The organism is Leptospira kmetyi serovar Malaysia str. Bejo-Iso9, assembly GCF_000243735.2.
Classification (GTDB): domain Bacteria; phylum Spirochaetota; class Leptospiria; order Leptospirales; family Leptospiraceae; genus Leptospira; species Leptospira kmetyi.
On sequence record NZ_AHMP02000003.1, the window covers coordinates 3,430,001 to 3,487,671 of the forward strand.

Annotated in this window: 50 protein-coding genes and 2 pseudogenes (2 of these 52 running past the window's edge); 30 read left to right on the top strand and 22 right to left on the bottom strand. The window is 45.1% G+C overall.

All coding sequences use genetic code 11. The features are described from left to right. Nucleotides 1–529, bottom strand: partial view of an elongation factor G gene (fusA, locus tag LEP1GSC052_RS18585; protein WP_010572760.1) — the beginning only. 1,592 nt of this gene lie to the left of the window's left edge; the window shows 529 of its 2,121 coding nt (coding positions 1–529); its start codon is at nucleotides 527–529; its stop codon lies beyond the left edge, outside the window. Nucleotides 530–549: 20 nt separating this feature from the next. Here fusA and LEP1GSC052_RS21500 point away from each other — a divergent pair. The 8 genes and pseudogenes from LEP1GSC052_RS21500 (at nucleotide 550) to LEP1GSC052_RS18620 (ending at nucleotide 8,616) form a co-directional block, all read left to right on the top strand. Further along, a pseudogene (locus LEP1GSC052_RS21500) lies at nucleotides 550–745 on the top strand (hypothetical protein). Then, nucleotides 727–2,346, top strand: coding sequence for a TrkH family potassium uptake protein (locus LEP1GSC052_RS18590; RefSeq protein WP_010572759.1), 1,620 nt, complete (start codon nucleotides 727–729; stop codon nucleotides 2,344–2,346). Before LEP1GSC052_RS21500 ends, LEP1GSC052_RS18590 begins: the two are co-directional and overlap by 19 nt. Before the next feature lie 70 nt (nucleotides 2,347–2,416). Next, nucleotides 2,417–3,805, top strand: a complete 1,389-nt coding sequence (locus tag LEP1GSC052_RS18595; RefSeq protein WP_010572758.1) for an ethanolamine ammonia-lyase subunit EutB — start codon at nucleotides 2,417–2,419, stop codon at nucleotides 3,803–3,805. 1 nt (nucleotide 3,806) lies between these two features. Continuing rightward, nucleotides 3,807–4,577: an ethanolamine ammonia-lyase subunit EutC gene (eutC, locus tag LEP1GSC052_RS18600; protein ID WP_010572757.1), complete on the top strand. Its 771-nt coding sequence runs from the start codon at nucleotides 3,807–3,809 to the stop codon at nucleotides 4,575–4,577. 90 nt (nucleotides 4,578–4,667) lie between these two features. Next, the gene (locus LEP1GSC052_RS18605) at nucleotides 4,668–5,567 is read left to right on the top strand and encodes a decaprenyl-phosphate phosphoribosyltransferase (protein ID WP_020986500.1); all 900 of its coding nucleotides are present in this window, start codon (nucleotides 4,668–4,670) and stop codon (nucleotides 5,565–5,567) included. A 186-nt stretch (nucleotides 5,568–5,753) separates the two neighbouring features. Then, complete coding sequence (locus tag LEP1GSC052_RS18610) at nucleotides 5,754–6,260, top strand: TlpA family protein disulfide reductase (RefSeq protein WP_010572756.1); 507 nt, start codon at nucleotides 5,754–5,756, stop codon at nucleotides 6,258–6,260. A 135-nt stretch (nucleotides 6,261–6,395) separates the two neighbouring features. Next, complete coding sequence (locus LEP1GSC052_RS18615) at nucleotides 6,396–7,778, top strand: Lcl C-terminal domain-containing protein (RefSeq protein ID WP_010572755.1); 1,383 nt, start codon at nucleotides 6,396–6,398, stop codon at nucleotides 7,776–7,778. A gap of 55 nt (nucleotides 7,779–7,833) precedes the next feature. Then, the gene (locus LEP1GSC052_RS18620) at nucleotides 7,834–8,616 is read left to right on the top strand and encodes a hypothetical protein (protein WP_010572754.1); all 783 of its coding nucleotides are present in this window, start codon (nucleotides 7,834–7,836) and stop codon (nucleotides 8,614–8,616) included. Here LEP1GSC052_RS18620 and LEP1GSC052_RS18625 read toward each other — a convergent pair. Together LEP1GSC052_RS18625 and lepB are read right to left on the bottom strand one after the other, a co-directional pair. After that, entirely contained in the window at nucleotides 8,613–9,806 is a 1,194-nt protein-coding gene (locus LEP1GSC052_RS18625) for an acyltransferase family protein (protein ID WP_020986693.1), read from the bottom strand. The genes LEP1GSC052_RS18620 and LEP1GSC052_RS18625 overlap by 4 nt on opposite strands. A gap of 43 nt (nucleotides 9,807–9,849) precedes the next feature. Then, nucleotides 9,850–10,446: a signal peptidase I gene (gene lepB / locus LEP1GSC052_RS18630; protein WP_010572751.1), complete on the bottom strand. Its 597-nt coding sequence runs from the start codon at nucleotides 10,444–10,446 to the stop codon at nucleotides 9,850–9,852. A gap of 117 nt (nucleotides 10,447–10,563) precedes the next feature. Here lepB and LEP1GSC052_RS18635 point away from each other — a divergent pair, with 117 nt between their 5' ends. Next, nucleotides 10,564–11,748: an acyltransferase family protein gene (locus LEP1GSC052_RS18635; protein WP_010572750.1), complete on the top strand. Its 1,185-nt coding sequence runs from the start codon at nucleotides 10,564–10,566 to the stop codon at nucleotides 11,746–11,748. Nucleotide 11,749: 1 nt separating this feature from the next. Here the strand turns inward: LEP1GSC052_RS18635 and LEP1GSC052_RS18640 are convergent, their stop codons facing one another. Together LEP1GSC052_RS18640 and LEP1GSC052_RS18645 are read right to left on the bottom strand one after the other, a co-directional pair. Continuing rightward, nucleotides 11,750–13,285: an LA_3751/LA_3752 family putative glycosyltransferase gene (locus tag LEP1GSC052_RS18640; protein WP_010572749.1), complete on the bottom strand. Its 1,536-nt coding sequence runs from the start codon at nucleotides 13,283–13,285 to the stop codon at nucleotides 11,750–11,752. A 48-nt stretch (nucleotides 13,286–13,333) separates the two neighbouring features. Next, a complete protein-coding gene (locus LEP1GSC052_RS18645) occupies nucleotides 13,334–14,932 on the bottom strand; it encodes an LA_3751/LA_3752 family putative glycosyltransferase (RefSeq protein WP_020986227.1) in 1,599 nt (532 codons plus the stop codon). Between the two features lie 126 nt (nucleotides 14,933–15,058). Here LEP1GSC052_RS18645 and LEP1GSC052_RS18650 point away from each other — a divergent pair, with 126 nt between their 5' ends. From LEP1GSC052_RS18650 to LEP1GSC052_RS18670, 5 genes are all read left to right on the top strand, one after another. Continuing rightward, on the top strand, nucleotides 15,059–15,640 hold the full coding sequence (locus tag LEP1GSC052_RS18650; RefSeq protein WP_040913198.1) for an LIMLP_15305 family protein: 582 nt from the start codon (nucleotides 15,059–15,061) through the stop codon (nucleotides 15,638–15,640). Nucleotides 15,641–15,736: 96 nt separating this feature from the next. After that, nucleotides 15,737–16,729: an SPFH domain-containing protein gene (locus tag LEP1GSC052_RS18655; RefSeq protein WP_010572745.1), complete on the top strand. Its 993-nt coding sequence runs from the start codon at nucleotides 15,737–15,739 to the stop codon at nucleotides 16,727–16,729. A 3-nt stretch (nucleotides 16,730–16,732) separates the two neighbouring features. Next, complete coding sequence (gene thrC / locus LEP1GSC052_RS18660) at nucleotides 16,733–18,082, top strand: threonine synthase (RefSeq protein ID WP_010572744.1); 1,350 nt, start codon at nucleotides 16,733–16,735, stop codon at nucleotides 18,080–18,082. Between the two features lie 100 nt (nucleotides 18,083–18,182). After that, nucleotides 18,183–18,908, top strand: a complete 726-nt coding sequence (locus tag LEP1GSC052_RS18665) for a hypothetical protein (protein WP_010572743.1) — start codon at nucleotides 18,183–18,185, stop codon at nucleotides 18,906–18,908. An 11-nt stretch (nucleotides 18,909–18,919) separates the two neighbouring features. Then, the gene (locus tag LEP1GSC052_RS18670) at nucleotides 18,920–19,993 is read left to right on the top strand and encodes an LIC10486 family protein (RefSeq protein ID WP_010572742.1); all 1,074 of its coding nucleotides are present in this window, start codon (nucleotides 18,920–18,922) and stop codon (nucleotides 19,991–19,993) included. Between the two features lie 232 nt (nucleotides 19,994–20,225). Here the strand turns inward: LEP1GSC052_RS18670 and leuS are convergent, their stop codons facing one another. Further along, nucleotides 20,226–22,817: a leucine--tRNA ligase gene (gene leuS, locus LEP1GSC052_RS18675; RefSeq protein ID WP_010572741.1), complete on the bottom strand. Its 2,592-nt coding sequence runs from the start codon at nucleotides 22,815–22,817 to the stop codon at nucleotides 20,226–20,228. Between the two features lie 478 nt (nucleotides 22,818–23,295). Between leuS and LEP1GSC052_RS18680 the strand changes: the two genes are divergently transcribed. The 3 genes from LEP1GSC052_RS18680 (at nucleotide 23,296) to LEP1GSC052_RS18690 (ending at nucleotide 27,321) form a co-directional block, all read left to right on the top strand. After that, nucleotides 23,296–24,084, top strand: coding sequence for an ABC transporter ATP-binding protein (locus tag LEP1GSC052_RS18680; protein ID WP_020985906.1), 789 nt, complete (start codon nucleotides 23,296–23,298; stop codon nucleotides 24,082–24,084). Continuing rightward, the gene (locus LEP1GSC052_RS18685) at nucleotides 24,081–26,618 is read left to right on the top strand and encodes an ABC transporter permease (RefSeq protein ID WP_010572738.1); all 2,538 of its coding nucleotides are present in this window, start codon (nucleotides 24,081–24,083) and stop codon (nucleotides 26,616–26,618) included. The genes LEP1GSC052_RS18680 and LEP1GSC052_RS18685 overlap by 4 nt, the downstream gene beginning before the upstream one ends. Before the next feature lie 148 nt (nucleotides 26,619–26,766). Further along, nucleotides 26,767–27,321 (top strand): DUF1564 domain-containing protein, encoded by a 555-nt coding sequence (locus tag LEP1GSC052_RS18690; protein WP_020985552.1) that lies wholly within the window; start codon nucleotides 26,767–26,769, stop codon nucleotides 27,319–27,321. Nucleotides 27,322–27,614: 293 nt separating this feature from the next. Here the strand turns inward: LEP1GSC052_RS18690 and LEP1GSC052_RS18695 are convergent, their stop codons facing one another. The 8 genes and pseudogenes from LEP1GSC052_RS18695 to LEP1GSC052_RS18735 form a co-directional block, all read right to left on the bottom strand. After that, nucleotides 27,615–27,908 (bottom strand): hypothetical protein, encoded by a 294-nt coding sequence (locus LEP1GSC052_RS18695; protein WP_010572736.1) that lies wholly within the window; start codon nucleotides 27,906–27,908, stop codon nucleotides 27,615–27,617. Between the two features lie 153 nt (nucleotides 27,909–28,061). Then, nucleotides 28,062–28,610, bottom strand: coding sequence for a YqgE/AlgH family protein (locus tag LEP1GSC052_RS18700; RefSeq protein ID WP_020986664.1), 549 nt, complete (start codon nucleotides 28,608–28,610; stop codon nucleotides 28,062–28,064). A 22-nt stretch (nucleotides 28,611–28,632) separates the two neighbouring features. Beyond that, nucleotides 28,633–29,601 carry a Gfo/Idh/MocA family protein gene (locus tag LEP1GSC052_RS18705; RefSeq protein WP_010572734.1) on the bottom strand — a complete coding sequence of 323 codons (969 nt, stop codon included), beginning with the start codon at nucleotides 29,599–29,601 and terminating at the stop codon, nucleotides 28,633–28,635. 125 nt (nucleotides 29,602–29,726) lie between these two features. Next, nucleotides 29,727–30,845: a molecular chaperone DnaJ gene (gene dnaJ, locus LEP1GSC052_RS18710; RefSeq protein ID WP_010572733.1), complete on the bottom strand. Its 1,119-nt coding sequence runs from the start codon at nucleotides 30,843–30,845 to the stop codon at nucleotides 29,727–29,729. 154 nt (nucleotides 30,846–30,999) lie between these two features. Further along, nucleotides 31,000–32,934: a molecular chaperone DnaK gene (dnaK, locus tag LEP1GSC052_RS18715; RefSeq protein ID WP_010572732.1), complete on the bottom strand. Its 1,935-nt coding sequence runs from the start codon at nucleotides 32,932–32,934 to the stop codon at nucleotides 31,000–31,002. Between the two features lie 33 nt (nucleotides 32,935–32,967). Further along, a pseudogene (gene grpE, locus LEP1GSC052_RS18720) lies at nucleotides 32,968–33,525 on the bottom strand (nucleotide exchange factor GrpE); the annotation flags it as partial. After that, nucleotides 33,524–34,552: a heat-inducible transcriptional repressor HrcA gene (hrcA, locus tag LEP1GSC052_RS18725; protein WP_010572730.1), complete on the bottom strand. Its 1,029-nt coding sequence runs from the start codon at nucleotides 34,550–34,552 to the stop codon at nucleotides 33,524–33,526. The pseudogene grpE and the gene hrcA, both read right to left, overlap by 2 nt. A gap of 344 nt (nucleotides 34,553–34,896) precedes the next feature. Further along, nucleotides 34,897–35,424: an RBBP9/YdeN family alpha/beta hydrolase gene (locus tag LEP1GSC052_RS18735; protein ID WP_040913711.1), complete on the bottom strand. Its 528-nt coding sequence runs from the start codon at nucleotides 35,422–35,424 to the stop codon at nucleotides 34,897–34,899. A 217-nt stretch (nucleotides 35,425–35,641) separates the two neighbouring features. Between LEP1GSC052_RS18735 and LEP1GSC052_RS18740 the strand changes: the two genes are divergently transcribed. The 6 genes from LEP1GSC052_RS18740 (at nucleotide 35,642) to LEP1GSC052_RS18765 (ending at nucleotide 42,965) form a co-directional block, all read left to right on the top strand. Then, a complete protein-coding gene (locus LEP1GSC052_RS18740; RefSeq protein WP_010572727.1) occupies nucleotides 35,642–37,450 on the top strand; it encodes a penicillin-binding protein in 1,809 nt (602 codons plus the stop codon). 18 nt (nucleotides 37,451–37,468) lie between these two features. Next, nucleotides 37,469–39,451 (top strand): motility associated factor glycosyltransferase family protein, encoded by a 1,983-nt coding sequence (locus LEP1GSC052_RS18745; protein ID WP_020986156.1) that lies wholly within the window; start codon nucleotides 37,469–37,471, stop codon nucleotides 39,449–39,451. 245 nt (nucleotides 39,452–39,696) lie between these two features. Then, complete coding sequence (locus LEP1GSC052_RS18750) at nucleotides 39,697–40,080, top strand: phasin-related domain-containing protein (RefSeq protein ID WP_020986005.1); 384 nt, start codon at nucleotides 39,697–39,699, stop codon at nucleotides 40,078–40,080. 107 nt (nucleotides 40,081–40,187) lie between these two features. Further along, nucleotides 40,188–41,009 (top strand): hypothetical protein, encoded by an 822-nt coding sequence (locus tag LEP1GSC052_RS18755; RefSeq protein ID WP_010572725.1) that lies wholly within the window; start codon nucleotides 40,188–40,190, stop codon nucleotides 41,007–41,009. Between the two features lie 35 nt (nucleotides 41,010–41,044). Next, nucleotides 41,045–41,836 (top strand): glycerophosphodiester phosphodiesterase, encoded by a 792-nt coding sequence (locus LEP1GSC052_RS18760; protein ID WP_010572724.1) that lies wholly within the window; start codon nucleotides 41,045–41,047, stop codon nucleotides 41,834–41,836. Between the two features lie 79 nt (nucleotides 41,837–41,915). Continuing rightward, the gene (locus LEP1GSC052_RS18765; protein ID WP_010572723.1) at nucleotides 41,916–42,965 is read left to right on the top strand and encodes an alpha/beta hydrolase family protein; all 1,050 of its coding nucleotides are present in this window, start codon (nucleotides 41,916–41,918) and stop codon (nucleotides 42,963–42,965) included. A gap of 41 nt (nucleotides 42,966–43,006) precedes the next feature. On the opposite strand, the gene LEP1GSC052_RS18770 is transcribed toward LEP1GSC052_RS18765, so the two are convergent. Continuing rightward, nucleotides 43,007–43,438, bottom strand: a complete 432-nt coding sequence (locus LEP1GSC052_RS18770; RefSeq protein ID WP_010572722.1) for an SET domain-containing protein — start codon at nucleotides 43,436–43,438, stop codon at nucleotides 43,007–43,009. Between the two features lie 127 nt (nucleotides 43,439–43,565). Between LEP1GSC052_RS18770 and LEP1GSC052_RS18775 the strand changes: the two genes are divergently transcribed. The 4 genes from LEP1GSC052_RS18775 (at nucleotide 43,566) to LEP1GSC052_RS18790 (ending at nucleotide 45,254) form a co-directional block, all read left to right on the top strand. Next, nucleotides 43,566–44,054 (top strand): RNA pyrophosphohydrolase, encoded by a 489-nt coding sequence (locus LEP1GSC052_RS18775; RefSeq protein WP_010572721.1) that lies wholly within the window; start codon nucleotides 43,566–43,568, stop codon nucleotides 44,052–44,054. Then, on the top strand, nucleotides 44,054–44,488 hold the full coding sequence (locus LEP1GSC052_RS18780) for a globin domain-containing protein (RefSeq protein ID WP_010572720.1): 435 nt from the start codon (nucleotides 44,054–44,056) through the stop codon (nucleotides 44,486–44,488). The genes LEP1GSC052_RS18775 and LEP1GSC052_RS18780 overlap by 1 nt, the downstream gene beginning before the upstream one ends. A gap of 2 nt (nucleotides 44,489–44,490) precedes the next feature. Beyond that, nucleotides 44,491–44,778, top strand: coding sequence for an acylphosphatase (locus LEP1GSC052_RS18785; protein ID WP_010572719.1), 288 nt, complete (start codon nucleotides 44,491–44,493; stop codon nucleotides 44,776–44,778). A gap of 83 nt (nucleotides 44,779–44,861) precedes the next feature. Next, nucleotides 44,862–45,254, top strand: coding sequence for a hypothetical protein (locus LEP1GSC052_RS18790; protein ID WP_125184793.1), 393 nt, complete (start codon nucleotides 44,862–44,864; stop codon nucleotides 45,252–45,254). A 25-nt stretch (nucleotides 45,255–45,279) separates the two neighbouring features. On the opposite strand, the gene LEP1GSC052_RS18795 is transcribed toward LEP1GSC052_RS18790, so the two are convergent. Beyond that, a complete protein-coding gene (locus LEP1GSC052_RS18795; RefSeq protein WP_010572717.1) occupies nucleotides 45,280–46,875 on the bottom strand; it encodes a hypothetical protein in 1,596 nt (531 codons plus the stop codon). Between the two features lie 233 nt (nucleotides 46,876–47,108). On the opposite strand from LEP1GSC052_RS18795, the gene LEP1GSC052_RS18800 reads away from it, so the two are divergent. Next, complete coding sequence (locus LEP1GSC052_RS18800; protein ID WP_100756144.1) at nucleotides 47,109–48,101, top strand: aldo/keto reductase; 993 nt, start codon at nucleotides 47,109–47,111, stop codon at nucleotides 48,099–48,101. Here the strand turns inward: LEP1GSC052_RS18800 and LEP1GSC052_RS18805 are convergent. Genes LEP1GSC052_RS18805 through LEP1GSC052_RS18820 form a run of 4 tightly spaced genes read right to left on the bottom strand, consistent with a single transcriptional unit; the run spans nucleotide 48,086 to nucleotide 52,756 of the window. Then, entirely contained in the window at nucleotides 48,086–48,805 is a 720-nt protein-coding gene (locus LEP1GSC052_RS18805) for a potassium channel family protein (protein WP_010572715.1), read from the bottom strand. The genes LEP1GSC052_RS18800 and LEP1GSC052_RS18805 overlap by 16 nt on opposite strands. A 10-nt stretch (nucleotides 48,806–48,815) precedes the next feature. After that, nucleotides 48,816–50,615, bottom strand: coding sequence for a TrkH family potassium uptake protein (locus LEP1GSC052_RS18810; protein WP_010572714.1), 1,800 nt, complete (start codon nucleotides 50,613–50,615; stop codon nucleotides 48,816–48,818). Continuing rightward, nucleotides 50,615–51,397 (bottom strand): hypothetical protein, encoded by a 783-nt coding sequence (locus LEP1GSC052_RS18815; RefSeq protein ID WP_010572713.1) that lies wholly within the window; start codon nucleotides 51,395–51,397, stop codon nucleotides 50,615–50,617. The genes LEP1GSC052_RS18810 and LEP1GSC052_RS18815 overlap by 1 nt, the downstream gene beginning before the upstream one ends. A gap of 57 nt (nucleotides 51,398–51,454) precedes the next feature. Next, the gene (locus LEP1GSC052_RS18820) at nucleotides 51,455–52,756 is read right to left on the bottom strand and encodes an amidohydrolase family protein (RefSeq protein ID WP_010572712.1); all 1,302 of its coding nucleotides are present in this window, start codon (nucleotides 52,754–52,756) and stop codon (nucleotides 51,455–51,457) included. Between the two features lie 156 nt (nucleotides 52,757–52,912). On the opposite strand from LEP1GSC052_RS18820, the gene LEP1GSC052_RS18825 reads away from it, so the two are divergent. Further along, nucleotides 52,913–54,286 carry an MATE family efflux transporter gene (locus tag LEP1GSC052_RS18825; protein WP_010572711.1) on the top strand — a complete coding sequence of 458 codons (1,374 nt, stop codon included), beginning with the start codon at nucleotides 52,913–52,915 and terminating at the stop codon, nucleotides 54,284–54,286. Between the two features lie 117 nt (nucleotides 54,287–54,403). Further along, a complete protein-coding gene (gene gmd / locus LEP1GSC052_RS18830; RefSeq protein ID WP_040913715.1) occupies nucleotides 54,404–55,426 on the top strand; it encodes a GDP-mannose 4,6-dehydratase in 1,023 nt (340 codons plus the stop codon). 399 nt (nucleotides 55,427–55,825) lie between these two features. Here gmd and LEP1GSC052_RS18835 read toward each other — a convergent pair whose 3' ends face one another. Further along, on the bottom strand, nucleotides 55,826–56,533 hold the full coding sequence (locus tag LEP1GSC052_RS18835; protein WP_010572708.1) for a DNA-3-methyladenine glycosylase family protein: 708 nt from the start codon (nucleotides 56,531–56,533) through the stop codon (nucleotides 55,826–55,828). A gap of 24 nt (nucleotides 56,534–56,557) precedes the next feature. Continuing rightward, nucleotides 56,558–57,671 carry the 3' portion of a cyclic nucleotide-binding domain-containing protein gene (locus LEP1GSC052_RS18840; protein WP_010572707.1) on the bottom strand. It continues 104 nt past the right edge of the window, so the window shows 1,114 of its 1,218 coding nt (coding positions 105–1,218); the start codon falls outside the window, past its right edge; its stop codon occupies nucleotides 56,558–56,560.

A 57,671-nucleotide genomic window follows, 5' to 3' on the forward strand; every position in this document is an offset into this window, starting at 1 on the left:
CGATCGGGATTTGAACCGGTACTGCGTTGTGTTTCAGTTTTTCTTTCAACTGATCGATTACGCGGAAAGGGTTTGCGCCCGTTCTGTCGAGTTTGTTGATAAAAGCGACGCGAGGAACGTTGTAACGTCTCATCTGACGGTCGACGGTAATCGACTGAGATTGAACCCCGGCAACCCCGCAAAGAACGAGAATCGCGGAATCCAACACGCGGAGAGAACGCTCCACTTCCACCGTAAAGTCAACGTGGCCCGGTGTGTCGATGATGTTGATCGTGTGATCTTTCCACTGGCAATAAGTCGCCGCAGACTGGATGGTGATCCCTCTTTCTCTTTCGAGGTCCATACTGTCCATCTTCGCGCCGACTCCGTCCTTTCCACGAACTTCGTGGATGGCGTGAATTCTATTGGTATAGAACAGAATTCTTTCGGTAAGGGTCGTTTTTCCAGAATCGATATGGGCGGAAATCCCAATGTTTCTGGTTTTTAGAAGTTTTTCGCTCGGTTTGAATTCGGCTACAGCAGTGCTCATGGCCATCCTCTTATAAAAGATTGCAAAATGCTCCGGTGAAAACACCGGCGGGACCGTCTTGAGAAAGTCCCTCAATTTACCAGATTCCAAAAAAGAGCGGATTTGTAAACTCAAATCGGCGAATCGGCTCGTTGGGGATCGTTTTTCATTTGCGCCGGAAGGATTTGGAAAAATGATGATCTTTTGCATTCTTCCGTATGTATCCGCTCAAACTGATTAAAAGAAATGTAAACCGCATTGCAAAGGCGTTTCTTTTGTTGTCGGTTGCCCGAACCCTTTGTTTGGGTTTTGCGGTCGCCATTTTGGCGGGTTCTTTCGGAATTTACGTTTCCGAATCCGGTCGTTTGACTTATACGGTTTCCCTTTATCTCGCAACTTCTTCGATCTGTGTCACGGGGCTTTCTCCGGTGCTTTTGTCGGAACTACAACGTTCCACTCAGTTGATTATGATGTTTCTGATCCAAATCGGGGGATTGGGAATCATTACGTTTACGGTTTTGATCGGGGTTTTGGTCGTTCGCGGTTTGTCCCGAAGCACTCGACTCGCTTCTTTTGTTTACGAAGCAACGGACGCGCATCTCGCGAGAAGATTGAGGGATAAAAAATCCGATCAACATTCGGGCGTCGTTCCTCCCGGAAAAAAGAAAACCGAGGCCGAAGCTTCTTACGTAAGAAGAATGTTGATTTCCCTTTTTAACATTTCTCTTTCGATCGAAGCGGTCGGAGCCACTCTTCTTTATTTTTGTATGCCCGAAACGGATCGTCTTCCCGGATCTCCGAGCCGATTTTTTTTAAGCGTCTTCACTTCGGTTTCAGCGTTTAACAACGCGGGATTCTCCATCGTAGACGATCTCAGTTTTTTAGCGAAGGATCCTTTGTGTCTTCTCATCATTCAGTTTTTGATCGTGATGGGCGGGATCGGTTTTCCGGTAATCATCTTTATCGAAAAATCGATTTTGGAAATCATACAGAAGTTTATGGGAAAGGTGGAAGCCGTCACCGAAACGTTTATGATGAGAAGAACGGTTCTTCTCGGAGAAGATCCTCCCGGATGGTATATATTCGTGATCGCAACTTCGGTGCGATTGGAAGAACGTCTCGAAGTTTATCGAAAGGAATTATTCGGAGACGCCAATCGTATGCAGATGGCGATTATCGTTTTGGGTTCGCTACTCCTGATTCACATCGGAGGAATTTCAATTTTGTTGATCGAATACAACAACTTGGAAACGATCGGTAAGATGGGTTTCACCGAGAAGTTGTTTAATTCTTTCTTTCTTTCCGTTTCTTCGAGAACCGCCGGTTTTAACACGTTCGACATCACGGAGATTCGAAGCGCGACTTACGTGCTTCTTTGTTCTTTGATGTTCATCGGAGGCGGACCTCAGGGAGCGGCGGGCGGTATCAAGATCACTACGTTCTTTATATTAATCTTATATTTGAAAAACGTAATCAGTCCTCAGGCAAGAGTTCAAGCTTGGGGAGAAGACGTTTCCAAAAATTCCGTGGCGATTTCAACTCGAATCTACTTTTTAGCTACGTTGTCTCTCGTCGTCTTTATGTTTTTGATCACGCTCGCCAACGGAAATAAACACGGGATCGAAACCATCTTCTTCGAAGTGATGTCCGCGTTCGGCACCGTGGGTTTGAGTTTGGGAATGACCGCTTATACCAATGACGTCGAAAAATATCTTTACATCGCTTTGATGTTTATGGGAAGAGTGGGAACCTTCACTCTTTTGATCGCGTTTACCGGCCACTCCGGTCTCGGAGATCTTGGAAGCAAAGACGACGGTTTGAAGATTCAAGTCGGTTGACGACGTTTTCCATTCTCATCCTCTAAAAATTCTAGTTGCAGTTCCTTGAAAAAAACGGAATCTCTGGTCCGTGGAATATACAACCCGGATTCAAAACCGTCATTATCAATTCGGTGATCTGAAGAATCTTTTAGCAAAGGCAAGTCCTCTGCGTTCCGGTGATATTCTCGCGGGAATTGCGGCGGCGAGTTACGAAGAGAGAGTCGCGGCTCAGATGATTCTCGCGGATCTTCCTTTGTCCGCGTTTTTGGAAGAACCTTTGATTCCTTACGAAGAAGACGAGGTCACCCGATTGATTTTCGATCGTCACGATCGGAATTCTTTTTCCGTTGTCTCTTCGATGAGCGTGGGAGAATTTCGTGAGTTTTTGTTAAGCGACAAGACCGATTCGGAAACGCTCAAGAATTTAATTCCGGGAATCATACCCGAAATGGCGGCGGCGGTTTCCAAACTTTGTTCGATTCAGGATTTGATCGCGGTTTCCAAAAAATGCAGAGTCGTTACAAAGTTTCGAAATACGATCGGACTTCCGGGAAGACTTTCCACAAGACTTCAACCCAACCACCCGACGGACGATCTCAAAGGAATCTCCGCGGGAATCTTAGACGGACTTCTTTTGGGAAGCGGAGACGCGGTCATCGGAATCAATCCGGCGACTGACAATCTTCCATCGGTACATTCTCTCCTGAATCTTTTGGACGCGCTCATCCGCAAATACGAAATACCGACTCAGAGTTGTGTTCTCAGTCACGTAACTACGACGCTCGAACTCATTCATCGCGGCGCTCCCGTGGATCTCGTCTTTCAATCCGTGGGAGGAAGTCAAAAACTCAACGAAAGTTTCGGAATCAATCTCGCTTTGTTAAGCGAAGCGAGAGAAGCCGCGTTGTCCTTAAAGCGCGGTACGATCGGGGATAACGTTATGTATTTCGAAACGGGACAAGGCGCGGGACTTTCTTCGGACGCGCATTGGGGAATCGATCAGCAAACGTTGGAAGCGAGAGCGTATGCGGTCGCGAAAGAATTCTCGCCTTTGCTCGTGAACACGGTCGTGGGTTTTATCGGTCCCGAATATTTATACAACGGAAAACAAATTCTCCGCGCGGGAATGGAGGATCATTTCTGCGGAAAACTTCTCGGTCTTCCGATGGGCGTCGACGTTTGTTATACGAATCACGCGGAAGCCGACGGAGACGACATGGACACGTTACTCACTCTTCTTGGGGTTGCGGGTTGTAATTATATCATGGGAATTCCCGGCGCGGACGACGTTATGCTCTCTTATCAGAGCACTTCGTTTCACGACGCGTTGTATTTAAGACAGGTTCTCGGTTTAAAACCCGCGCCCGAATTCGAAGAATGGCTTTTGCAAAAAGGAATATTGGATCGGAATCTGATTCCGACGGATCAGAAAAATCAAATCGGACTTTTATCCGATCTGGAAACGTTGGCGGGTTGATATGGATTGGGAAGAATGGAAACAATTCACCTCCGCACGAATCGGTCTCGGTCGTTCGGGAGTTTCTCTTCCCACAAAGGAAGTTTTAAAATTCCGATTGGATCACGCGCGCGCAAGAGACGCGGTTTGGGCCGAAGCGGATTTCGGAAATCTTTTCGACTTTTTGGATTCGTACGGTTTACCGTATCTTGAAATCAAATCCAAGGCGAGTTCCAGAGAAGAATATTTGGCGCGCCCCGATCTCGGAAAAAAAGTTTCCTCTCAGAGTTATCATTCTTTGGAATCTTTGAAGGAAAGTAATTCCAAGTTTTCGGATGAATTCGACTTGAGCCTCGTGATTTCGGACGGTCTTTCGGCGAGTGCGATTCGGGATTCTTTGATTCCGTTTTTGGAAATTTTTTTACCGGCCCTTCAAAATCTGAAACTCAAACTGAGTCCCGTTGCGATCGTTAAAAACGGAAGAGTGGCGATCGGAGACGAAATCGGAGAATTCTGGAACGCGAAAGCGACGATCATTCTCATCGGAGAAAGACCCGGTTTGTCCACGGAAAACAGCCTCGGTTTGTATCTAACGTATCAACCCGCAAGCGGTCTTACGGACGAAAGAAGGAATTGTATCTCGAACATTCGTTCAGGCGGAATGAACTTTTCGGACGCGGCTCGAAAGGCCGTATATTTGCTTTCTCTTTCCTTACAAAAAAGAATTTCAGGAGTTCATCTCAAAGACGAAGAAGCGCTTCCGATTTCCGAAAATCGTAAACTCGATTCTTAAATTCTTCTCTTAAAAACGGAGCGATATGTTTCCGTCCGATCCCCGGTTTTTCCTTGATGATTTGAGGGTTTCTAAGGAATGTAACCGAGTATGCTCTTCCAGTATTTGAAATTGCTCCGAATCCATCAGTGGATCAAAAACGTAATCATTTTTGCGGGCATTATCTTCGCTAAAAAATTGACCGATCCGGAATCGGTGCAAAGGGTCATCGCGGCCTTTTTTCTTTTCTCCCTTGTCGCTAGTTGTCAGTACGTCGTGAACGACTATTTGGATCGTAAGGAAGACGCGTTACATCCCGAAAAAAAACACAGACCTCTCGCTTCGGGAAAATTGGATCCTTCGTTTGCGCTTTTTATCACCGCGATCATTCTTCCCTTGTCTTTGATCTTGGCTTATCTTTTACATCCCGCGTTTTTCGGACTGGTCGCGTTCTATCTCGTCTTCAACGTTCTCTACAGCAAGTTTTTGAAACACATGGTGATCCTCGACGTGATGAGCATCAGCATCGGATTCGTGATCCGTGCGATCGCCGGTTCGGTGATCATTCACGTTTCGTTTTCATCCTGGCTTCTTCTTTGTACGTTTATGCTCGCTCTCTTCTGGGGATTTTCGAAACGAAGGGGAGAATTGATCATTCTCGAAGGAAACGCAAAAGGACATCGCAAGATTCTGGACGAATATTCCACCGGGTTCTTGGATATGATGCTAGGAATCGTCGCGACGATGACCTTAATGAGTTACGTCCTTTACGTTACGAGTCCGACCACGATCGCAAATCTCGGAACCGATCAGATGATCTATACGATTCCGATCGTAGTCTACGCGATCTTTCGTTCTTTGTACATCATCTATATCAAGAACATGGGGCACAATCCTACGAAGGCGATTCTTTCGGATTGGGGGGTTTTGCTTGCAGGATTGATTTGGGTCGCACTGGTGATCGCGATCATGTATTCCGGTTTCGGAAAGGGAATCCGTTTCGATCTGTAAAACGAACGCGTTGTTCCTCGTTGAAAAATTCGAATCGAAAAATTTCGAAACCGACGAGCGCTCCGGGTTTTGATTTGTTTCAAAGAATTTTAAAACGAAGAAACTCTTTTCAACGAATCTCGGATCCAATGGATCGAACCGCGAACCGAGTGTAACAAACACAAATTCAAAACGAATCTATCATCGATGAAGGAAATTTACAAAAAGAGCGGAACCGTTGCGCTTTGGATCGTTTTGTTTTTATCGATTACGATCGCCCTTTCCGTGTTCAAAGCCTCCGATTTAAAACCGACAATTCCTCTCAACGGAATGAAGCTGTTTCAAGGAGAAACATACCAATCGACAAATAAGATCGAGGTGGTTTATTTTTGGGCGACTTGGTGCGGGGTTTGTTCCACCAATCTTCCCTTGGTAAAATGGTATTCCGAACGATTGGAAAACAGTTCTCGATTTTCTTTTGTGAGCGTGGAAGAAGGGGAGAATCTCGTCGAACTCGAACGTTATATCCGCGAAAAAAATCTCAACTTCAAGGTCGTTCCCGCGAACCAACTCTTTTTACAAGAATGGAAGGTGAACGCATATCCTTCTTTTGTAATATTGGATCGCAACGGAACGATTCGATTTGCGGATTCGGGTATGATGAACCCGATCAGTTTTTTTCTGAGAATTTGGATCACGCACTTTTTCTTTTAACGGGCGAAATTTTAGTCTTCGATTGGAAATATTTTTCCAAAATCGGAAACGGATTCCTCCGATATTGATTGTAAAATTGGATTTTTTTACATCCATTGATTCTAAAGGGCGAATTCGTCCGGGACCTCGATCTTAATGCGAACCAGAAATTCTTTCCGATCCTTTTTTAAATCAGTTCTATTTTCCATTCTTTCTTTTTTGATTCTTGCGAATTGCAATCTAAAGTCCGTAGACAACGCGTGTAATCCCGAATCCAAATCCTATTGGGAAACGTTCTTTTTGAGCGCGGGTTCTTCCAATCTCATTCCGTTTTGCGGACCGGCTCCCCAATCCTTAAGTTATCCGGCCGCGGTTTTTGCGAACGGCGCTCCGATCAGTTTAACGCCTAACATCACGGGAGGAGGACTTACGTTTTCCATCACACCGCCTTTACCAAGCGGAGTCGTATTGGATCCGAGAACGGGAGTGATCTCGGGTTCTTACATCGGATATGGCGGTGTCGATACGATGTATCAGGTGAAGGCTTTCAATTCTTCGGGAAGCGTTTCCTATTCTTTGGAACTGATCTTATATGGAATGGCTCCTTTGAAAACGGGACAGACTTCTTGTTGGGATGGAAGCGGCGCTTTGATTTCCTGCACGGGCACAAAACAAGACGGAGAATTGAGAAACGGAATTCTTCCGAGTTTTACCGGACCGACGAACGTGTCGGGGTCCGATTACACGACCACGGATAATCTTTCCGGTTTGATTTGGAAAAGTTGTTCGGAAGGAACCACCGGCGCGACTTGTACGGGAACTTGGAGCAATCTCGATTGGGCCGGGTCGAATACTGCGTGCAGTGCGCTTAACTCCGGTTATGCGGGAAGAACCGATTGGAGACTCGCTTCCGCAAAAGAATTGGCGGCCATGTTGAACTACGACGGAACCACGCCCGCAACATATTCTTCTTATTTTCCGAATACGAACGGATCGGGTCACTGGACTTCCACGATCTATGTTCCGATCTCGGCGACGGATCGTTGGTATGTTTCCTTTACGGACGGAATCATCGGCGAAACGATTCAGACAAATACGAATAACGTGCGTTGTGTTTCCGGTCCTTCTTTGCCATCCGTATTGTTGAAGGACAACGGAGATTCCACCGTGACCGACGTGAACACGGGTTTGATCTGGGCGCAGTGTAGCGCCGGACTTTCGGGTTCTTTGTGCACCGGAACGGCGACTTCTTTAAACTGGACGAACGCTCTTCTTGCTTGTAACTCTTTGAGTCTCGGCGGAAGGGTTTGGAGACTTCCATCCGTAAACGAGCTACGAAGTCTAACTGACTTGAGTCTCGCCAATCCTACGGTCAACACGTCTTACTTTCCGAATACGATGTCTTCGAACTATTGGACTTCGACCACTTATACGAATCCGACCGAAGCGTGGGTGATTCAGTTCGGATCGGGCAATATCGTGATGAATTATACGAAGGGCGGAACCGCATACACTCGTTGTGTGGCGACCGGACCTTAAGTTTTCTCCACGACGTCGTTTTAGATTCGATTCTCAAGAAACCGATATTTATACCATGGAGCCGTTCAAACCAAAACCCTTACTCAATAAGTCGGAACTACGGCAGATCAAAAAATCCAGAACGAGGGTTGAGGGAAAAAAAGTAATCACGGACGACGTTAAGAAATTAAAGTCGTTGAACGTAACTCCTGATCTTCCGAAACGGGAACTCGTACATTATTATAAGGAACCGATCTGGATCGAATATTATATTCCGAGAGAATCCAGATTCGCATACGAAGTAAAATATCTTTTCGTAAAACTCATCGACCCGATTCCGAAACCTTCTCCCGAAGACCAAATCTTAAGAGAAGCGATTTCCAAGGGAGAATTTGTCGACGTGCTCGACGTGATGTTTCGTCATCCGGAAAAAGAAAGTCTGATTCGAAACAGTTATCTGAACACGTTTTCGTTTTTGGAATCGATCTCCGCGAACTACAAACAGTATCTAAAAACGCAAGACGCTTACGACTTGAGAATTCCGTTGTTCCACACCGAAGCCTTGATGAAACGCGAACCCACCGTCGCCACCTTGGAATTTTTAGGTCCGTATACGATCTACAATCTCAACTGGTTAATCCGAAAACTCAATGAAGCAGGGGAAGAATTCTCTCTCGAAGACGAAACCATTTCCGTCTTGATCAAAAGAAGAAACGAATATTGGGAACAACAATCTTTGGCGACCGACGAGGATTTCGAATTGTTCGCCGCTCTTTTTTATGAACAAGCTTTTCCTCATAGAGGTTCGGACTTCGACGACGCTCTTTTGTTCAAGGAATCGGACGAAAGCCGGTTCTAAGAAATCTTATTCTGAACTCCGGTGAGTTTGTCTTTTAACATCAGAAAGGGTTGTTCGATCAAAAGAAAAAAGAACCAAGAGATCAGAAACGTAACCGCAACCAGATAAATGCTACAAAGCAGGAACATCCAAACCGTCGGCGTCGTTTGAATCAACGGAATGATTTTTTTCGCCGCGACCGGAATCGCAAAGATATGCCAGAGATAACCCGCATATCCGAGACGAGCGAAGGGTCTAAAGACGGAAAGGCTGAAGAATTTTTTTAGAAATCCCGGATAGAAAGAAAAATACATCAAAATTCCGAAACCGAACGAAAGCGCAAGCGGACGAAATACCAAGGCCCAAGAAGTTCCGGGGTCGATCTGGTGCGCCCCGATTACTATCAAAAATCCGAATATTAGGATTATAGAATATTTTAGTTTTTTGTCTTTCGATTTTTCGGGCGTCATCGGGAAGTGATGGAAAATTTCGTAAACCAACATCCCCGCGAGGATCGAATCGAATCTCGCGTAAAACATGTATGCGGCGTCAAGACTTGCGTTCGGAATTGCAAGCTTCATTCTTACGATAAGGGCGGTTAAAAAACCGAGAAAATAAAAAATAACCCGAATTCTTAAACTTACTTTAAACAAGAAGATCAGACAGAAAAAAGGAAGGATGAGATAAAAATGTTCCTCAATGGAAAGAGACCAGCCTCCGTTATAAAGCGCGTACGGAACGATATCCGAAAGATAAAAAATATCGATCCAAACTTTACTCATGCGAAGTTTTAAATCCGCAACCATGGCTAAAATTTGCGGGTGCGTAAGGTTCAAAGATTCGAACTTTATCAATTGTTTATATTTGCTGTAGTAAAGAACCGCGAGCGCAACATAATAGGCCGGAAAAATTCTCAAGGATCGCTTTATAAAAAACTCCTTAATTTTAATCTTTCCAGTCCTTTCGTTTTCGCGGAACAATCCTCCGTAAATCAAAAAGCCGCTGAGTAAAAAGAAAAAATCCACTCCGGAGGAAAGCGAACCCAAAAACAAACGGAGAGGATCGGAATCACCGGGAAGGATCGTTTTTGCCGTGACCCAGCCGTGAAAGATGACCACTGACAAAATTGACAAAGCACGAATTCCGTTTAAATTTTCGTGTTCGTTGTCTTTTTTTAGGAAGATGGATAAAAAATAATTTTTTATGTTCATAACTGAATGTATTTTATTCTTCTAATATACTTCGCGTTGATTGTTAAAGAAAAAGCCAAACCTTGCCTCTTAATTTCTGAAACGGAACCAAACCGTAGTTTCTCGAATCCGTAGAATTCTCCCGGTTATCTCCTAAAACTAAAAAGTAACCCGGAGGAATTCTTCCCGCGTCTCCGATCGGTACGTTTCCTTTCACCGCGGTCATGGGAATCATGGACAACGAAGGCGCGATCGTTTTAAAGCCGGGTTTCAAAAACGTTTCTTGAAGCGGTCCGTCGTTGATGAGAATCCGATCGTTTTCAAATCGGAAGTAATCGCCCGGAAGTCCGACGACTCTTTTTAGGCTCAGTTCTTCCTCCAAGCCGTCCAGGACGAGGACGTCGAAACGACTGACCGAACCTTCTATGAAAGAAATTTCCCATTTGCCGATGCGCGCGGGGAATCCGAGCTTCGTGACCAATATTAAATCTCCTTCTTTATAAGAAGGCGCCATCGAATAACCGGAGATGAAGTAGATTTGAAACAAAAAGATTCTCATCAAAAGAATCGTGAATAGGGAAAGAAAGACGGGAAGAATCGTTCGAAGATACTTTCTGATCTTCTCTTTCATTTCGTGGTCTTTCATAAGAACGTAAGACAATATTTTGACTCTTCTTTAGAGTGGCAAATCGAAAAAGGCTCTTAGGGCAAAGTGATTTACAGTCTTTAATACGTCGTTTTTCATGGCGAATCATTGGTTTAGAGGCATTATACCGGCATGAAATCGGCTTTCATATCCCTGTTTGAAAAACGTCCCTTTGAAAAAGATTCTTTAAACGGACTGAGAGCCATCTCGATGATCATCATCTTTATATTCCATTTTTATGATGGTCTTATGACCAAGGTTCCGCAGGATTCCAAAACGCTTCACGTATTCTTAAGTAATCTCACTTCCGCCGTGGATTTATTTTTTGTTCTGAGTGGTTTTTTGATCTACGGAGTTCTTTATCGTCATTGGGAAAAAACCAAAACGGTCGACTTTAAGGATTTTTATATCGGAAGAAGTTTGAGAATTTTTCCGGCTTACTACGCTCTCGTTTTTATCACGTTGTGGATCGCGAAGATGCAAATCAAAGCGATGAGCCTTTCCACCGATCCCGCGGTGCAGGCGAGTATGCCCTTGTTCATTCAAGCGGTGGATCGTTGGATCTTCGACGCTCTTTACGTTTCCAATTACGTGGAGTCGCTCCACTTTCATACTTGGTCTTTGTCTTTGGAAGAACAGTTTTATCTCGTGTTTCCTTTGATTTGTTATCTGATTTTATTCAGACTTCAAAAGAATTCTCGTTTGTTCTTTATCGTCGCGTTATATTGTTCGGCCGCGGTGATTCGATATTTCGTTTACGCTCACAACGCGGGCGATCATCCGTATAAAATATTCGATACTTTGTTTCATCGTCCCGCGCATACTCGATTCGATTCCATAGTCGTGGGGATTCTCGCGTTCGAATTGTATAAGAATTGGAATCTGATTCCACAGGAACACAATCGAACCCGCGAATATTTCTTTTTGATTCCGGGGTTGATCTGTTTGGGAATCGCGAGTTTTATCCCTTATCATTTTTCGGTTTATTACACCGTATTTCGTTTTAATTTTTCCAACATGGGATACGCGTTAGTCATGCTTGCGAGTATTCATAAATTTTCTTGGATCGGAAAATTCTTAAGCCTGAGAATTTTCGCCCCGCTCGCTCGCGTAAGTTACGGAATGTATCTTTGGCATTTGGTCGCGATCTTTTTCGCAAGCATTCCTCTCAAAACGAGAACGGACGTGGTTTCTTGGGGAGAATTTACGAAGATGTTGTCGATCGGTTTCGTATATGCGACGATCTTCGCGCTTCTTTCCTACTTTCTCGTCGAATATCCTTTTTTAAGTCTGAAGAACCGTCTCCGAAGGGATTAACTTATCGTTTAACTTCGGTTATGTGCAGTAACCCGCCGGGTTTCGTAATGTCCTCGATCCGAAAAGAATTTGAGAACTTCGTTTTCACAAACTCGGAAAGGGTTTTGTCGAAAGGTTCCTCGATCAAAACGAGAGTTTCGTTCGGATACGATTTCAGAATTTGATCCAAATCGTTTTTGTTATGAATCAACAAAATCGTCTGAGAAAGATAATTGAGCCCGAACGTATTCGCGACGTGAATCTTTTGGGTGATAAAAACCTTGGAACTATTCCAAGGGATTTCCGATTGAATCTGCGAAAGTTGAATCGAAATCTTTCTCATCAGTTTGATCACTTTCAGATTTACGCTCGCCGAATAAACGATCAGAATTCCGAATCCGAATAATATTATGTTTTTGTAAAGTTTTGTCTGAGTTTCTTTGAGTTTGATTTCGTTTAACAAAAGAAGCGGAATGAATACGCTACAAGTCAGATAACGCGAACCCCAGTCGATATTCGAATCGTTCGGAGTCAGAATTCCGACCAAAATCAGGTTCAAAACGAAGGTTAAAATCCAAGTGCGCGCGCTTTCGCTCGAAACCTTCCATTTCCAAAGACCGAATAGAACAATCAAAAGATACCAGGGAGAATATCCTAAAAGTCCGAGCCGACCGTTTCCGGCGAAGATCAGACTTTTTACGCTCGAGATTTTGGCGGCCAGATCGAAAACCGCGATCGTACGATTCGACGCGACCCGCGGCCCTAAAAAAGAATCATAATTCAGAAAATTATAAAGTACGAATGTGGCAAAGATAAGAACGAATCCTCCCGAAAAGGAGGAAATATTTTTCAAGTCTTCGATAAACGAAGATTCTTTTGAAAAAGTTTTGATCAGGATCGAGGAAAAAACGATACAAGCCGTCAAAATCAAGACCTCGGGTCTATACCAACATCCGAGACCGAATAAGGCCCCGGATAAAAGCATCGGAGCCGGATGATAACCCGCAAAAAGATTGTTTTCGTTTTGGAGAATCGAAACTCCCAAAAGAACCAGTACCGCGGCGACGGAAACGTCCGAAAACGAAATGAAATGATGGAAGAGCGGAGTGGCGATCGCGGCCGCAAAGGGAATCAAAATACGTTTTGTCATTCCGTAGAGCAGCGTTAGATACGCGCAAAACAATAAAGCGCAGAGATAAATCAACAGACCCGGTTGATTTGCCCAAACGAAAGGACTTGTAATCAACGTGTTTGCGATCGGAAACGGTCCGATTTTTTCCCCGCGTTCGGTAGTGTATGTTTCGATCGGGAAAAACGCTAACTCGGAATCGATTCTTTTTCCCAGATAAAAAATTTCCTGAGATCGGAAGTCGTTTGCGATCCATCCTTTGGTCTGAAGGATTTTCATCAGACTGTCCGCGGCAAAGGAGGAATCCGGTTTCGTATAAAAAGCGGCAAAAAGGGAAATCAGGATCGCGATCAAAAGCGAGACGATTTTAAACGAAGGAGCGGACGAAAGCTTTAAGATTTTATCATAGGTTGCATTTGCGTATTTCATAATATTCTCATGGATTGCGGGTTTTCGATCGAAAACCTTCGCCCCGTTTTATTTGCGCCTGTCGTAGATTCCGTAAATGATTTCGATCGTCCCGAGCGTTTTTTTATCCAAGATTTGGATCGAATTCAGATCGCCGATCGCCTTGGAATCAAATTGACTCAGATAACCGATCATTCCTTCTTTTGTGTTCTGATCGTATTTGAGATCCTTCATTCCATCGGTATATTCTTTCGAATACGCGAAGTATTCAAAACGAACCGCATCCTTGTTTTTGGAAGCGGAGAATTTTTGAAGCAAGTCCTTAAGCTCGGGAACCCCGACCGCTTGATAAACCCTTCCTTGAAAATAAAGACCCTCGCTCGCCATTCCTCCGATCAAACCGTTTTGAAAAATCAAAAGATTTTCCCCGGGTTCCTTGAGAATGAATTCCTGAACTCCCTTCGTATTCTTCGCAAAACCTTTCGTGGTTTTATAATAGATCCAAGTCGGAAACACGGAAATTGCGAGAAGAATCGAAAACGAAATTCTCCAGAAAATTTTTTGCGTTTGGAGAAACCGAAACGTTCTCGATGCAAGAAGAAACAAACCCGGAAGACCCGGAGTTAAGTAACGCGAACCGAATTCCGCGCCCCCGTCGTTGGGCGCAACGCTCGCGGCGATTACAATTCCGAACAAGGAGGAAATCAAAAGAGGTTTTTCCTTTTCGGAAAGGTCCTTCCAATTCTTTACGAGCGGAAACAAAAACAAAAGAAGACCCGCGAGCAAAAACGGAGCGTATCCGAAAAGGCCAAGCTTTAGATTTCCATAAAATAAGAGATTTATAAAATTCTTAAATAGATGCGAACCGCTCGCGGAATCGTAGTTCGCGTTGTATCTCGGCCCGAGCGGAGAATGGAAGAAGGATTGATTGAAACCGCAATACGCGAAAAACAACAAAACCAAAATTCCGGAAACGAGAAAGAATTCTTTTTTGGTTTTATCCTCTTTGGAAAATGGAAAACGAAGATAACTTTCAAAGATCCAATAAAGACCGATAAAGATCAGATATTCCAAACGAAACCAATAACTCAGGGAAAAAAGAATTCCCGCAAACAAAGCGCGCGCTAAGGAAGAATTCTCCTTGGAGCTTTGATAAAAAAAGATTCCGCAGACAAAAAGAAAAAGCCCGACGCCCACGTCCATAAACAGATAACCGTTCATTACCACGGGCGATAAAAACGAAAAAAGAAGAATCTGCCAGGAAGGGATTTTAAATTCTTTTCCGATTAAAAATAACGCTAAACCGACAAGCAATGCGGATAGGAAATAAATTCCGTAGGCGCCTCCGAACGGGTAGGCGATCGCATAAAGAATTCCTAATGAAATCGGAAACGCGATGATCTTATGGCCGTTGACTACGGACATTTTCAAAAGACTGAACTTGAGTTCCGGATCGAATTCAAAACCCGGATAAAAAACGTCCAAGGATCGGAACCCGCTGAGAAAGATCGATTTTCCGAGAATGAACTTTTCGTAATGATCTGCGGAAAGAAGATATTTCGGAGGAATCGTCAGGTAGAGAAAATACGAAAAGAAAAAGGCGGCAAAAAGAAGTGCGTATTTATTTTTGAAAATCGGATCGAGGATTGTTTTGAATTTTTGGATCATCGTTACTTTCGAATTTAAAAACGGGGGCAATTTCGTGTCGGAGTCAGCTTATCGAAATTGTTTTCGAGGTCAATCCGTTTCGTTTTTTCATTGATCCGTCCCGAGAATCGTGTAAAACTTGAAGTTATGCAACAGGAAACTTCAACAGGTCAAAATTTACTTGGTCAATTTCTTGCGCAATCGCCGGTAAAATCTCTGATCGATCGTTATCGAACCGAAAGAGGAAAGATCCGAAGTTTTATGGAAAAACTTCCTCTGTATTCGAGCGCTCTTAAGGATCACGAATTTCAAAACGCGGATTCCATGTTGAGAAAAGAATTGGCTTCCAAGGTCTCTCTTCTCAAAGAACCCGTTCGAAGATTGGAAGAGGCCTTCGTATCGGCGAGAAAATTGGATCTGATCGGAAGCAGTGAGATCGCGGTTTTGTTAATCGACAAACTTACCAATACGATTCAATCGGCGGGATACGGGCTGACCGGGCTCGCCACCGGATTCAAAGCGACCGCGGAAGAATTGGAAAAACTCGCGGAATTCGATCATTCTCTCTTTAAAGAAGTGGAAGGAATCGAATCCAAAATCCAAGCTCTCAAAGTTACTGCGGATTCTTCCGTTCAGGAAGTTCGTAACGCGATCGGCGAAGTCCGTTCGGCTTTGGACGAATTGGAAAACGCGTTTCGCTCGAGAAAGGAATTGTTCACGAAACTCTAAGATTCAAAAACGGGTCTTATCTCGTTGAAAGAATTGGATCGGTTTTCGAGTCTTAAACGCAACGTACTTTTTAAATAAACGATTAAGGAATATACCATGGCATTGATTGATGTGATAAAATACGAGGGACAACCCGGCGAGATCGTTTGGAAATTTCCAAGAAACGATATCAGCCATTTCGGTCAACTCGTCGTAAACGAAAGTCAGGAAGCGGTTTTCTTTAAGGAAGGAAAGGCCCTCGACGTTTTCGGTCCCGGAACTCATACTCTCAAAACGGGAAACATTCCCATTTTGGAAAAACTCGTAAACCTGCCGTTCGGCGGACAAACTCCGTTTACCGCGGAGATCGTTTACGTAAACAAGTCCGTGATCAACATGACTTGGGGAACTCCGGCTCCGATTCAAATTGAAGATCCGAAGTATCATATCACTCTCGGTTTAAGAGCATTCGGAAATTATAATATTAAAGTGATCGACTCCAAGTCTTTCGTGAACACGGTCGTGGGAACCCAACAACGATTCAACCACGACGGAGTGGATAAACTTCTCAAGCCGATGGTCGTCACGAGACTCAGCGATTTTATCTCCGAAGTCGTATTAAAAAACGGGGTTCCGATCACTCAGATTTCTCAACACCTCGAGGAAGCTTCCGCCGCCGGAAAAACAAAAACCCAACCGGATTTTCAAAAATACGGACTTGAGATTTTGGATTTTTTCATTCAATCGATCAACTTCGATCAGAACGATCCGAACTTCCAAAAGATCCAGAAGGTTCTCACCGATAAATTCGAAATCGAAACGATGGGAAATATGTATCAGCAAAAGAGAATGTTGGATATCGGAGAAGCCGCAGCCAACAATCCGGGCGGCGCTGCCGGAGAAGGTATGAGCGCGGGAATGGGTCTCGGAATGGGAATGAACATGGCCGGTATGATGTCCAACATGATGGGACAAAATCAAGCCGGAGCCAAACCTGCGGCTGAGGACGCAACGGCGAGACTCGCCAAGTTGAAGACTCTGCTCGACGGAGGTCTCATCACTCAGGAAGAATTTGATACCAAAAAAAAGGACATTTTGAATTCTATCTAAAATATGGTCTCCACTCTTACCCGATACAAAGCAGAATTCGAATGTATAAACGACTCTTGTAAAACTCGATATGATCTCAACGAGATCGTCTACGAATGTAAAAAATGCGGAAGCCTTCTTCAGGTTTCGCACGACATAGAGGCGTTAAAAACCGTATCGGGACAAGAGTGGAAAAACCAATTCGACGCGCGTTTTCGTTCCGTTCAGTTTCCGAACTCCTCCGGGATTTGGAACAAAAGAGAATGGGTTCTTCCTCATATCGAAGATAAAAATATCGTAACGTCCGGAGAAGGTCTAACGCATCTTTTCAATTCGGATCGACTTACCGAAAGTTTAGGACTCGGTAGCTTTTACGTAAAACAATGTGGGATCTCCCACACCGGTTCTTTCAAAGATCTGGGTATGACCGTCCTATTATCCCAAGTCAAACATATGATCGCATCGGGAGTTCCGATCCAAGCGGTTGCATGCGCGAGTTCGGGCGATACTTCCGCGGCGCTTGCGTCTTACGCGGCTAAGGCGGGAATTCCCGCGATTATATTCTTACCTGCGGGAAAAGTATCGCAAGCCCAGTTGATTCAACCGGTTTCGAACGGAGCGAAAGTGATCGCGCTCGATACGGATTTCGACGGTTGTATGCAGATCGTAAAGGAAGTAACTCGAGAAGCGGGAATCTATCTCGCGAACTCGATGAATTCTTTGCGGATCGAAGGACAAAAAACGATCTCTGTGGAAATCACGCAACAGTTGGAATGGAAGGTTCCGGATTGGATCGTGATTCCGGGAGGAAATCTCGGAAACGTTTCCGCGCTCGGAGCCGGATTTGAGATGATGCTTTCCCTCGGGCTCATCGACAAACTTCCGAGAATCGTATTGGCGCAAGCCGAACACGCGAATCCACTTTATCTTTCCTACTTAAAGAATTTTGAAAGTTTCGAACCGGTTGCGGCCAAAACGACGCTTGCGTCCGCGATTCAAATCGGAAATCCGGTTTCGATTCAAAAGGCGATCAAAACCCTCAAAAAATTCGGCGGCGTTGTCGAACAGGCCAGCGAATCCGAGTTGGCGAACGCGGCGGCAAGAGCGGACTTATTCGGTTTATACAACGATCCTCATACGGGAGTGGCTTTGGCGGCTTTGGAAAAGCTGATTCACAAGGGGACGATCAAAAAAGGGGAGAATGTGGTCGTAATTTCGACCGCTCACGGCTTGAAATTCACCGAATTCAAACTTCAGTTCCACGACGGGAAAATTCCGGGATCGGATTCTAAAATCGTAAATTCCATCCATAGAATCGAACCGAAAGCGGACAAAGTTATAGGGCTAATCAAGCGGTTATTGAGCCTCGATTAGGCCTTTTTTTAAAAGGAAATTGAGAATTTTTTTAAGACTTTTTTTCCTAATTATTTTTTTTTCGTCGAAACTGGGAAGTTTTTCGTCATATCTCTAATCCATGAGGGATTTTGACGACGTATCAGCCGACTTTCAAATGGAAGTCGATTCTGCGATTTCAAGAGAAATTCCGATTTCCTTAATCACGTATGTTCTAACCCCCAAGGGTGAGAAAAAACTGAAATACATCATTCAGGGAATTCTCACCCGATACGATCGACTCGATCTCACCGAACTTCTTTATACTTCTTCCAAAGAATTGATCGTCAATGCGACGAAAGCCGCAATCAAACGGATTCTTTTTAAAGAATCAAAATTGAATATAGAATCTTTGGACGACTACGCTCGAGGGATGGAATCCTTTCACAGTAGCTTAAGCGACAAAAAGTTCCCGTTTTATAGGGAGAAAATGAAGGAACACGATTTGACAATCAAAGTCACCTTCTTCTTCAACGAGCACAGGATCATTTTGAAGATTTTGAACAACTTTCAACTCACGGATCAGGAAGAAAAACGGGTTCGCGAGAAATTTAGAATTTCAAGGGACTTCGACAACCTATTCGAGTTCTTTATGAAGTTCGGTGATTCCACCGAAGGCGCCGGGCTCGGAATTACGATGGTCGAAATTCTGGTCGCTCAGAGCGGATTTGACAGGCACTTGTTTACGATTTACAGTAGGAAAGGGATTTCGCAGACTGTTGCCAGAGTAGAAATCCCACTCAGAGAGGATTACATTCCTAGAAGACTGAAGTTCGCCAAAGGGCAGAATTTGGCTCCTAGCGTGTAGAATGAGGACGAATGGAACCGAGCAATCAAGTCAATAAATTACAGGAACAAGCGAATCTTATGAATCTCGCGCTTGAGTCTGTGCTGACGGAAGAACAAGCAGTGGAATTGATTCAAGGAAAGATCAGAGATTCTTTCCTGTTGAAGATCCGAATCGACATAGAAAACAGAAGCGGCGCGGTGGTCGCACTTGTGAGTAAATATAAAAACGACGTCATCGAAATCTTCTCCTTGTTTTCGAATTCGTCTCTGATCCGTAAGATCAGAAGTTTCGAAGATTCAGCGGCGTTCGCTCTCGACATGATCGAAGCGGCGAAGTCCGAACCTTTCGATCCCGGTCTTTCGGACAGCATCGGAAGAATCGTTTATTCCAAACTTACAAAAGCAGTATTAGAATCTTCTTATGCGAATTGGGAACGAAACGACGCGGCGAGTTTTGTGAACATTCTCGAGAATCAAATTAAAACATCATTAAAAGTGAATATAGTTCGGATTCAAGCCGACGTGGAATACATATCGAGTTTGAAGTTCAGAGCGAAGAACGTTTTCGCAGGAATTATTCCCGCTGTAAACAGACCCGCGGACGAACCTTCCATCGGACAAATTCCCGAGACTCAGGAAAAAACCCCGGTGCAAAGACAGATCGAACAATTCCGAAAACCTTTCGGAAGAGTGATTCTTTCCAAAACCGTTTTGGCTCCCGTCGGTGGAGTGGACTTCGACGAACTTACGGAAGGGGATAAACTTTTCTTTCAATTACCGATCGGAACCATGGACGAGAAAGCGATGGCCAAAACCCTCGGCGGTTTTGACGAAGCCGGTAATCCGAAGAACGTGATCGGAGAATTTATCGGCATCGCGGCGGGTAAGGGAGAATATCATATCTTTGCGAAAGGTCCTTCCGGCGTTTTACTTCAGGCTTTTGAAGAACGTCCCGTTCGTCTTGCGAAGGTCAAAAGTAAAAGTTCCGGTTCGGCTCCGGCAGCAAAGGTGGACTCTTCTTCCGGTGGCGGTTCTTTGGGAATGATCATCGTCGCAGGAGTTGTGATCGTCCTTGGTCTGCTCGTTTTTTTAATTATGAAGTAGATTTATATGTCGTTTGTTCCTTAAAATGTAGGATCTACTACATTTTAAGGAACGTTGGTTCGGGTGAGGTTTACAACTCGTTTGTCGGCGCAAATTTGTAGGAACTGCTACGAACTGATTTTCCGAAATGTTTGGGGTTTGTTCCATTCTTCGTTTGTCGGTGCAAGTTTTGTAGGAACTACTACGCGACGATTTTTCGAAAAACGTATGAGTTCCTACATTCTCAAAAAAATCAACCGATTACGAGATTGACCAGTTTTCCGGGAACGTAGATTTCCTTTCGGATCGTTTTCCCTTCTAAAATCCCGCTGATTTTCTCGAGATTCTTCGCCATTGAAATCGCATCGGCTTGAGAAACATCCTTCGGCGCTTTGAATTCGTCTCTGAGTTTTCCGTTTACCTGAACCACGATGAGAATCTCGGATTCGACCAAAAATTGCGGATCGGCTTCGGGAAATTTTTCGTAGGTTAAAGAACCGCTTTTACCGGAACGTTTCCAAAGTTCTTCCGCGAGGTGAGGTGCAAACGGAGCCAAAAGAAGAATGAACGCTTCCAAAACCTCTTTCGGTCTTCGATCCGTCGGTGTGAACTCGTTCACAAAGATCATCAGTTGAGAAATCGCCGTGTTGAACGAAAAGTTCGGGATGTCTTCCGAGACTTTTTGAATCGTTTTATGAAGCACTTTCAATTCTTCCGAGGTCGGAACTACGTCGTCGAGACGGAAAGATTCTCCCTCGCCGGTATGAAAGAGTCTCCAGATCCGATTTAAGAAACGGAATACTCCTTCCACGCCTCTCGTGCTCCAAGGTTTCACCATTTCGAGAGGTCCCATGAACATCTCGAAAAGTCGAAGACTGTCCGCTCCGTATTCTTGAATGACGTCGTCGGGATTGACAACGTTGCCCAAGGACTTGGACATTTTGCGTTTGTCTTCTCCGAGGATCAAACCTTGGTGAATCAATTTTCCGAAAGGTTCCACCGTGGAAACCACTCCGATATCGTATAAGAACTTATGCCAGAATCTGGAATAAAGAAGGTGCAACACCGCGTGTTCGGAGCCGCCCACGTAAAGATCGACGGGCATCCATTTTTTTTCCAGTTCCGGATCGCAGAATAACTTTCCGTTTTTCGGATCGATATAACGCAGATAATACCAGCAGGAACCGGCCCACTGAGGCATCGTGTTCGTTTCTCTGGTTCCGATTTCTCCGGTTTCCGGGTCCTTGTATTTCAGCCAATCTTTGGCGAGTGCGAGGGGAGATTCTCCCGTGCCGGAAGGTTTAAATTCTTCTAAATTAGGAAGTTCTAATGGAAGTTCGGATTCCGGAATCGGTTTGGTGACCCCGGACGGATAATGAACGAGAGGAATCGGTTCTCCCCAGTATCTTTGTCTCGCAAAAAGCCAATCCCTGAGTTTGAACTGAATTTTTTTCTTACCGATCTTTTTGTTTTCCGCCCAAGCGATGATCTTGGAAGACGCGGAAGAATAATCCAAACCGTCGATGGAAACTTCCGCGGAGGAAGAATTGATACAAGTAGAAGTTTTCGAATCGAAGGCTGCGTCCGCAACTTCGCCTTGAATCACGGGAAGAATTTTTAATCCGAAGGCCTTTGCGAACTCGAAGTCGCGTTGATCGTGCGCGGGAACCGCCATGATCGCTCCGGTTCCGTATCCGTATAACACGTAGTCGCTGATCCAAACCGGAATTTCTTTCGTAGGATCGGCCGGATTGAGAACGTAAGTTCCCGTAAAAACTCCTGTCTTTTCCTTACTGAGTTCGGTACGATCCAAGTCGCTTTTTAAGGAAGAAGCCTTTTGATATTCTTCGACTTTTTGTTTTTGTTCGGGAGTGGTGATCTCGGCTACGATCGGATGTTCGGGCGCGACAACCATATACGTCACACCGAAAATCGTATCCGGTCTTGTGGTAAAAATTCGAATTCCGTCGAGCCCGCTCGGAAGGGATTTTTTAAACGGAAATGTGATCTCGAGTCCTTCGCTTTTGCCGATCCAATTCTTTTGCATTTCCAAAGTGGAAACGGGCCATTCGACCAGTTTTAAATCCGCGAGAAGACGATCCGCATACGCGGTGATTCTCATCATATATTGGCGCATCGGTTTACGAACGACTTCGTAACCCTTGTCCACCCATTCTTCCACTTCTTCGTTGGCGAGAACGGTTCCCAGCGCTTCGCACCAGTTTACGGGGATTTCGGCCTGATAAACGAGTCTGAAATCGGAAAGAATCTTCTCTTGATCCGCAACGGAGAATTGTTTCCATTCTTCCGCGCTGAATTGTCTGTAATCCAGGCCTTCCGAGCCTTTTTGGGAGAATCTTACGACAAGCGCTTCGATGGATTCCGCTTTTTTAAGTTCGGGATTGAACCAGGATTGATAGAGTTTGAGAAAGATCCACTGCGTGAATTTATAATAATCCGGGTCTGTTGTGGACAATTCTCGGGACCAATCGTAAGAAAGGCCGATCATTTGAATCTGACGGCGGAAGTTATCGATATTGTTTTTGGTCGTGATTGCGGGATGGACTCCGGTCTGCATCGCATAACGTTCCGCAGGGAGTCCGAAGGCGTCCCAACCCATAGGATGAAGGACTTCGAAACCTTTCATTCTTTTAAAACGGGAAAGAATGTCGGTCGCAGTATATCCTTCCGGGTGGCCTACGTGAAGTCCGGCGCCGGACGGATAAGGAAACATATCCAAGCAGTAGAATTTCGGTTTAGAAGACCGGATGTTTGTCTGAAAGCTTTTGTTTTCTTCCCAGAATTTTTGCCAAAAAGATTCTACTTCCTGAAACGGATATTGCATTTGGATCCTTACTTTCTTACTGAGTCGATTACCTTGATCAATCTTTGAAACGTTTTACTCAAACAAGTTTTGCAAAGATCATATTGGTAGAGTTGCGTGACTTTTGATCTGCATCCGGTGCAAGTCAAGAGATGATTTCCTTTCGGTTCTGTTTGTTTTTCTTCGAGTAACTGCATTTTGCTCCCAGACTTATCCATGATGATTTGTTTATTTACAGAGTGTCAATAAATCCGGAAAGAAACGTGATCCAACAACATCCCTTCCCGGCGGATCGGAGATTACGTTATAAAAACCGGGTAGTTTAGAGTCAAAAAAAATTAGCCGACGTCGAACGGAAATAGATAGAATTTTTTTTAAAAAAATTCGGATCTTTTGTTTTATGTGGAATGCTTTTTTAAAAGCGAGTTTCCAATGTATGATAGTCGATCCGTTGGAAATTTATTTCTTTTTTTGAATCGGATAAGGAAAGGTGTTTCGTTTGCTACAAGTAAAAAATCTCAACAAGTCCTATTTAGTTTCGGGAAAAAAACTCGAAGTGTTAAAAGACGTCTCCTTTACCATTGAAGAGGGAGAATTCATCGCGATCATCGGTCCTTCCGGTTCCGGTAAGTCCACATTGCTCGCTATTTCAGCAGGTTTGGATCGACCGGACGATGGAGAAGTCGTTCTAGACGGAATTCCTCTTCTGCAAAAGCGGGAAGACGAGCTTGCAAAGTTGAGAGGAGAGAAGATCGGATTCATCTTTCAGAATTTTCAACTGATTAAGTCTCTCAACGCGTTGGAAAATGTCTCCTTACCTCTCGTGTTGAATTCTAAATTGGATTCCACGCAAATAAGGGATAGGGCTTTGACCTGGTTGGAAAAAGTTTCGATGAAGGAAAGAGCCTCGAATTTTCCGGGACAGCTTTCGGGCGGAGAAGAACAACGTATCGCCATCGCGAGATCGTTCATTCACAATCCTAAGATTCTTTTTGCGGACGAACCCACCGCCAATTTGGATAAAAAGAACGGCGAGATGGTGATGAATCTTCTCGCGGAGTTGAATCAGAAAACTTCTTCCACGTTAATCGTCGTCACGCACGATCATTCGGTCGCGAATCTCGCCGATCGTGTATTAGAAATGAGCGATGGTCGTATAATCAAAGAGACGATCGTACGAAAAAAATCATCCAAGATTTCGTCCGCTTCTTCCAAATCGTCCGTTCGTTCCTCGGCTCGATCAAACGCATCGAGCGCAAAGAAAAAGGTTTCAAAGAAGAAAAAATGAAATTCAAATTACTGATTCAATCCGTCTTAAGAGACTTTCGATCCAGAAAAAGTTCGGCTTTGCAGATCGTTTTGGCGATTGCGATCGGAACCGGCTCGGTCACCGCGATCCACGCGTACAGGGAAGAATTGAGTCGCTCCATTCTCAAGGAAGCGCGCAATCTGATGGGCTCGGATCTGCTCGTACAAACCTCTTCTCCTTTGACCTCCGAGCAGAAAGAATTTATGTCCACCACTCTTCCAAAAGGCGCGGAAACCTCGGAACTCGTGCAGTTCGCTTCCATGCTTCGAAACAAAGAGAACGACGAAACGACTCTTTCGTTAATCAAAACCATGTCCGGTAAATTTCCGTACTACGGTGAGATCGTCACGGAACCGGCGGGTGTTTATCGCAAGTTAAAGGTAGGGGAAATTCTTCTTGAAGAAAGTTTAATCAAAAATTTAAAACTCAAGATCGGTTCTTCCGTTTCACTCGGTGAAAAAGAATTCATTCTAAAAGGAAAAGTTTTAAAAGAACCGGGAATCGCGGGAAGTTTTCTTTCCATGGCTCCGACTTCGATCATATCCGGAGCTTCTTTGGCGTCGACCGGTTTGGAACAAAGAGGTTCTCGCATCAGTTATCTGGTTCCGATCAAACTCAAGGATCCTTCCGTCGCGGGTAAATATAAGGAAACGCACTTCAAAGAGTATATTCAAAAAGACTTAACTCTTTACGATTCCACTGAAACCAATTCCGGTTCGCGAAAATTTTTGACGAACACGTTGGATTTTTTCAGTCTTCTCGGTTTGTCGGCTTTCTTTTTGGGAGGAATTTCGATTTTACTTGCGAGCCGCGCGGGCATCCGTGAAAAATCGGGAGCGCTCGCGGTATTAAAATGTTTAGGAGCGAGTCCCCGCGCGGTGAGTCTGATCGTTTTGGGCGAATTGTTTTTCTTTTCTTTGATCGGTTCCGTTTTAGGAATTTTACTCGGCTCCGTTTTACTCAAATGGATTCCCGATCTTGCGGGCGAGGATATTCTCAGCTTTCAACCTAAGATCGGTTTTACTTCCTTGGTTTGGGGACTTTTGATCGGGATCTTAATTCCGTTCTTTTCTTCCGTGGAATCCTTGGTCGAGATCCGAACGTTAAAACCGATTCTCGCTCTCAAACAGGAATTTCAGGAGGAAACGAATCGGATTCTTAGGTTTAGAATTACGCAGATCGCCGGTTATACGATCTTATTCCTATTGTTCTTTGCGTTGGCTTGGTGGGAAACCGAAAGCGCGTTGAAAGGATTGATTCTTTGTTCGATTCTGCTCGTTCTTCCGTTGATCGTATTTTTAGTATATTCCGGAATTAGAATATTGATTTCCAGGTTTCGGGACCGCGCCGATTTTTCTCCCTTTGTTCGGTTTATCATCGGTAAATTCGACAGACCGGGAACGACCTTGTCCCTTTCGGTGATCGGATTGACGAGTTCGCTTTTCATTCTTCTTTTATCCTTGATCGTAAGCGAAAGTCTTTTGGAATACAGCGGCGCCAAAGATACGGAAAGAAGACCGAATCTTTTCGTAATGGATATTCGCGCGGAACAAAAGGAACATTTCGAAGAAGTCGTCAAGGAATTCGGCGCTGAGAAAGTGATCGTCGCGCCCGTCATCGGAGCTCGTTTGTCCAAGATCAACGGTGAAACCGTGAAGAAGGACGAAACGGAATCTTCGGCGTTAAAACGCGATTGGAGATCCACGGCAAGAACTCGAGAATATTTTTTATCTTACAGAAACGATCCTTATCCCACGGAAAAAATCTTGGATGGTGATTTTTGGAGAAAGGGAGAAGAGGATCAGATTTCGGTCGAGAAGGAATTCTCCACACATTTGAAAGTGAACTTGGGAGACAGTTTGACCTTTCTCATCGGCGGCGTGGAAGTCACCGGTGTGATCCGCAATTTTAGAACCGTAAACTGGGCGGATATGAGACCGAACTTCGTGGTTTTGTTTTCTAAAGGAATTTTGGAAAAGGCTCCGGGTTATTATCTGAGTTCTTTGAGAATCGAATCCGAAGAAAAGAGATACGATCTTCAGAAGAATCTCGTTTCCAAATATCCGAACTTGACGATCATCGATACGGATAAAGCGGTTCGTGCGTTTTTGGGAATCTTGGAAAAAATTTCTTTCACGATTCGATTGATGACTTGGTTGATTTTGGGAGCTTCTCTTCTTTTGGTTTTGACCGCGTTGAATTCGAGTCGTAAGGAAAGAATCGAAGAAACCACTTTGCTTCGGATTATCGGCGGGACTTCGAGCTTTTTGAAAAGGGTTTTTCTTTGGGAAGGAATTCTTTTGGGAACATTCTCCTTTCTTTTGGCTCTTGGCCTGGCTTGTGTCGCGAACGAATTGATCAGCCAAAAGGTTTTGGAGATTCAACCTTCTCATCCTTTCGTCGAATATTTTCTCGCGTATCTTTTTACGATTTTGGCCACCACTTCGGTTTATTATTTAAACTTAAGGGGAGAATGGAAAAAGCCGCCGGTTAGTTTTATGAAAGCGATTTGATAAGGAACGGTCGGGGTGGGGCCGGTCGTGAGATCGGCGATCGGCTTTGTAGATTTTTATTTTGTTTTTTACCGTATCTTTTGATGCGCTTCGGGATTTTTTATAAAATTTTGGGGCCGCGCTTTCTTTTCTGAGAACCGTTTCGGGTATGCAGCTTATATTTTTTGATGACGGTAAAAAGATCCAATCGCGTTTGAATGAAAGAAAAGACAAAGTCGTTACGTTGTTGATTCCTCAAAGTTTTTACGACGGGCTTGCGAGAAAGGAGCAATTGGGTTTTGGCAGAAGAATTTCTTATCTTTTGAGGACTTATTCTAAGTTTATTTCCGCTTATCCTCGTTTGAACGATACCGCTTCGTCCACGCTCTATCAAAAGAATGAGGGCAAACTGAAAAAATTAAACGTGAGAATCGGGACCGGTCTATGGTCGATGTTGGGTGCGTTGGCTCAGGCGCACGGTGTTTCTCGGTGTTATCTTTTTAATTTTCTTTTGTATTTGGATCGGGTAGGGGTCGATGACTCTATCGTAAAAGCTTTGAAGGAAGGAGTTCCTACATTTCACGATGTCTACAGATATATCTGGCAACTCGATCTTACATCCAATACGATCAGCCGCGCCTTGGAATTTACGCCGAATCCTATAAAACCGTACATAAGTATCGATTATCCTTGGGACAAAGGAATCACAATCGCTCAAACATAAGAATACGTTCTTCTTTTAAAGCGGGCCGGAAAATTAACAGGCTCAAACCATGCCCGAACCAACGGGAGAAAAAAGAAAAATCGCCCTCGGGCCTCTTCTGCACGAACGATGCGCGACAATGAAGACTACGAATGAATGAAAGAATGAGAACCGATAAAAAAGAACATAAGAACTTCACCGACCAACGGAACAAAGTCCACCGACTGCCAGACCTACAAAACCAAGCCGAACACGGTCGTTGCTAAAAGTTCACAGCTCTCATTATTTTAAAAAAGTTGAATATTCAAAAAAGATCAACGCGTCGAAGCAAAAAGACCGGAGGAAACATCAAAGCCCCCCGCTTTGGCGGAGCAAACCTTATAATTGGAAGCGCTTGGACAAGACGCTGTGCCGCCGACCTTACAGCCTTTGTCCTGGCATTTTTTACGATTGTCAAACGTATCCGAACCCGTAAATCTACAGTAGTCCCTGCAAAGATCCGTCGAACCGGAAGTGCAGATGTAACAACCGTCCGCAGAAAGATCGCCGATGGAAAATAAGAAGACGAAAACGCTTAAACTCAAGAATAGACCTTGCAACTTTCTCATCAGAAAGAACCTCTTTATTTTTTTGATCCTAAAAGTTCGGACTTCTCTGTAAAGGCTAAAAAACGGAATCGATTCTTGGCTCGAAACGGTAAAAGGTATTGAGTAATGGGCAATCGTAACTGCAACTGCGCGAACAAAAACGCGAATGTAATTTCAGTTCAACATCGGATCTTTCGTGTGTTCCACGAAATACTTATAAATTCCACCCTTGCTTTTGAGAGCTTCTTGCCAGGTCGTTTCCGGATCTTGATTGAGAACGAAATCCTTCGTCGCTTCGTGAACGACCCAAGACTTACGATTCATCTCCGTCTCCAACTGACTCGCGCCCCACCCGGAATAACCTTGATAGACGTGAAACTTGGAAGAGGATTCCAACAATTCCAAAAGAGTATCGAAACTTCTTGCGAGATACAAACCGGGAATCACTTCGATGCCGGGTTGAGAAATCTGAGTGTCCTCATGTAAAACGGAAATGAACGTAGGATCGACAGGACCTCCGGAATAAATCGGAAGCGTTCTGCTAACATGATCCGGAATTCCTTGAATCACATCTCCTATGGACGCTTCTTGTTTTTTATTCAAGACCAAACCGAACGCGCCTTGACTGTCATGTTCCACCATCAGGATCACCGTCTGGTTAAAATAATCCATAACGATCGAAGAATTGGAGATTAGAATTTTACCGTTATAAGTTTCTTCCATATACAACCAAAATTAGACCGGATTACTTTTTAGACGTTCCGTGGATTTCGGAAAGAATTTGATAAGCGATTTCGAGCGTGGAAACGTCCGAGTTCCGATTTACGATCGGTTCGGTTTCCTTTCTGATACAACGGATAAAATGTTCGTGTTCTTGTTTCAAAGGATTGTCCTTGTGAACGAAGATTTTTTCCACGATGGATTCCTGACGATATTTGATCTCTTCGGATAAAAGGAGAATATCGGACGTCGCCTGTCTGTGAAGTTCGATTTCCTGATCCGTAAAATCGAGCATGATATAAACGTCTTTCTGAGTGATGTTTAAGGTTCTGATCTTCGCTTGTGTCGCTCTGGAAGCCGTGATGCTCGCGAGACAACCGTTTTCGAATTCGAGAAGAACGTTCGCGATATCTTCGTGATTGGATAAAACCTTCGTTCCCGATGCGGAAAGTTTTTTAACGGGAGAATTGACCAGATTCAAAACGATATCGATATCGTGAATCATCATGTCGAGAACGACTCCGACGTCCTTGATTCTCGGGTTAAAAGGAGCAAGCCTGCGAGACTCGATCAGTAAAGGGTCTTTTACTATTTTACCTAATTCTAATACTGCACCGTTGAATCTTTCCACGTGGCCCACGAGAAGAACTAAATTCTTATCCGCAGCGAGTTTTACGAGTTCCTTCGCCTGTTCCGTCGTTTCCGCGATCGGTTTTTCCACTAACACGTGTTTGTTGGCTAACAGGGCTTTTTTCGCGATTTCGTGGTGTAAAAAAGTGGGAACCGCGATCACCAACGCGTCCACTTTCGAGATCAACTCGTCGATCGTCGCAAACGCGGAGGTCTTATGTTTTTCCGCCATTTGTTTCGCTCTGTCCACGTCCGCGTCGAAAATTCCGACCAGGGTTGCGTCGTTCAGAGTTTTTGCCACGTTCACATGGTATTGTCCCATGTGTCCGGTTCCGATCACACCGAGTTTTACTCTTTCTGTCATTGTACTTCCTTTTGTTTCGAGCGCCGAGGCTCAGTTCGAGTCTTAAACCCGATTCTTATAAAATGTGAAAAACGGATCTTCTCGTTCTTTTCGTTTTTACGAAGAATGGAAAGACCGCATTCTTCTTACTTTGTAAAGATTTTTCCCTTTGAACCAGGAATGTTTTCTCCCGATTCTCTCGCGAATTCTTCTATCAATTCTTTTTGTCTTCTCGTGATCTTTTTCGGAATTTCGATCTTCACGACTACGTGTTGATCTCCTTTTCCATACGCTCCGAGATAAGGCATTCCATGACCTTTCAATCGAAACACTTGTCCCGATTCGGTTCCTTCCGGAATTTTCATCTTCGCCTTTTTGCCGTCGATGGTCGGTACTTCGATTTCCGCGCCGAGAATCGCCTGAGCTAAAGTGATTTTACGAACGAGAATCAGATCGTTTCCTTCACGGCTGAACAATTCGTGTTTCTTAATATGTGTTACCACATACAAGTCGCCGTGTGGTCCGCCGTTCGGTCCGGCTTCGCCTTCTCCGGAAACCTTAAGTCTGGATCCGGTTTCGATTCCGGGCGGAATTTTAATATTGATCGTTCTGCGTTTTTCCTGAAGGCCTTGTCCACCGCAGGATTTACATGGATTGGAAATGGTGGTTCCTTTTCCTCTACAAGTAGGACAGGTCGTCGCTACGGAAAAGAATCCTTGTGTTCTTCGAATTTGTCCCGAACCTCCGCAGTCCGAACAGGTTACGGGAGAACTTCCTTTGGCCGCGCCGGAGCCGTTGCATTCGCTGCAAGATTCCAAACGTGGAATTTCGATTTTATATTCTCTTCCGAGTGCGGCGTCTTCTAAAGAAACTTCCAAGTTATAACGTAAGTCAGAACCTCTTTGCGGACCGGATCTTCTTCCGCCGCTGAAACCGCCTCGACCGCCACCGCCGAAGAAATCACCGAAGATATCGCCGAAGTCTCCGAAGATATCGGAGAAGTCCGTGTACGCGCCTTGTCCGTATCCTCCGGCACCGGCGCCCACTCCGGCTTTTCCGAATTGATCGTAAGCCTGACGTTTCTTTGCGTCTCTTAAGATCTCGTAGGCTTCGGTCGCTTCTTTAAATTTTTCTTCGGATTCCTTATCACCCTTATTCTTGTCCGGATGATATTTGATCGCTAACTTACGATAGGCGGATTTGATTTCCTCGTCGCTCGCGCTTTTGGAAACTCCAAGAATATCATAGTAACTTCTTTCACTCATTGTTTAATTCCAAGGTTGCGTCGAATCCGATTTGATGTTTCCAGTTTGTTCGGCGCTTTCAATGATTTCTAGAATCTCCGCGTCGCGCTTCGCGCGACGCGGTTTCGCCCCAACCTTATCTTCGATTCAATACGAGGATAGGCGGAACGGCTTCTTATTTTTTCTCATCATCCACTACGGTATAATCCGCGTCGACGACCTTTTCCCCGTTCTCTGCGGAATTGCCTTGATCGTTCGGTCCTTGCTGACCTGCCGCTCCTGGGCCTTGTTCCGCACCGGGCGCACCTTGCGAATAAATCTTAGTAGCGATGTCGGATGCGATTTTAGAAATCGAAGCTTTTGCGGATTCGATTCTCGCTTTATCGTTACTTTCGATCGCTTCACGGGCGCGTTTGATTTCGTCGGTTGCGAGTTGTTTTTCGCTCGCTCCGATTTTATCTCCGGCTTCGTTTACGGTTTTTTCAAGAGAATAAGCGATCGTATCCAATTCATTCTTAGCTTCGATCACTTCTCTCTGAGCCTTATCGGCCGCGGCGTGCGCTTCCGCATCTTTCACCATCTTTTGAATTTCATCTTCTGATAAACCGGACGAAGATTCGATTCTGATCTTTTGTTCCTTACCGGTTCCAAGATCTTTTGCGGAAACGTGCGCGATTCCGTTCGCATCGATATCGAAGGTCACTTCGATTTGAGGAACTCCTCTTGGCGCGGGTGGAATTCCGATCAGATCAAAACGGCCGAGCGTTCTGTTTGCGGAAGCCATTTCTCTTTCACCTTGAAGAACGTGAATCGATACCGCGGATTGGTTGTCCGCCGCAGTCGAAAACACTTGCGATTTCTTTGTAGGAATCGTAGTGTTTCTTTCGATCAACTTGGTCATCACTCCACCGAGAGTTTCGATACCGAGCGAGAGAGGAGTTACGTCGAGAAGCAATACGTCCGAAACTTCTCCGGCTAACACGCCGCCTTGAATCGCCGCACCGACCGCAACCACTTCGTCTGGGTTTACGGATTTGTTCGGTTCTTTTCCGAAGATTTGTTTTACGAGTTCTTGAACCGCAGGAATACGGATCGAACCGCCGACTAAGATTACTTCGTCGATATCGGATGCTTTTAAACCGGCGTCGCGAAGCGCATTCTCACATGGAATTCTTGTACGATCCACGAGATTCTTAGTAAGTTGGTCGAACTTCGCTCTGGAAAGCGTCATGTCCAAGTGTTTCGGACCGGACGCATCCGCTGTGATAAACGGAAGATTGATCTGAGTGGACATCGTTCCGGAAAGTTCGATCTTCGCTTTTTCAGCGGCTTCCTTCAATCTTTGAACCGTGTTTTTATCTGCGGAAATGTCGATTCCGGTTTGATTTTTAAACTCGGAGATCATCCATTCCATGATCGCCATATCGAAGTCGTCCCCGCCGAGATGCGTATCTCCGTTCGTGGATTTTACTTCGAAAACTCCATCCGCGAGTTCGAGAATCGAAATATCGAACGTCCCGCCGCCGAGATCATAAACCGCGATTTTGGAATTAATGTTCTTCTTATCGAAACCGTACGCAAGCGCGGCGGCGGTAGGTTCGTTAATAATTCTTTCCACTTCCAGACCCGCGATTCTTCCCGCGTCCTTGGTGGCTTGACGTTGTTCGTCATTGAAATATGCAGGAACCGTAATGACCGCTTTGGTCACTTTTTGACCGAGATAGTCTTCCGCGGTTTGTTTCATCTTCATCAGAACGCGCGCAGAAATTTCCTGAGGAGTGAATTCTCCCGCGGAAGTTTCGAACTTAACGCCTTCGTTACCCGAACGAACCACTTTGTAGGAAACGTGTTTCATTTCGGATTCGCATTCGCTGAGTCTGCGTCCGATAAATCGTTTTGCGGAGCGGATCGTGTTTGCCGCGTTGGTGATCGCTTGGTTCTTCGCGAACTGACCGACCAGATTCTCTCCTTTTGCCGTAAATGCTACGATCGAAGGAGTCGTTCTCGCTCCTTCAGAGTTTTGAATAACGACCGGATCTCCACCTTCCATTACGGAAACGACCGAGTTAGTAGTTCCTAAATCGATACCTATAATTTTTTCTTTGGACATTGTTTTCTCCTTTATACTTCCCTGAGATTCTAATTATGACTTCGGTTTCCCGATTCGGACCCTCGCGGGTCGAAGCGTGAACTTATCCTCGTTTTCCTTGTAGTAATAACCCGGTTGATAAACGTCTATGACGGTTTCTTCCGAGTATTGATCGTCTTCTTCCGAAGAAAGGGCTTCCATCGACATAGGGTCGAAGGATTCTCCCTTCGGATCAAAACGAACTACATTCGATTTTTCTAATACGGAGTAGAATTCCTTGAGAATCATCGCAACTCCGTCCACGAACGGTTTTAATTCTTCCGCGCTGGTTTGTGTCGCGCCGACTCTTTCCAAATTGTCGATCGGATTTAAGAATCCGCTGACCAATGACTTAACCGCTTCCTTGCGGATCGATGTGAATTCTTGCGCGGACCGGCGTTTGAAGTTTTGAAACTCCGCTCTTTCTCTCGCCCAGGAATCCTTTAAGGATTCGATCTCTTTTTTTGCGGCTTCCAATTCCGCTTGAAGAGAATTCTCCGGTTCGGGAGTCGGCGATTGTTCCGTTGTCTGTGTTGATTCTTCAGGATTCATATTCTCTAATTTTCTTTCCTCATTTACTAATTCGCGTCACCATTTCGGAGACGAGTTTCGACGTGAAGTCGACGAGCGGTAAGGCTCTGTTGTAATCCATTCTTTGCGGTCCGATGATTCCGAGAGCTCCGATCTTTTTTTCTCCCATCTTATAGTTGGAAGTGATGATCGAAACTCCGGACATCGATTGATCTCCGTCCTTTCCGATGATCGTATAAACTCCGTCCTGATCGATATAATCGGAAAAGAATCCTCTTAAAAATCCCTGGTCGTCCAAAAGAGAAAGAACTTGAGAAAGCTGTTCTTCTTCGTCTCTGAAGTTCGCGTAGAGATTTTTAAATCCGTCGATATACAACGTGACCTCGGAGTTATCCGGAGTCATCGCGGACGAAATCAAACCGGCGATTCTCGTAAAGTCTTCGGGTCCGTCTTTGCGGATCATCAACTTCGGAATCACTACATTCTGAATCTCATATATATCATAACCTCTCAGGTTATCGTTCAGATATTTTGAAATCTGATACAGAGCTTCCTGAGAATAATTCCGATCCACAAAGATATTTCTATGTAGAACGGTGCCGGATCTCATCACGAGAATCATGAGAATCTCGTCTCCATGAACGTGTATGAGTTCCAAATGTTTTAAAGTGTCCAGGTTCTTTGCCGGGCCGATCACGATTCCCGCGGCGTTCGACAAGGAAGAAAGTACCGATGCGGTCGCTTTCAAAATCTGATCCAGTTTGAACTGCATCTTCAAATATTCTTCCTGAATGCGCTGTTTCTCCTTGAGGGTCAGCTCGTAGAGAATCACAAGAGAATCCACATAGAAACGGTAGCCGCGTTCCGTCGGGATTCTTCCTCCCGATGTATGTCGGGACGCGAGATATCCATAGTCTTCCAGATCCTTCAACACGGTTCGAATCGAAGCCGGTGAAAGTCCGATGTCGTGTTTATCGTAAAGAGTTTTGGAACCGACCGGGCGATTCTCCTGGATAAACTCGTCTACGAGGGCTTTTAGAATTCTTTTGTGACGGTCTGTAAGATCCATTCTATTTCTGGCACTCTGAATGTTAGAGTGCTAATCTATACAATTAGTTTCCGAATTCCGAGTAAAAATGTCAAGGAAGAAAGTAATTCAAGACGGTTCAGGGGTTAAAATCGTTTCTTTTTTGGCATCAGAGCAGGGAGAGTGCCGGAAAGTTTGCCTTTTCGCGACATAGTTTGCGGCGGCGTTCTGGATCCGGCCGGATTTTTGTGGGAACTCCTTCGTTTTCGAGAAATTTTTTGCCGTAGTTCCGACCAAAGGAGGGAGTTCGAGAGACCCGAGAAGCCCGTGAATTCGTTCGTGACTCCGCTTTTTGGAGGAACTCCCACGAAATCTGCGAATCACCGTTAAGACAAAAGACGTTTGTAAATCCGATAACCTTCTTCCCAATTTCCCAGATTGGATTGGCTGTTGATATGACCTTCTTCTCCCAAATTGACGGTTTGAAGTCCCCAAGTCGCCGCAAGTTCTCGAGAAAACTCGGGAGTACAATACGGATCGTTTTCGCTGTACACAAGAATTCCAGGAATTCCGAGGTTCGTTTGTAGGAGCTCCTCAAATCCGATCAAACCACGAGGAAATACCGGAGATTTTGGATCGGGCGGCGCGACGAGCAGAATGGAACTTACCCGGTTTTTGAGTTTCGGAGAAGAATTTGCGATCAACAAACAACCGAGGCTATGACCGACGAGAATTGGATTCTTCCCTGAATCCGAGTTGTCGATCTGATCCAAAAGACTTTGTTCCCAATCTGAAAAGATCGGAGTAATCCAGTCTTTCTGCTGGACTCTGATAAATCCGTAGTTTTGTTCCCAGTGGGTTTGCCAGTGATCCGGCCCGGAATTGGAGATTCCCGGAATGAGATAAGTTTTCATCTGGATTTCTTCGCCTTTTTCGGATTTTGTAGGAACTACCACAGGTTCCGAAACAGGACAAAATCTGCCTCAAATTCGATTCTTCGTCAAGCCGAATTCGTTAAAACAGAATAAAATCCTCTATAGCAGAAGCACAAGCCATACAAATCAGGAACGGTTTGGACCGGAAAACAAGACTTTCCGAATTTAAAGGATCCGACGATCTTATCAATACAGGATGAATTCTCGCAAAACTCGGCTCACGATTCTATTTTCTTTTATCTGCATTCTTTTCTGCATTCTCATAGGAAGAGTTGTCTTTCTTACCTTTTTCAACGAAAGAGAAGTCATTTTGAAAACGGGCGATCGAATCATGCGCGGAGCGATTTACGATCGAAGAGGAATCGAACTCGCGATGACGGTCGACTCCGCGACGATCGGAATTTATCCCGCAAACATCTACGACCCGAACTTCACCGCGGTCCAACTCGCGCCATATTTGGAAATGTCGCCCGATAAGATCGAAGCGATGATCCGGGAAAAAAGCCGCTACTTCTTACTCAAACGCGAGATCGACGAAACTCTCGGAAACAAAATCATGGATCTTGCGCTTCCCGGCGTTCGAAGAGAAAGAGAATACAAACGAGTTTATCCGCACGGAATTCTCGCTTCCAGTCTTGTCGGATTTACGGGAATGGACGACGACCGCGCTCTTTCCGGATTGGAAGTTCAATACAACCAAGACTTGATGACTCCGACCGAATCTGATTCTTCGAGAGGAAGTAATCTTCATCTCACGATCGACGGGTTGATTCAATACAAACTCGAAAAGGCTCTCGGCAAAAGATTCGAGGAAACCGGTTCCAAAAAAGCGATCGGAATTCTTATGGAAATCAACACCGGAAAAATATTGGCTTCGGCTTCTTTTCCCGCGTTCGATCCCAATCAATACAACGAATCCGGGGAAGATTCGCATACGAACTGGGCGATCCGTCACGTCTACGAACCCGGTTCCACGATGAAAATTTTTCTGGCCTCGGTTTTATATAATGAAAATCTAATACGTCCGGACGAGAAGTTTCATTGTCCGGGTTACGTCGAACTCGGTAAAACCAAGATCAAGTGTACGGACGCGCACGGACATTTGAACTTGGAGGAGATTCTTCAATATTCCTGCAACGTGGGAATCATCAAGGCTTCTCAAAGAATTCCCGAACCGCTGCTTTACGATTATATGAAGAAGTTTCAGTTCGGTGAAAAGACCGGATTCTTACCCAACGAATCCGTCGGATACTTTCCTCCTCTGAAAAAATGGACGCCTGCGACTTCTATGTTTATGGCGATCGGACAAGGGATTTCCGTAACTCCGATTCAACTCGTAGCTTCGGCGGCGTCCGTGGTAAACGGAGGGAGAATGTTGACTCCTCGCGTGGTTTCACATTTCAGCGATTCTTACGGAGAAATTCTTCACGAATTCAAAACGCAGGAATCTCCGATCGGAATCCGAGAATACACGACGGAAAGAATTTTAAGAGCGATGACAAGAGTCGTTCAATCGGGAACCGGAAAGAACGCATACATTCAAGAATATTCGATCGCGGGAAAAACGGGAACGGGTCAAAAGGCAGTATCGGGAAAAGGTTATGTCGAAGGTTTGTGGTCCGCTTCCTTCTTGGGGTTTTTTCCCGCGGAAAGACCGAAGATTGTGGGTTTGATTCTTTTTGACGAACCGAAGGGAGGAACTCATTCGGGCGGAGGTTTGGCGGCTCCCGTTTTCAAAGAGGTCGTAGAAAACATCATTCCGATCATCGAACAAGGGGAAAGAACGGTTAACGTTTCTCTCAAACGTTTTCAAAGAAAGAATATAAAACCCGCCGAAATCGGAGAGATTCCCGATCTGATCGGAAAGAGCAAAAGAGAAGCGCTTGAGATCGTAAGACCTCTGGGGATTCCCGTTAAATTTCACGGAAGCGGTTTTTGTTATGAACAGGAACCCGCGCCCGGAAAAAAAGTCCAAGAAGGAAGACTCAATCTTTACTTTAAATAAAGAATATATTCTAAAATTATGATGTATTCAGACGTCGACGAAACGATTCTCCGAAAAAACCTGAAGGGTTTGTCCGATTCCAATCCGTCTCTCGGAGAAAAAATTTCCCAAGCGGTTTTGGATTCGCGAGCGGCGGAGAACGCTTCGGACGCGGTTTCTACGAGTGCGCCCGCATCCAACGTTCCTTCGACTTTGACGTCTTCGTCTTCCTTCGAAATCAAAACGTCTAAAACCGGGCTTCCCGTTCTCGTTGCGGATGGGATTGCGCTTCACAGTTTGATGGATCCGATTACGGAATCAAAGCGGCTTTTGGACGGATTGAAAAAAGAGGACGAAGAAAGGGTCTTTCTTTTTTTCGGGGCAGGGCTCGGTTACGTGGTTCAAGAAACTCTAAAGTTTAAAAACGTGACCGCTGTTTGGATGGAAGCCGATCCCGAAATTCTACGTTATGCGCTTTCTCTGTTTGATTACTCGGAATTATTGGAATCGGGAAAACTGAAAATTCTTTTGACCCCTCTTTTGGAACAGGATCTTTACGCGGCGTTTCGCGGAATTTCCGGATTTCCGATCAGCTTTATCCCGCATCGGGGAAGCAATCAGTGGAAAAAAGATTCTTACGAAGAACTTCGTTTTATCGCGGAAGGTTTTTTTCACAAAAAAGACGTGAACATTTCCACGCTCACCCGTTTCGAAAGAATCTGGACGCGGAATTTTATTTCCAATCTTCCCGAACTCGCTGACATGAAACCGATCGTTTCCTTGTTCGGGGTTTGCCGAGGGAAAACGGATATTCTCGTCTGCGGAGCGGGGCCGTCCCTGATTCTTTCCCTTGATGAAATTCGAATATTCAGAAATAATTATATTCTGATCGCGGTCGACACGGCGCTTATGGTTCTATGGAATGCGGGGATCGATCCCGATTTGGTTTTTTCCGTGGACCCCCAGGCCCTCAACACAAAATATTTGGAAGGTTATACCGGAAGCGCGAGAATCGTTTTCGATCCGACTTCCTCGTATCATTCTCTCCGACTTCCCGGAACGTTTAAGAACGGTTTTTTTACTTCGTCTCCGTTTCCTTTGATCCGAATTCTTTCATCGAAGCCCGAAGAGGAAATCGGCGCCGTCGACTTCGGGGGTTCCGTCTCCACGAACGCGGTAAGTCTTGCCGAAAAGATGGAAGCAAGGAACATTCTTTTGGTCGGACAGGATCTTTCCTTTCCGGATAAACTTGCGCATTGCAAAGGCGCGGTTCTCGAAGAAAGGCTCAATCATATCGAATCCAGAAAGTTCAGAAGAGAATATCACAATCATAAACAGATGACCGCCCTTCCCGTAAAACGCGCGCGTTCGATTCGAGGCGGTGAATTGAGAACCAACGAAAAACTTTTGATCTTTAAAAAGTGGTTCGAAGATCATCCGAAAAAAAATCCTTGGTTCAACTTCGGAAAGGACGGGGTTGTTTTGGAAGGAATTCCCGGCGCGAACTTCGCGGAATATATTCAAAAAAACGAATGTGATCCGAAAACGGTTCGGTCCGTTCGGGATCGCATCCTTCAAATCGCGGACGAACCCGCGCACGCACGAACCGCACATAAAATCGAAAACGAACTGAAGAAATTATTCGAACAACTCAAGGGTTTCTCGGAAAAAGTAACACGGGGAAGAATTCTTTCCGAACGTTTGTATTCTCAAATCCGCGCCGAAGATAAGTTCAAGGATCAGATTCTCAAAAATCTGAAAGAGATGGACGGGATCGACGAAGAGGTTTCCTCTCGCAAAGGTTTGACCGAAATTTTAGGAATGAGCATTCAAAGAACGGTTCTGATGATCACCGAAGGTTATGAAGGCGGTCTTACTTTAGAAGAAAAGAAAAACGAAAGACTCGGAATCGCAAAAAAAAGTCTGCTTTTGTACCAAGGTTTGGAAGACGCTTGTAAGCTTCATTCTAAACAAATCGGAAAGGCGATCGCTCGAATTTCCGATCCGAAATTTGAAACGTAAAAGGAATATTCCAAATTTAGAATATTTCTTTCACGACCCGGCCGGGCCGGTCTCGTCGGTCTTCCGACCAAACTCCCATAAATCAAAAAATGCCGAAACATCGGCGTTTAATCAAATAAGCAAAGATTCTAGAAAAATCCTAAATTTAGGAAATTTTTTCTTTTTTTAGGTTGACCGAAATTGTGCGGTGCAATACAAAAGGATTGTGCGATGCACAAAGAATCGATCTCAAGGAGAAAAATCGAATGGAAAAGCAAATTCTAGATGTTCTGAATGCGGGTCTTGGACTCATCAAAGCTGGTCAAGAAGGTCTGGGTAAAGCGAAAGCTGATCTCGAAAAAACCTATTTGGAGCTTGTTACTAAGGGTGCTTCCGACAATTCCGAAGCGACTGTAAAAATCCGCGAAACCGTTGATAAAGTAATCAACGATATCAAAGAAGTTAGCTCCGTTGCCGGAAAGAACTACGAAGAAACCAGAGCTAAGATCATCGAGAACTACAACAAAATTACCGAAGAGATCAAAAACAAAATCCCTGAAGGCCAAATCGAAGCTGTAAAAGCAAAAATTAACGAAGTGGCTGAAGCGATCAAAAACACCACTTCCGGTAAAGCTGCCGCTTCTAAATAAGAATCGTAACTTTCCCTCTCGGGCGGGGCTTAAACCCGCCTGAACCCTTTCTTCCTTACCTTCCTTTCTCTTGACAACGCCTTCTGCTTCGATACACTCTTTTTCCTATGAACAAATCCTATGCGTTGATTTCTTGTATCGTTCTCATTCTTCTTTCGTTTCATAATTTATTTTCGCAGAACATCGTTCCCGTTCCTTCGCAACAACAAGAACAGGATAAAAACGATTCGGATCGGAATCTGAATTCGGATTCCCAAAAGGATTCGAACGCGAACGCGGCTTCGAATCCGAAATCTCCTTCTCAAAAAGAAATCCGAATGAAACGAAAATTCTTCTTCGGAGGAATTTATTTTCCGGGTTACGGTTCCGCGATTTTAGGTTGGAACGCTTGGAAGAACGTTTCCATCGGATTTCAATACTATTCCAACTTTTCCAGAACGAACGCCGATTTCGATTCGAGATATTCTTACTTTGTAGGTTACGGAATGGCGAGACAATCCGATCGGGAATCCAAGGCAGCGGGCGGAGGAATTTTTTTGAATTACTTTCTGGCCGATTCTTCCGTTTATATTCCGATCGCGTTCGGCGGAGAATACTTTAGAAATACTAGATACGATCAGTTTATCGACACGACCGGCGCGCAGTCGTATCGTTCGGAGCGGGTTCATCTGGATTACGGTCCGCGTTATTACGCGGGAACGGGTTTGGGAGTTCGTCATCAACTCGAATCGGGATTCTTTTTCGGATTCGAAGTTCTTTTGAGGGCGTTCGCTCCGTATCATAAAAACGTTACGATCGATTCCTTGGATTACGCAAATCGTCCCGCGACCGTTACGGATTATTGGCTACGAAAAGAAGAGATCAAACGAGATCACGCGGGAAAAGTCTACGACGCGGGTTTCGATTTTGCGGTCGGTTTTTCGTATTAACACATCAGATAAATAGAATATACAAAGAATAGAATATGATTGAGAATCTACAAACCCGCTCCGATCTCAAAAAACCGCTCGTATTCGCCCATCGCGGTTTCAGCGGAGAATTTCCCGAAAACACGATGATCGCGTTCCGCAAAGCGATCGATGCGAAAGCGGATCTGATCGAACTGGACGTAACCCTTTCCGAGGATCGGGAAGTGATCGTCATTCACGACGACGATCTGGATCGGACGACAAAACTTGTGGGAAACGTTCGTAGGTTCGAATCGGGAATATTAAGCGAATTGGACGCGGGTTCCTGGTTTTCCAAAAAATTCAGAAAGGAAAAAATTCCGTTCTTACGGGACGTTCTTTTGTTGATTCGAAAATCGAAAACGGATCTGAACATAGAAATCAAATCGACCGGGATGGATTTTTTCGTGGACGCCCGTTCCATCGAAGTTAAGGTTTTGGATCTGCTTCGCCAAAGCAAACTCGAGGATCGGATCGTTATCTCTTCCTTTTCCTGGGAATGTTTGGAGAGAATCCGAACCCTTCATCCAAAAATCAAGTTAGGCGTTCTTGTCGGAGACGAAAGCGGAAACGTGGAAGAGGCTTTGGCTTTCGCCGAAAAAGTCGGAGCTTGGAGCGTTCATCCTTCCACGGAAGACGCTTCGGAAGAGAATTTAAAACGAATTGTGGAAAAGAATTTTTTGAGCGTCGTCTACACCGTAAACAAAACCGAAGAGATGAAACGTTACTTAGGTCGCGGTGCGGACGGACTTTTTACCAATTTCCCGAAGGACATGCGGAAATTATTGAGGTCGGAATTCTTCCCTTGAAGTTGAATTGTAACTTCGTCGTAATCAATATCCAACATAAATCCTTCAAATTTTACATTTAGGAACATCACTCGTATCTATGAAAAATTTTTTCTCCGCGATTCGTTTCGCACTCAACACACGCAATAATTCCGCGAAAGGAATCTCGGAAGAGGAACTTCAACTCACGATCGGAAAAGAATCCGTGGGCGTTCTTAAATTCTTTCCCGAAAACAAAACGAAGTTCAAAGGAACCATTCTCGCTGTGAACGGAATGGCTTATCTCGGAAATCAAGATCCTCGTTTTAAGGCGGTTTGCAGAGGAATGGCTTCCTGCGGCTTTTTGGTTTTTTCTCCTCAGATGCAGGAGATCAGCGAATTCAAAATCAAACTCGAAAGTATCGAAAAGATCAAAGGATTGATTTTGAATCTTTCCTCCGATCCGGAGTTTTGTCCCGATGGAAGAATTTCCTTATTAGCCCCTTCGTTTTCGGCGAGTATGGGTTTGATCGCGGCGGCCGAACCGGAAGTGGGTCAAAGGGTTAAATCGATTTGTACGATCGGCGCTTACGGAAACGTTCAAACGACTTTGGATTATCTGATGTCGGCCGAAGGTTCGGACGAGTATGGAAGAATGATTCTTCTTTGGAACTTCGTTCATTTCGGAATCGGTGAAAACGAAGAAGTGCGTAAGGCGTTACACGCGAGCATTTTGGACGGAAGTATTCTTAGGGAAGCTCCCGAACTTCCGAAGGTTCTTGAAAACATGGAGCCCGCAAATCGGGAAATCTTTTTTAAACTCAAAGAGGATAAGGAATATCGATCGGAGATCTGGGATAGAATCGTTCGTAACGCGGGGCCGTTCCGTTCTTTTTTACAGGATCTTCAGGTTTACAATAAACTTGAAGACTTAAGAGCTCATGTCGCTTTGATTCACGGTGTGGAGGACAACGTCGTTCCCGCTTCGGAATCGACTTTGATCTTGGAAAGATTGTTGGAAAGGGATCTTCCTCAAAACAGATCCAAGCTCGTGTTGACTCCGTTGATTTCTCACGGAGATATCGGTATTACTCTAAAGACATTGCCCGCTTTGTTCAATCTCTTGGGCGGCTTTGCGTTCTTTTTCCGTCACGCCGCCTCTAAGATTTAAGAATTAGGATCTAAGACTTAAGTTCAAGTTTCGGGGGAGAATCAGTTTCTTTCTACGGGATCGATGTCCGTATTGATCCAATACTCGTCGCCGTAGTCGAAGAACAATTCTTCCCCGGCCTTTACTTTACGGATGGCTTCGAATCTCGCGGTCTTCCATCGAACCGATACGACTAACTTTACGTTCGGCTTCGTACTATGGTTCATAAATCGCGTATAATTGCTTTCTTTGCCTTCTCCGTAAATCCAATGATCCTTGCAGATCCAGAGTAAGTATTTGGATTCGCAGTATTTGGAGGAGTTCGCTATCTTATCCGTGAGAATTTTACCGGTATAATATCCGATCGTATCGCCTTTGTTTACGTTTTCTTTCGGGAAGAGCCCCATTCCGATTCCGGGAATGGACGAAGCTTTGATTTCAAAATCCTTTTCTTTAAAGATGCGTGAACGGGAAGACTTATTACGTAATTGCATTGCGAAACTCAAACTCCTAAACGATAAGGATCTATGTGTATGATTCCCAAGAGAGTATAAAATTTGCAACTGAATTCCATCTCTAAAACTTCTTGTCATAGAAAAGCTAGAGAGGGAGCCTACTCGTATGGAAAAACCGTACAGAAAGAATGTCGGGATGGTCGTGTTCAATTCTCGCGGAGAAGTATTGGTGGGAGAACGATTGAACTTTCTCGGCTCGTGGCAATTTCCTCAAGGCGGGATCGACGAGGATGAAGACCCGATCCGAGCGGCTTTGAGAGAATTGTACGAAGAGGTCGGCGTCGATTCGGGTAAGATCGTTTCCGAATATCCGGATTGGATTCCTTATGATTTTCCGGAAAACCTTCCTCTCAATCGTCATCTTCAAAAATACAAGGGGCAACTTCAAAAATGGTTTCTGATCTATTGGGACGGGGAAGCCGCGGACTGCGACCTGGACGTTCACGAAAGGGAATTCGAAACGGTTCGATTTATACCGATCGAAAACACCTTGGATACGGTCGTCCCCTTTAAAAAAGACGTATATTATAAAATTGTAAACGACTTCGGGCCGAAGATCCGTTCGTTTTTGCAAGAGGCCGGGAACAAGTCGTGATGGAAGAAAGACCTCTTTTTATTCCTCCCGGCGGACCTCCGGGTCCCATTCCGGGTTTACAAACCGTTTTTCAAGCGGTTGGGGAGAATTCGATTCGCCAACTGGTTTCAGACTTTTACGATCAAATTCCGCAAAGCCCGATCGCTTTTATGTTTCCCGAAGGTTTGGAAGAGAGTAAAATTAAATCCGCCGATTTTTTGATTCAAGTAACGGGAGGTCCTCCGTTGTATTCTCAGAACTACGGACCTCCGAGAATGCGTGCGAGACATCTTCCGTTTCCGATCGACGAAAAGGCGAGAAGGGTTTGGCTTTCCTGTTATCGAAAGGCTTTGGACGATTGGAACGCGGATTCTTCCGTTAAGGAAATTCTTTGGAATTTTTTTAAGGACTTTTCCGCGTGGATGGTGAACTTGGAGAGCAAAACGGAGGAATAAGAATGGGATCCAAAAATAATTCGAGAGCGAAGATCTTAGTGCGCGGAAAAGTGCAGGGCGTGGGGTTCCGCTATTATATTCTCCAGAGAGCGCAAGAATGTAGACTCAGCGGATTCACTCAAAATCTTCCGGGCGGAGAAGTGGAAACCGTGGTCGAAGGCGATAAAATGTTCATCGAAGATCTTTACAAAGCGATTCAAAGAGGACCGAAGGGTTCGGAAATCAAAGAAGCCGTTATTTCTTGGGAAGAACCGAAAGGGAACTTTAGAACTTTCGAAATTAAAAAGTGATTCTATTCTCGATTTCTGTTCTAGTTTTCGCGCTCTTTTTTCTGGTTTTGTATCCTGCATTCTTTCGTTCGAGAATTTCTTTTATGGGAATCGTTTTTCTTATACTTTCTATTTCGTTTATCGCGTTTGTGATTTTCAACGGAGTCACATCCGTATGGGACATCATGGAATATTTATCGTATTTTTTTATGGCCCTCGGCGGTTTTTATTTCCTTAAACTTTTATTGGGTTTGTTTGGGCCCGACTCCAAAAGAAAACGAAACGAAAACAACTCGAACGATTGGAGCACGAGCATGGATTCGGGTAGCTTGAACCATTTTGGAAATTCAATCGACTCGGAAAACTCAAACCATTCTTCTTTTTGGGATTGGATCGGCGGCGATTCGGGAGATTCCGGTAGTTCCGATGGAAGCGACGGCGGCGGTGATTCCGGGGGAGGAGACGGCGGAGGCGGGGACGGCGGTGGAGGAGATTGAAACTCGAATTTGATTTCCGTTTCGTCTAACGCGAGCGAGGTTTGGATTTCGGATCGGGCGCAACCTCGGTCACTGCGTTTTCGGAATCGATCAACGTTTCGCTCAACCATTCCGCTCGGATCTTTTCCAGTTGTTTCTTTCGATTTTCCTTATATGCGATTTCCCTGCTGAGTTGTTCGAACTGGGTGATCGATTCCTCGTGTTCCAAGGAACTTTCGAGCAATCCGTACGCTCCCAAGAAATTTAACACCCTCGAAAACCAGGAAAGATTTTCCTTATAACAGGTATATTTCAGACGAAGCAAGGCCGGTTTGAAATCCGGATGCGAATACAAATGTCCGAGAACGCTTTTTTCCTTTTTCAAAAGATATAAGAAATTCCTAATGAGATCCGTTTTGAAGGAATATTTCTCCGTCATCAATCGAATCAAGGAAAGAATGGTGTCGTCCTTTTTGTTGCAAAGACAGGCGATCTTTTTTCCCTTTTCGTACCAATCGCAGGAAATACAATCCGGATCTCTTTTGAGATTGTCCACGATCGAATACGAAAACTCTCGATCCTCGTCGAGATTGATCGTGACGAACTGCGAAAGGGTTTGATTCTTCATCGACATCATCGTCTTGAGCATCTTGATCGATTTGAGTTCTTCCGCGGACGCTCGGATGTTCCTTTCCTGGTCGTGTTTTTTGGAAATGTAGTTGGCGAGTATTAGAAAATCCTGAAACGATTGGGGAATTAAATCCTCCAGAGATTCTCCTATGATTTTCAATTCGTCCTGTACGAATTTTTCCTCGATCCCGGAGATCGGCCCGACGTGATTCGGATCGATTACGATCTCTTTTCTGTATTCGGAAACGAGTCTCCAGGCTTCCGGAAATCGCTCTTTAAGTCTTTTGGAGAATTGATTGAGATAATAACCTTTTAGGATGTCGAACGCCTTGCCCGAAAGTTCGTCTGCGACGTGAAACAATCCGGTCGTTTTTGTGACGGCAATATATTCACTTTCTTGAATGTTTTCGAGGATAAAACGGATCGAATCGGCGACGGTTTCCTCCTTTAAAAGTTCCTCGAACGTGAAGGAATGAATCCACTTCTTGATGCTGAACGATTCTTTGACGAAATTCCCCGCCGCCGTTCCCGCGATCAGATATTCGAATATGGATACGAGTTCGCTGATCTGGAACGGTTCGCACCCGAGAATGTAGTTCTGAATCGCAAACGCGGATTTACTGAGGCTGTTGAGATAGATTTCCTTGAGATTTTCACGGTTCGATTTCTTAAATTCTTTTTCGGATACGAGACAAAGACAAACCGTAAGTTGGCTCGTTTCTGGAAGAAATTTAAATTCCGGAAAAACGAAAATCAGATTTTCGTCCGAAAGTTTTTTCAACGTGTTTACGTAGATGGGTTTGGAACCTTCGTCCTTCCACACTTTCAGAATCTTACCGGAAAAAAATCCTTCCAAGGTCGTGTGATTTCGGATCTGATACAGGATTTCAATTTCTTTCGGACTTAGGAAGATAGCTTCCTGAGCGGTCGCGTCGGCTTCGTTCTTCAGATATAAATACGAAGGCATGAGGTCTTGGTATTTTTCATGATCGTAAAGCGAATCCGTATCCAAAAACGCACCTCTTGCAACGAACGTAAAACGAAGACTTAACGATTTTATATTACATAGAAATCGAAAATAGCAAAAAAAATATTCCAAGGAATTAATATACGGGTATAAAATCGAAGGATTCCGAATTCGGATCGGAATCGTTTAGGGTTGCGTTCGCTTAATAAAATGCCATATTTGGCATTGTCATACTTGGGGGAAATTCCTTGAAAAAAAGAAGATTGGGTAAGTCCGGAATGGTCGTTTCGGAAATCTGTATGGGAACGATGACCTTCGGTTCCACTTGCGACGAAGCGGAGGCGTTTCGAATCTTAGACAGGGCTTACGAGGCCGGGATCGACTTTTATGATATGGCTGAAATTTATCCGGTTCCGCCTGATGCGAGTTACGTGCACGAAACGGAAAAGATTTTCGGCAAATGGTTGAGAACGAAAAAGAGAGATTCGGTTTTGATCGCTACGAAGGTCTGCGGTCCGGGGCACGGTTGGTTCGTTCCGCCGGTTCGAGAAGGAAAGACCGCGCTCGATCGAAGAAATATCCGAGTCGCGATCGAAGGAAGTCTTCACAGACTCGGAACGGATTATGTGGATCTGTATCAAACTCATTGGCCCGATAACGATTTCGGTTACGAGGAAACTCTCGAAGTTCTCACGGAGTTGATTCACGAAGGAAAGGTTCGTTATATCGGCAACAGCAACGAAACCCCTTGGGGAATGATGAAAAGTCTCGCGGTTTCCGAACGATTCGGATTCTCGCGTTACGAATCCATTCAGAATAATTTCAGCATATTAAACCGAAGATTCGAAGACGCGTTAGCCGACATCTGTAAAAGGGAAAGTGTGAGTCTTCTGTCTTATTCTCCTTTGGCCGGAGGAGTTCTCACCGGAAAATACAATTCTCCCGATCCTCCGCAAAACGCGAGGTTCAGCCGTTATCTTAGCGCGAGTTCTCCCGAACGACAAAGAAGGATGGCGCATCGTTTTTTAAACGAAGGCACGTTAGCTTCCACTGCGAAGCTCGAAAAGATCGCGCAGGAAGCGGGAATGTCCGCGACGGTTCTCGCGGTGGCTTGGTCCAAACAACACGACTTCGTCGCGTCTACGATCATAGGCGCGAATACGGCGGAACAGTTGGAGGAAAGTCTTAAAGCCGCGAACGTGATTCTTCCCGACGACGTTTTGAAAAAGATTGACGAGGTTTCGAAAGAGATTCCTTATCCGATGGGATAAGCGTTCGTAAATTTTTTGATACTTTCCGAACTTCCGAATAGGATCAGAATTTCCTTCTCTTGGAAAACCGTTTTCGAATCCGGAAGAAAGACGGAACCTTCCCGAATCTTCGAATCGTCTCCGTTCGAATCCGCTTTTCTTACGGCGACGAGATTGAGTTGGAATTTTTCTCGAAGATTCAATTCTTTTAATGTTTTTCCGTAAAGATGCGAAGATATCTCCACTTCGAAAAGGCTGTATTCTTCGCTTAACAAAGTCGCCTTTCTGACTCCCTGATAACTGAGTTGTTCCGCCATGGAAGCGGCGGCTCTTTCCTCGGGATTGAACAGTTTTTCGATTCCGATCATCTGAAGAATTTTTCGATTCACTTCGGAATGATAACGAACGTGAAGAGAATCAAGATTCATTTCCTTTAAATGATACGCGGTCGTGATCAAGGATTCGAAATTTTCCGCGAGCGCGACGACGATCTCGTCCATGTCTTCCAGATCCAATTCTTCCAAAGAGGATTTGTTGCTCGTGTCCACACAAACCGCCAAGGCGCAGTGATCCTTGATCTCTTCGATGACCTTGATGTCCCTGTCGATGGCGGTAACTTCGTGGCCGTTTTCGTTGAGATAAATCACGAGAGCCTTTCCGAATTCTCCCAAGCCGATGACCGCGATTCTTTTCTTACGGGTTTTGTTTTTTCTTTTGGTCGTCACGACGCGCCTCCTATCCGACGATAATCGATTCTTCCGGATATGTAAGACCGGATTTTTTTCCCTTAGGAACGAACGCGATGAGGATCGTCAACATTCCCACGCGACCGCAAAACATCGTAAAACAGATCAGAAGTTTTCCGGGTGAGGTCAAAGAGGAAGTGATCCCTCTCGAAAGTCCCGCGGTTCCGAACGCGGAAACGACCTCGTAACAAAGATCGATGAAGGCCGCGTTCTCCGTACAGGTCAAAAAGAAAATTCCGAAGAAGATCAGAAACAAGGAAACCAAAATTCCGGCCGAAGCCCTGGAAACGGAACCGGAGGAGATTCTTCTTCCGAACATTTCCAAATCCTCTTTGCCTCGGATATGATTGAACAACTGGAGAATGGAAACCGCGAGCGTCGTCGTTTTAATCCCGCCTCCGGTGGAATTCGGAGAAGCCCCCACCCACATCAGAAACAAGGAAACGAATACCATCGGAATTCCCATTTTAGAAATACTTAATGTATTAAAACCCGCCGTCCTCGTGCTCACCGAATAAAAAAGAGAATGGAAAATTCCGTCTCCGGTTTCGAGTCCGGCTAACGTGTTTTTAAATTCCAACACGTAATACGAAGCCGTGCCGAGCACGATCAAACCGAAAGACATCGTGAGGATCAACTTGGCTCCGAGTTCCATTCTTTTGGGAACGTCCCCGATCCGCAACGTCCAGTGAATCAGATGATGCACCGTGGGGAATCCGAGTCCGCCTAACACGATCAAGACCATCACCACGGATAAGAATCCTCTTTGATCCAGCATCCATTCGTTTTCGAATCCTTGCGGAAACGTGGAAAAACCCGCGTTGCAAAAAGAACTCACGGAATGAAAGAGAGAATGAAAGATCCGGTTTTTCAAATCCGTTTCGTTCGTATCGGGATACGATAAAAAAATCAATAAGGCGCCTAACGCTTCTATTAGAAAAGTCTGAAGCGCCACTTGTTTTAAAACGAAGGACGCTCTTCCCACGCTTTCCTGACTGAAAAGATCCTTGATGAGAAGTTTGTTCGTAACGCTGACCTGACCCGCCAAAAAGATCGCGAAAAAAACCGTAAGGGTCATCAGACCCAGACCGCCGATCTGGATCAAAACCATAAGAATCGTTTGTCCGGTTCCGGTGAGCGTCGTCGCGACGTTGATCGTGCTCAAACCGGTGACACAAACCGCGCTGACCACAGTGAAAAAAATATCGATCGTAGGAATCGAAACGGCTTGAGCTCTCGGCGCGGATAAGGCGAGCGTTCCGAGGAGAATCAAAATTCCGAAACTTCCCGTGATGACGAGAGAAGGACTGATTTGTCTGTAATTGAGAAGATCCGTTTTTCGGATCAGACGGGAAAAGTTGCTGAACAACAAAAAGATCTGACTGAAAGAAAGAAACGCCAAACTCGCGTCTTCTCCGCTCAAGGAGTTTAAGGTGAGAAGTTCGTAAATTTCCTGACTGATGATTTCCTGAAACACGAGAAGAAACACGACGACGGCTTCGGTGATATGCGTTTTGAGATATTCCAAAAGATTGCCGGTTACGAAAAGAAAGGACAAGGCCTCGTAGATCACGAGAGAAACCACGATGACGTTTACAAGAAGACGAATCCAATGCGTCCAAGAGTGGGGAAAATAAAATCCGTAGATAAGGATCAAAAGACAAAGAGAAACGAATCCGCAAAACGAATAATAGATTCTTAAATAAGAATGGATATGGGATTGATAAAAAAAGGCGGCCTTGCTTCGAGCATTCAAAAATCTGAATATACTTTCCTTTAAGGAAGTCATCAGAATCTGACGTTAAAAAGTGAAATCTCTAATTTGTATTCTCTTCCGGGAACGACCGAGGACGAGCCGGAAATCGGAATCGGTGTCGAGTTTCCGAAACCCAACGAATCCGCCGAGGTCGGTTCGACAGGAGGAGATTCGGGTTGATTCTCGCGTTTCATGGATTCGTATTCTCTCATATCGTGCCAAGCGTTTGCGAACGCGAGGGTCGTTCCGAACGTAAAAATAAAAATCGAACCGCCGAACGTTTTTTGAAATTTATGAACGCCGTTGACCTTCGCCGCGGAAGCGAGCGCATATCCCAAACCGAGTGTGATGGGAAGAGTCATAAAAAAGATGATCGAAAAACGACGAAAGGTCGTTTCGGTGTATTTTTCCTCTTCGTGAACTTGGTTCTGTCTTTTCTTTCGATCCGCTTGTTGCGCCTGTCTTTGCAGAATCGCTTCCACGTTGATGTCGCCCGTGAGAGGATTGATCAGATTCTCTTGTCCTCTTTCCACGTTCGGATTCGTGGTTCTTCGTAAACCGCCGGTTGCGGGAAACGGACTTTCAAAAGGAACCTGAGCGTTTTTCGGAGAAACCAAAACCGGTTTTTTAAACGTGGGAGGAATCGCGTATTCTTGATAACCGTCTCGGGTCGGAGAATCCTTATAGTTTCTCAAATTGAAATCATAAGGATCCGCAAAGTCCGTCTGACTTTGTGCAAGCCACGAGTTCGGATTCGCAAAGGAGAGAATCAACAGAACCGTAACCGGGCGGAACCAAGAGGTGAAACTGAACATGGTCTTTCTTCTACAATCTTCCCCGCGCGGGGCGAGGCAAGGATTTTTAGTGCGAAATTAAGGAACCGATTTTCGTCCGCTTAGAATTTCCGAAGTGTATAAAAAAGAATTCTGTCTCACAGTTTCCAAGGTTTCCGCGTCGAGACCGATCTTTGCGGCCTTCGAATATTCTTCCTCGATCGTGGTTCCGAAAATTCCGGGATCGTCCGTGGAGATCGTGAACCTCATTCCGTTCTTTGCAAAACGGAGAATGGGATGTGATTCCGGATTTACCACCATTCCTATGTATTCGTTCGAACTCGGACAGGATTCGATGATCGCGGGCGTTTCTTTGATCTTGGACATACAATAATTCTGAAAGCCGATACATTCTTCCAAGAAAGAAGGGCCGGTTTCCAATATTACGTTTTCTTTATGTTTTAAGGAATCGATTTCATTTCCGATTCTTTCCAAGGAAGGAACCTCGAAGTAAGAATTCAATTCTTCCCTGCGATCGTAATACAATCGAAGTTGATCGAGTCTTTCGGATTTCGATTCGAGAATGTTTCCGTTTAATTTTTCGGCCGGATGAAGTCCGAGAGAAATCGCGTGACCGAGACGGTGCGCGCCCCATTCCGCGGATTCCAAAACCCAACGGCAAGCGGAAAGAATGGACTTGTCCTGAAAACTTTCCCCCACGTGATACAAAATCGCGAGCGCCGTTTCGCGTTGGGCTTTGTTGTCCTTGTTTACGAGTTCGAAAAATTCCTTTTTGTCCTTGGGAGGAAATCCCTCTTCTATATAACAAAAATCTAATCCAGTCAGATACTTGGCGATCAGGGGATTTTTTTCCATAAACCCTTTCAGGAGAGAATATTCCCGGAAGACGTCGCCTTCCCTGTGTAAGGAGATCGCGAGTTTTCCGATCGCTTTGCCCTTCGTGTTTTCCTCGGCGCGGGCGAGACCTTCGCAGGCGGCGAGAGTTTTGTCGTAAACTCCCTGATCGCTTTCCAAGGGAGAATACATCAATCTATATTCTCCGTAGGAAACTCCTTGCGAGAATTGATCCTCGACGATCCGTGTGGCGACTAACGCGATTTCTTCGGGATTGAATCTGGATAAGGCGATGATGAGATTGAACTTCGCTTGGAATTCCGGAAACGGTCCTCTGTGATTGAACTGATAGAGTTTTTTAAATTCTGCCGGGTCCTTATAGTCGTCGAAAAAAGTTTCCGTGGAAATTTTTTTACCGAAACACTGTTGATACGAGTTCGTAAAAATTTCCCAGCGAGGAGAAGGGTTGGATTTGCCCATCTCATAGAGAAATTCGGAAGTGATCGATCCGTAGAGGTGATTGTGAAGATCCGCGTAGAGTTTCATAGTTCTTGATCGAGTCCGAAATTCCGATTCAAGTTTGTACGCTTTGAAAGGGGAAGAACGAACTCACTTACAGAAAATAAGAAACGCTAACGTGGAAGAAAGTTTTTTTCGAAAAGGAATAGTTTTATTACTTCTTTTTAAAATATTGGAAGAACCGTGAGAACTCTACATCATTTAGCTCATACCTTTTACAGAAACATTCGTCCGAGTCTTTTGAATTCCAAGATCTTAAAACTCGCGGTGCCGGTCGTGTTCGGAATGCTTAGTCAAACCGTGGTTTGGGTGACCGATACGATGATGGTCGGAAGGCTCGGCAAAAATTCCATCGCCGCGATCGGAATCGGAGGAATCGCGCACTTCACCGTGCTTGCGTTTTTGATGGGATTCTCTATGGGGATTCAGGTAATCATCGCGAGAAGATTCGGAGAAAAGAACGATTCCGAAATCGGAAAGATCGGAATCACGACGTTTTATATCGTGATCGTATTCGGCAGTTTTTTATCTTTCGGCGGAGCCGCGATCAGCGATTGGTTGATGAATCTTCTCAACAAAGACGATCTCGTTCGCGATCTTTCGAGCAGTTATCTGTATTATCGTTTTCTCGGAACCGTATTCTTCTTTTTGCTTTTTACGACGAGAGCGTTTACGGACGGACTTGGAATCACGACCGCAGGTCTTGCGTCCATGATCATAACATGTTTTGCGAATATATTCTTAAACTGGGTTTTGATCTACGGAAATCTTGGTTTTGAAGCGATGGGAGTTACCGGAGCCGCGATCGCTTCTTCTTTGGCGGGAGCCGCGGGTCTGTTTGCGTTTCCGTTTTACTTTTATTCCAAACACCTGGGAAAATATTTTAAACATATCTCCTGGGGTTTTAGTTGGGAACATTTTCGGGAGATCTTAAAGGCAAGCACGACTCCGGCGCTCGCGGAACTGCTCAACAACATTTCCTTTATGATCTTTATCGAATTCGCGACGGTGGTCGGAACTACGGCCGTTGCGGTTACGAATATGTTGTTCAGCACGTTGAGTCTTTCTTTTTTACCGGGTTATGCATTCGGAATCGCGGCGACCACGATTTTAGGACAGGCGCTCGGAGCGGGTAAACCGAAGCTCGCGTATCACGGTGCGTTCCGATCGGCGTTTTTTGCCGCGTGTGTGATGGGAAGTATGGGGCTTCTATTCATCTTTTGGGGAAAGGAGATGTTGTCCTTTTATACGACCGATTCCGATCTGATCGAAGAAGCCTATTCTCCCTTGGTCATCTTGGGTGTGATTCAAATCATAGACGCGTATCATATGGTGATCGCTTGCGCTCTTCGAGGCGCGGGTCTTCAAGACTTCGTGTTCCGCGCTTATACGGCGGCTTCGTATCTTGTGTTTTTACCTTCCGCGTATTTTATGGGAATTTATTTGAAACTGGGTTCCACCGGGTTGTGGTCCGGGATCGTGGCTTGGGTGATCGTGCTCGCGACCGTGTTTCTCATTCGTTTCCGAAGAAAGGATTGGGTTCACAACGCGGTTTGAGCCTTGAGAATTCAGAGCCGATTCGCGCGTTGCAAACCGATCCGGCGCGCGTAAACGGGAGAATCTGCCTCTAAACTTTCTTGCCAGATGGGGTTTTTGGGTTTTCCTGGTCTGAAGATGAAAAAAGCGCTCATAACCGGGATCACCGGACAGGACGGATCCTATCTAACCGAATTCTTACTCGATAAGGGATACCAAGTCCATGGGATCGTTAGAAGATCCAGCATGTTCAATCGGGCGAGAATCGAACATCTTCGTGGGAACTCCAACCTCGTGCTTCATTACGGGGATCTAACCGATTCCAGTAACTTAAATCGAATTCTTGAAAAAGTAAATCCGGACGAAATCTACAATCTCGCGGCGCAATCCCACGTGGGAGTTTCCTTTGAAGTTCCGGAATATACCGCAGAAGCCGACGCGGTCGGGACTTTGAGAATCTTAGACGCAATCAAACAAATCGGAGTGAAAAGCCGTTTTTATCAGGCTTCCACATCCGAACTTTACGGAAAAGTGCAGGCGATTCCTCAAACGGAAACGACCCCGTTTTATCCGAGATCTCCTTATGCGGTCGCGAAGTTATACGCGTATTGGGCGGTCGTAAATTATAGAGAAGCGTTCGGAATTCACGCTTCCAACGGAATTCTATTCAACCACGAATCTCCTCGACGCGGGGAAGGATTCGTAACGAGAAAGATCACCATCGGAGTCGCCAATCTTCTCGCGAAAAAAGGCGGACCGATCCAACTCGGAAACATGGACGCTAAACGCGACTGGGGTTACGCTCCGGATTACGTGGAAATGATGTGGATGATGTTGCAACAACCGGACGCGGACGATTACGTGGTTGCGACCAACGAAACTCATACCGTGCGAGAGTTCGTCGAAAAATCCTTTGGGTTCACCGGGGTCGAAGTTCGTTGGGACGGAAAGGGCGATTCCGAAAAGGGATTCGACGCAAAGACCGGACAACTTCTCGTGGAAGTGAATCCTAAGTTTTACCGTCCGACCGAGGTCGACATTTTGATCGGAGATCCCGCAAAGGCGAAGAAAAAACTCGGATGGGAACCGAAGGTCAAGTTCGAAGAACTCGTCAAGATCATGACAAAAGCCGATTGTGAAGCGGTCGGGATTAAGTTTTAAGAATATTCCATTTTTTGAATTCGAAGGCCCGGCAAGCGGGCGATCCGCTTGCCGGGCCTTTTTCTATAAAAAGGCTCGCGATTGAAGTTGCGCCCCTAGGAAGCAACTGTGAGTTTCTTTTGGCTCCGATTCTCGCAGTTTCGATTCTCAAACACAAAATCTTTTGTTTTCCTGCTCGGGATTTCCGCTGCAAATGCTATCGAAGCGGAGTTGTGAGAGAGAATTTCGTAGTAGTTCCGACAACTTTATCGTAAAAACAAGGATCGCCCCCACCCGAGTTTGGGTGGCGGTGGCGGGCTTGTGGGAGCAAGTTGCACGAGTTCGGCTATATCAGAAAATACTGAATTTCGCAAATCCGTTTTTCTTCGCGATTTTGTGGGAACTCCTACAAATTGTAGTTCAACCCCATCCCTCGCCGCCGTCGACATCGGCCCAAAGATACCAGGAAAGAATCGTACGATACGGGGAATAATTCTTCAAAAATTGAATGATTTCTTTTTTGTTATCCTTGGAAATCCCGTAGTGTTTTTCTACGGACTTCCGTAAAATCAAATCGTTGATCGAAAAATGATCCCAACGATCCAACGCAAAGATCAAAACCATCTCCGCGGTCCAAGGGCCGACGCCCTTTAAAGAACAAAGAAGTTCCAAAACATTCAAATCTTCTAATTTACGAAGTTTAGAATCCGTGATCGCACGATCGTTATACGCTTCCGCGACACGTTTGATCGTTTCGGTTTTGGCCTGGGAAACTCCGATTTCTCTCATCTTAGAATTCGGAATTTCAAGAATCTGTTCGGGAGAAGGAATCTTTCTGCCGCCCGCAAGCGCGATCAATCTACGTTCAAAGGTAAGAGCGACCTTCGTCGAAAGTTGCTGACCCAAAACGGATTTGATCAAAACCTGATACGGAGAACCGATCGTCTGCAGTTTACAAGGCCCGACTCCGTCGATCAGCCGTTTCGTGATCGGATCTTTTTTGCGGAGCCAATCGGTCGCTTTTTTAAGAAGAATATCGCGCTCTTCCGGCTTTTTCGATTTTGCGGAAGCAGAAGACGATGAAACTTGGGAAGAATCGGATTTGGATTTGGAATCGGAAGAGGGCATCTCGATCGAAGAGCGCGTAACGCGTTATGCCCTTTTCTTGAGTTTGTTTTCCATCTGCGATTTTTTTCTGTAGATATGAACGAGTTTTTCCAATTCCACAAGATCGGTACAACTCAGTTTACCCTGATCGAGTTTGATCCATTTGTTTTTAGTCAAAAGATCCAAAACCAAATTCTCGTCCTTAGGATAAGAAAGACCGACCATTTTGATTAAGTCTTTCGTTCCGATTTCGAAGTTATACGAAACCTTAGGAGCGATTTTGATTCTATTCTTTTCAACAAGAGTCAATAACGTATCGGCGATTCTTCCTTGAGGATCGTTGATCATCAAGTTCGCGAGTTGTTTATAAGCGGTCCAAATCCTTTCCGAAAGAAGAGTGATCAAACGGGTCGCCAGCTGAGGTTGAGCCTTGACCATTCCTTCGAAGTTCGCTTTGTTGATCGCGAGAAGTTGAACGTTCCCCCAAGCGATCGCGGAAGCCGATCTCGGTTTGTTGTCGAGAAGCGCCATCTCGCCGAAGATGTCTCCATTCTGAAGAACGGCGAGTAACACCTCGTTCTTATCCACGATCTTTGTAATCTTTACTTTTCCGTTTTGAATGATATAAAGTTCGCGTCCGGGTTCGTGCTCGCAAAAGATCATCTCGTTGTCCGCATACATACGGTTGAACTTCGTAAGATCGATCGCGGGAGCCTGCATAGGCTGGTTCATCGTTTGCAGTTTCAGCTTGGCTTGGGTCGCAAACGGACCGTTCGGAAGATACTGAAGATATTTTTGAAACGCGTAAGCGGCGTGCGGACTATTCTTCTGATTGAAGTAATTCTCACCGATGTTGTAGAGTTCGTTCGGATCTTCTTCCACCGCGGAGCGGAAAGTCAAACGAGTGATCGTCTGGTCGAACTGACGGAGTTTCATGGAGAAGTAGCGGATGATTTTCATCGCTACTGGAGTATTTCTTTGAATGAGAGTTCCGAATTGATCGTAACTCACTTCGATCACAGAAACGTCGGTGAGTGCCACTGCGGATTCGATCTGAGCGTGTTGACTCATCGCCGCGACGACGCCAAAAAAGTCCCCCGGACCTTGAACCGAATTCGGATCTTCACCGACAACGGGGTTTTCGCGACCGATTTTAACC

Coding starts and splice junctions, on each gene's coding strand:
- LEP1GSC052_RS18740 (WP_010572727.1), top strand. CDS start 35,642: ATGAATTCTCGCAAAACTCGGCTCACGATTCTATTTTCTTTTATCTGC.
- LEP1GSC052_RS18705 (WP_010572734.1), bottom strand. CDS start 29,601: ATGACAGAAAGAGTAAAACTCGGTGTGATCGGAACCGGACACATGGGA.
- LEP1GSC052_RS18790 (WP_125184793.1), top strand. CDS start 44,862: ATGGGAATCGTTTTTCTTATACTTTCTATTTCGTTTATCGCGTTTGTG.
- thrC (WP_010572744.1), top strand. CDS start 16,733: ATGGTCTCCACTCTTACCCGATACAAAGCAGAATTCGAATGTATAAAC.
- LEP1GSC052_RS18690 (WP_020985552.1), top strand. CDS start 26,767: ATGCAGCTTATATTTTTTGATGACGGTAAAAAGATCCAATCGCGTTTG.
- LEP1GSC052_RS18745 (WP_020986156.1), top strand. CDS start 37,469: ATGATGTATTCAGACGTCGACGAAACGATTCTCCGAAAAAACCTGAAG.
- LEP1GSC052_RS18760 (WP_010572724.1), top strand. CDS start 41,045: ATGATTGAGAATCTACAAACCCGCTCCGATCTCAAAAAACCGCTCGTA.
- LEP1GSC052_RS18700 (WP_020986664.1), bottom strand. CDS start 28,610: ATGGAAGAAACTTATAACGGTAAAATTCTAATCTCCAATTCTTCGATC.
- LEP1GSC052_RS18815 (WP_010572713.1), bottom strand. CDS start 51,397: ATGTTCAGTTTCACCTCTTGGTTCCGCCCGGTTACGGTTCTGTTGATT.
- LEP1GSC052_RS18590 (WP_010572759.1), top strand. CDS start 727: ATGTATCCGCTCAAACTGATTAAAAGAAATGTAAACCGCATTGCAAAG.
- LEP1GSC052_RS18645 (WP_020986227.1), bottom strand. CDS start 14,932: ATGATCCAAAAATTCAAAACAATCCTCGATCCGATTTTCAAAAATAAA.
- LEP1GSC052_RS18810 (WP_010572714.1), bottom strand. CDS start 50,615: ATGACTTCCTTAAAGGAAAGTATATTCAGATTTTTGAATGCTCGAAGC.
- LEP1GSC052_RS18820 (WP_010572712.1), bottom strand. CDS start 52,756: ATGAAACTCTACGCGGATCTTCACAATCACCTCTACGGATCGATCACT.
- LEP1GSC052_RS18605 (WP_020986500.1), top strand. CDS start 4,668: ATGCTCTTCCAGTATTTGAAATTGCTCCGAATCCATCAGTGGATCAAA.
- LEP1GSC052_RS18750 (WP_020986005.1), top strand. CDS start 39,697: ATGGAAAAGCAAATTCTAGATGTTCTGAATGCGGGTCTTGGACTCATC.
- LEP1GSC052_RS18615 (WP_010572755.1), top strand. CDS start 6,396: ATGCGAACCAGAAATTCTTTCCGATCCTTTTTTAAATCAGTTCTATTT.
- LEP1GSC052_RS18780 (WP_010572720.1), top strand. CDS start 44,054: ATGGAAGAAAGACCTCTTTTTATTCCTCCCGGCGGACCTCCGGGTCCC.
- gmd (WP_040913715.1), top strand. CDS start 54,404: ATGAAAAAAGCGCTCATAACCGGGATCACCGGACAGGACGGATCCTAT.
- LEP1GSC052_RS18765 (WP_010572723.1), top strand. CDS start 41,916: ATGAAAAATTTTTTCTCCGCGATTCGTTTCGCACTCAACACACGCAAT.
- dnaK (WP_010572732.1), bottom strand. CDS start 32,934: ATGTCCAAAGAAAAAATTATAGGTATCGATTTAGGAACTACTAACTCG.
- LEP1GSC052_RS18770 (WP_010572722.1), bottom strand. CDS start 43,438: ATGCAATTACGTAATAAGTCTTCCCGTTCACGCATCTTTAAAGAAAAG.
- LEP1GSC052_RS18695 (WP_010572736.1), bottom strand. CDS start 27,908: ATGAGAAAGTTGCAAGGTCTATTCTTGAGTTTAAGCGTTTTCGTCTTC.
- hrcA (WP_010572730.1), bottom strand. CDS start 34,552: ATGGATCTTACAGACCGTCACAAAAGAATTCTAAAAGCCCTCGTAGAC.
- dnaJ (WP_010572733.1), bottom strand. CDS start 30,845: ATGAGTGAAAGAAGTTACTATGATATTCTTGGAGTTTCCAAAAGCGCG.
- eutC (WP_010572757.1), top strand. CDS start 3,807: ATGGATTGGGAAGAATGGAAACAATTCACCTCCGCACGAATCGGTCTC.
- LEP1GSC052_RS18685 (WP_010572738.1), top strand. CDS start 24,081: ATGAAATTCAAATTACTGATTCAATCCGTCTTAAGAGACTTTCGATCC.
- LEP1GSC052_RS18775 (WP_010572721.1), top strand. CDS start 43,566: ATGGAAAAACCGTACAGAAAGAATGTCGGGATGGTCGTGTTCAATTCT.
- LEP1GSC052_RS18670 (WP_010572742.1), top strand. CDS start 18,920: ATGGAACCGAGCAATCAAGTCAATAAATTACAGGAACAAGCGAATCTT.
- leuS (WP_010572741.1), bottom strand. CDS start 22,817: ATGCAATATCCGTTTCAGGAAGTAGAATCTTTTTGGCAAAAATTCTGG.
- LEP1GSC052_RS18640 (WP_010572749.1), bottom strand. CDS start 13,285: ATGAAATACGCAAATGCAACCTATGATAAAATCTTAAAGCTTTCGTCC.
- LEP1GSC052_RS18800 (WP_100756144.1), top strand. CDS start 47,109: ATGGTCGTTTCGGAAATCTGTATGGGAACGATGACCTTCGGTTCCACT.
- LEP1GSC052_RS18735 (WP_040913711.1), bottom strand. CDS start 35,424: ATGAAAACTTATCTCATTCCGGGAATCTCCAATTCCGGGCCGGATCAC.
- LEP1GSC052_RS18650 (WP_040913198.1), top strand. CDS start 15,059: ATGCAACAGGAAACTTCAACAGGTCAAAATTTACTTGGTCAATTTCTT.
- LEP1GSC052_RS18625 (WP_020986693.1), bottom strand. CDS start 9,806: ATGAACATAAAAAATTATTTTTTATCCATCTTCCTAAAAAAAGACAAC.
- LEP1GSC052_RS18665 (WP_010572743.1), top strand. CDS start 18,183: ATGAGGGATTTTGACGACGTATCAGCCGACTTTCAAATGGAAGTCGAT.
- LEP1GSC052_RS18620 (WP_010572754.1), top strand. CDS start 7,834: ATGGAGCCGTTCAAACCAAAACCCTTACTCAATAAGTCGGAACTACGG.
- LEP1GSC052_RS18610 (WP_010572756.1), top strand. CDS start 5,754: ATGAAGGAAATTTACAAAAAGAGCGGAACCGTTGCGCTTTGGATCGTT.
- LEP1GSC052_RS18785 (WP_010572719.1), top strand. CDS start 44,491: ATGGGATCCAAAAATAATTCGAGAGCGAAGATCTTAGTGCGCGGAAAA.
- LEP1GSC052_RS18835 (WP_010572708.1), bottom strand. CDS start 56,533: ATGCCCTCTTCCGATTCCAAATCCAAATCCGATTCTTCCCAAGTTTCA.
- LEP1GSC052_RS18655 (WP_010572745.1), top strand. CDS start 15,737: ATGGCATTGATTGATGTGATAAAATACGAGGGACAACCCGGCGAGATC.
- LEP1GSC052_RS18755 (WP_010572725.1), top strand. CDS start 40,188: ATGAACAAATCCTATGCGTTGATTTCTTGTATCGTTCTCATTCTTCTT.
- LEP1GSC052_RS18635 (WP_010572750.1), top strand. CDS start 10,564: ATGAAATCGGCTTTCATATCCCTGTTTGAAAAACGTCCCTTTGAAAAA.